The sequence below is a fragment of the Streptomyces sp. NPDC052687 genome, assembly GCF_040678395.1.
In the GTDB taxonomy this organism is placed as follows: domain Bacteria; phylum Actinomycetota; class Actinomycetes; order Streptomycetales; family Streptomycetaceae; genus Streptomyces.
This window is the reverse complement of sequence record NZ_JBFATR010000036.1, coordinates 1-55,760: the sequence shown is the minus strand read 5'-3', so window position 1 is coordinate 55,760 and position 55,760 is coordinate 1. Positions and strand designations below refer to the sequence as shown.

At 73.8% G+C, this 55,760-nt stretch carries 49 protein-coding genes, 2 pseudogenes and 1 riboswitch; of the genes and pseudogenes, 30 read left to right on the top strand and 21 right to left on the bottom strand.

Going from position 1 to position 55,760, the window contains the following annotated elements:
* Positions 1-33 precede the first annotated feature (33 nt).
* On the top strand, positions 34-1,251 hold the full coding sequence (locus AB0K92_RS24755) for a glycoside hydrolase family 6 protein (protein ID WP_365926231.1): 1,218 nt from the start codon (positions 34-36) through the stop codon (positions 1,249-1,251).
* On the opposite strand, the gene AB0K92_RS24750 is transcribed toward AB0K92_RS24755, so the two are convergent.
* Positions 1,206-2,609, bottom strand: a complete 1,404-nt coding sequence (locus tag AB0K92_RS24750) for a solute carrier family 23 protein (protein ID WP_365926205.1) — start codon at positions 2,607-2,609, stop codon at positions 1,206-1,208. The two genes, AB0K92_RS24755 and AB0K92_RS24750, sit on opposite strands and share 46 nt — an antisense overlap.
* A 205-nt stretch (positions 2,610-2,814) precedes the next feature.
* On the opposite strand from AB0K92_RS24750, the gene AB0K92_RS24745 reads away from it, so the two are divergent.
* Positions 2,815-3,273: a thioesterase family protein gene (locus tag AB0K92_RS24745; protein ID WP_365926203.1), complete on the top strand. Its 459-nt coding sequence runs from the start codon at positions 2,815-2,817 to the stop codon at positions 3,271-3,273.
* Here AB0K92_RS24745 and AB0K92_RS24740 read toward each other — a convergent pair.
* Positions 3,233-4,444, bottom strand: coding sequence for an MFS transporter (locus AB0K92_RS24740; protein WP_365926201.1), 1,212 nt, complete (start codon positions 4,442-4,444; stop codon positions 3,233-3,235). The genes AB0K92_RS24745 and AB0K92_RS24740 overlap by 41 nt on opposite strands.
* A 126-nt stretch (positions 4,445-4,570) precedes the next feature.
* Here AB0K92_RS24740 and AB0K92_RS24735 point away from each other — a divergent pair, with 126 nt between their 5' ends.
* A complete protein-coding gene (locus AB0K92_RS24735) occupies positions 4,571-5,857 on the top strand; it encodes an ROK family transcriptional regulator (protein ID WP_365926199.1) in 1,287 nt (428 codons plus the stop codon).
* An 81-nt stretch (positions 5,858-5,938) separates the two neighbouring features.
* On the opposite strand, the gene AB0K92_RS24730 is transcribed toward AB0K92_RS24735, so the two are convergent.
* The 3 genes from AB0K92_RS24730 to AB0K92_RS24720 form a co-directional block, all read right to left on the bottom strand.
* Complete coding sequence (locus AB0K92_RS24730; RefSeq protein WP_365926197.1) at positions 5,939-6,697, bottom strand: NAD(P)H-binding protein; 759 nt, start codon at positions 6,695-6,697, stop codon at positions 5,939-5,941.
* Between the two features lie 142 nt (positions 6,698-6,839).
* Positions 6,840-7,739 (bottom strand): RNA polymerase sigma-70 factor, encoded by a 900-nt coding sequence (locus AB0K92_RS24725; RefSeq protein WP_365926195.1) that lies wholly within the window; start codon positions 7,737-7,739, stop codon positions 6,840-6,842.
* A gap of 146 nt (positions 7,740-7,885) precedes the next feature.
* Positions 7,886-10,231: a chitinase C-terminal domain-containing protein gene (locus AB0K92_RS24720; RefSeq protein ID WP_365926193.1), complete on the bottom strand. Its 2,346-nt coding sequence runs from the start codon at positions 10,229-10,231 to the stop codon at positions 7,886-7,888.
* Positions 10,232-10,423: 192 nt separating this feature from the next.
* Positions 10,424-10,554, top strand: a riboswitch (FMN riboswitch).
* Between the two features lie 149 nt (positions 10,555-10,703).
* Here AB0K92_RS24720 and AB0K92_RS24715 point away from each other — a divergent pair.
* The 9 genes from AB0K92_RS24715 (at position 10,704) to AB0K92_RS24675 (ending at position 18,201) form a co-directional block, all read left to right on the top strand.
* Entirely contained in the window at positions 10,704-11,306 is a 603-nt protein-coding gene (locus AB0K92_RS24715) for a riboflavin synthase (RefSeq protein WP_365926191.1), read from the top strand.
* Positions 11,303-11,944, top strand: coding sequence for a nicotinamide mononucleotide transporter family protein (locus AB0K92_RS24710; RefSeq protein ID WP_365926189.1), 642 nt, complete (start codon positions 11,303-11,305; stop codon positions 11,942-11,944). The genes AB0K92_RS24715 and AB0K92_RS24710 overlap by 4 nt, the downstream gene beginning before the upstream one ends.
* A complete protein-coding gene (locus tag AB0K92_RS24705) occupies positions 11,941-13,272 on the top strand; it encodes a bifunctional 3,4-dihydroxy-2-butanone-4-phosphate synthase/GTP cyclohydrolase II (RefSeq protein WP_365926187.1) in 1,332 nt (443 codons plus the stop codon). Before AB0K92_RS24710 ends, AB0K92_RS24705 begins: the two co-directional genes overlap by 4 nt.
* Positions 13,273-13,308: 36 nt before the next feature.
* Positions 13,309-13,794, top strand: coding sequence for a 6,7-dimethyl-8-ribityllumazine synthase (gene ribH / locus AB0K92_RS24700; protein ID WP_365926185.1), 486 nt, complete (start codon positions 13,309-13,311; stop codon positions 13,792-13,794).
* Positions 13,795-13,828: 34 nt separating this feature from the next.
* On the top strand, positions 13,829-14,101 hold the full coding sequence (locus AB0K92_RS24695) for a phosphoribosyl-ATP diphosphatase (RefSeq protein WP_048458133.1): 273 nt from the start codon (positions 13,829-13,831) through the stop codon (positions 14,099-14,101).
* A 49-nt stretch (positions 14,102-14,150) separates the two neighbouring features.
* On the top strand, positions 14,151-14,999 hold the full coding sequence (gene hisG, locus AB0K92_RS24690) for an ATP phosphoribosyltransferase (RefSeq protein ID WP_365926183.1): 849 nt from the start codon (positions 14,151-14,153) through the stop codon (positions 14,997-14,999).
* A gap of 14 nt (positions 15,000-15,013) precedes the next feature.
* Positions 15,014-15,466: a PH domain-containing protein gene (locus tag AB0K92_RS24685; RefSeq protein ID WP_365926181.1), complete on the top strand. Its 453-nt coding sequence runs from the start codon at positions 15,014-15,016 to the stop codon at positions 15,464-15,466.
* A 315-nt stretch (positions 15,467-15,781) separates the two neighbouring features.
* Positions 15,782-17,113: a hemolysin family protein gene (locus tag AB0K92_RS24680; RefSeq protein ID WP_365926179.1), complete on the top strand. Its 1,332-nt coding sequence runs from the start codon at positions 15,782-15,784 to the stop codon at positions 17,111-17,113.
* Positions 17,110-18,201, top strand: a complete 1,092-nt coding sequence (locus tag AB0K92_RS24675) for a hemolysin family protein (protein WP_365926177.1) — start codon at positions 17,110-17,112, stop codon at positions 18,199-18,201. Before AB0K92_RS24680 ends, AB0K92_RS24675 begins: the two co-directional genes overlap by 4 nt.
* 209 nt (positions 18,202-18,410) lie before the next feature.
* On the opposite strand, the gene AB0K92_RS24670 is transcribed toward AB0K92_RS24675, so the two are convergent.
* A complete protein-coding gene (locus AB0K92_RS24670; protein ID WP_365926175.1) occupies positions 18,411-20,276 on the bottom strand; it encodes an AAA family ATPase in 1,866 nt (621 codons plus the stop codon).
* 401 nt (positions 20,277-20,677) lie between these two features.
* Positions 20,678-21,310, bottom strand: coding sequence for a hypothetical protein (locus tag AB0K92_RS24665; RefSeq protein ID WP_365926173.1), 633 nt, complete (start codon positions 21,308-21,310; stop codon positions 20,678-20,680).
* 328 nt (positions 21,311-21,638) lie between these two features.
* Here AB0K92_RS24665 and AB0K92_RS24660 point away from each other — a divergent pair, with 328 nt between their 5' ends.
* The 3 genes from AB0K92_RS24660 to AB0K92_RS24650 all read left to right on the top strand — a co-directional run bounded on the left by AB0K92_RS24660 (position 21,639) and on the right by AB0K92_RS24650 (position 24,095).
* Positions 21,639-23,003 carry a peptidase C39 family protein gene (locus tag AB0K92_RS24660; RefSeq protein WP_365926171.1) on the top strand — a complete coding sequence of 455 codons (1,365 nt, stop codon included), beginning with the start codon at positions 21,639-21,641 and terminating at the stop codon, positions 23,001-23,003.
* Between the two features lie 195 nt (positions 23,004-23,198).
* Complete coding sequence (locus tag AB0K92_RS24655; RefSeq protein ID WP_365926169.1) at positions 23,199-23,339, top strand: SCO1431 family membrane protein; 141 nt, start codon at positions 23,199-23,201, stop codon at positions 23,337-23,339.
* Between the two features lie 96 nt (positions 23,340-23,435).
* Positions 23,436-24,095, top strand: a complete 660-nt coding sequence (locus AB0K92_RS24650) for a TetR/AcrR family transcriptional regulator (protein WP_365926167.1) — start codon at positions 23,436-23,438, stop codon at positions 24,093-24,095.
* A gap of 52 nt (positions 24,096-24,147) precedes the next feature.
* Here the strand turns inward: AB0K92_RS24650 and AB0K92_RS24645 are convergent, their stop codons facing one another.
* Complete coding sequence (locus AB0K92_RS24645; protein WP_365926165.1) at positions 24,148-25,419, bottom strand: glycoside hydrolase family 18 protein; 1,272 nt, start codon at positions 25,417-25,419, stop codon at positions 24,148-24,150.
* A gap of 353 nt (positions 25,420-25,772) precedes the next feature.
* Between AB0K92_RS24645 and AB0K92_RS24640 the strand changes: the two genes are divergently transcribed.
* Entirely contained in the window at positions 25,773-26,945 is a 1,173-nt protein-coding gene (locus AB0K92_RS24640; RefSeq protein ID WP_365926163.1) for an acyl-CoA dehydrogenase family protein, read from the top strand.
* Here the strand turns inward: AB0K92_RS24640 and AB0K92_RS24635 are convergent.
* Positions 26,923-27,168, bottom strand: coding sequence for a hypothetical protein (locus AB0K92_RS24635; RefSeq protein ID WP_365926161.1), 246 nt, complete (start codon positions 27,166-27,168; stop codon positions 26,923-26,925). The genes AB0K92_RS24640 and AB0K92_RS24635 overlap by 23 nt on opposite strands.
* A gap of 562 nt (positions 27,169-27,730) precedes the next feature.
* Complete coding sequence (locus tag AB0K92_RS24630) at positions 27,731-28,171, bottom strand: hypothetical protein (RefSeq protein WP_365926159.1); 441 nt, start codon at positions 28,169-28,171, stop codon at positions 27,731-27,733.
* A gap of 267 nt (positions 28,172-28,438) precedes the next feature.
* Between AB0K92_RS24630 and AB0K92_RS24625 the strand changes: the two genes are divergently transcribed.
* The 4 genes from AB0K92_RS24625 (at position 28,439) to fxsA (ending at position 32,497) form a co-directional block, all read left to right on the top strand.
* On the top strand, positions 28,439-28,879 hold the full coding sequence (locus AB0K92_RS24625) for an Lrp/AsnC family transcriptional regulator (protein WP_018548954.1): 441 nt from the start codon (positions 28,439-28,441) through the stop codon (positions 28,877-28,879).
* A 45-nt stretch (positions 28,880-28,924) separates the two neighbouring features.
* Entirely contained in the window at positions 28,925-30,529 is a 1,605-nt protein-coding gene (locus AB0K92_RS24620; protein WP_365926158.1) for an amidohydrolase, read from the top strand.
* Positions 30,530-31,076: 547 nt separating this feature from the next.
* Entirely contained in the window at positions 31,077-31,880 is an 804-nt protein-coding gene (locus AB0K92_RS24615; RefSeq protein ID WP_365926156.1) for a polyprenol monophosphomannose synthase, read from the top strand.
* Between the two features lie 62 nt (positions 31,881-31,942).
* Complete coding sequence (fxsA, locus tag AB0K92_RS24610) at positions 31,943-32,497, top strand: FxsA family membrane protein (protein ID WP_365926154.1); 555 nt, start codon at positions 31,943-31,945, stop codon at positions 32,495-32,497.
* A gap of 123 nt (positions 32,498-32,620) precedes the next feature.
* Here fxsA and AB0K92_RS24605 read toward each other — a convergent pair whose 3' ends face one another.
* The 4 genes from AB0K92_RS24605 to AB0K92_RS24590 all read right to left on the bottom strand — a co-directional run bounded on the left by AB0K92_RS24605 (position 32,621) and on the right by AB0K92_RS24590 (position 36,077).
* Positions 32,621-32,995: an RNA polymerase-binding protein RbpA gene (locus AB0K92_RS24605; protein WP_003977404.1), complete on the bottom strand. Its 375-nt coding sequence runs from the start codon at positions 32,993-32,995 to the stop codon at positions 32,621-32,623.
* Between the two features lie 278 nt (positions 32,996-33,273).
* The gene (locus tag AB0K92_RS24600; RefSeq protein ID WP_365926152.1) at positions 33,274-34,629 is read right to left on the bottom strand and encodes an MFS transporter; all 1,356 of its coding nucleotides are present in this window, start codon (positions 34,627-34,629) and stop codon (positions 33,274-33,276) included.
* Between the two features lie 60 nt (positions 34,630-34,689).
* The gene (locus tag AB0K92_RS24595; protein ID WP_365926150.1) at positions 34,690-35,457 is read right to left on the bottom strand and encodes a glycerophosphodiester phosphodiesterase; all 768 of its coding nucleotides are present in this window, start codon (positions 35,455-35,457) and stop codon (positions 34,690-34,692) included.
* Complete coding sequence (locus tag AB0K92_RS24590) at positions 35,454-36,077, bottom strand: hypothetical protein (RefSeq protein ID WP_365926229.1); 624 nt, start codon at positions 36,075-36,077, stop codon at positions 35,454-35,456. The genes AB0K92_RS24595 and AB0K92_RS24590 overlap by 4 nt, the downstream gene beginning before the upstream one ends.
* Before the next feature lie 188 nt (positions 36,078-36,265).
* Here AB0K92_RS24590 and AB0K92_RS24585 point away from each other — a divergent pair, with 188 nt between their 5' ends.
* Positions 36,266-37,771 (top strand): PLP-dependent aminotransferase family protein, encoded by a 1,506-nt coding sequence (locus AB0K92_RS24585; RefSeq protein ID WP_365926148.1) that lies wholly within the window; start codon positions 36,266-36,268, stop codon positions 37,769-37,771.
* A 187-nt stretch (positions 37,772-37,958) separates the two neighbouring features.
* Here the strand turns inward: AB0K92_RS24585 and AB0K92_RS24580 are convergent, their stop codons facing one another.
* Positions 37,959-39,617 (bottom strand): hypothetical protein, encoded by a 1,659-nt coding sequence (locus AB0K92_RS24580; protein ID WP_365926146.1) that lies wholly within the window; start codon positions 39,615-39,617, stop codon positions 37,959-37,961.
* Between the two features lie 37 nt (positions 39,618-39,654).
* Positions 39,655-39,849, bottom strand: a complete 195-nt coding sequence (locus AB0K92_RS24575) for a hypothetical protein (RefSeq protein WP_365926144.1) — start codon at positions 39,847-39,849, stop codon at positions 39,655-39,657.
* 261 nt (positions 39,850-40,110) lie between these two features.
* On the opposite strand from AB0K92_RS24575, the gene AB0K92_RS24570 reads away from it, so the two are divergent.
* The 5 genes and pseudogenes from AB0K92_RS24570 to AB0K92_RS24550 all read left to right on the top strand — a co-directional run bounded on the left by AB0K92_RS24570 (position 40,111) and on the right by AB0K92_RS24550 (position 45,963).
* Positions 40,111-40,503, top strand: a complete 393-nt coding sequence (locus tag AB0K92_RS24570; RefSeq protein WP_365926142.1) for an ankyrin repeat domain-containing protein — start codon at positions 40,111-40,113, stop codon at positions 40,501-40,503.
* A 327-nt stretch (positions 40,504-40,830) separates the two neighbouring features.
* A complete protein-coding gene (locus tag AB0K92_RS24565; RefSeq protein ID WP_365926140.1) occupies positions 40,831-42,249 on the top strand; it encodes a HEAT repeat domain-containing protein in 1,419 nt (472 codons plus the stop codon).
* Positions 42,250-42,720: 471 nt separating this feature from the next.
* Positions 42,721-43,848 carry a glycosyltransferase family 1 protein gene (locus AB0K92_RS24560; protein ID WP_365926138.1) on the top strand — a complete coding sequence of 376 codons (1,128 nt, stop codon included), beginning with the start codon at positions 42,721-42,723 and terminating at the stop codon, positions 43,846-43,848.
* Positions 43,845-45,118: pseudogene (locus AB0K92_RS24555) on the top strand (glycosyltransferase). Before AB0K92_RS24560 ends, AB0K92_RS24555 begins: the two are co-directional and overlap by 4 nt.
* The gene (locus AB0K92_RS24550; protein WP_365926136.1) at positions 45,115-45,963 is read left to right on the top strand and encodes an SGNH/GDSL hydrolase family protein; all 849 of its coding nucleotides are present in this window, start codon (positions 45,115-45,117) and stop codon (positions 45,961-45,963) included. The pseudogene AB0K92_RS24555 and the gene AB0K92_RS24550 overlap by 4 nt, the downstream one beginning before the upstream one ends.
* Before the next feature lie 119 nt (positions 45,964-46,082).
* Here AB0K92_RS24550 and AB0K92_RS24545 read toward each other — a convergent pair whose 3' ends face one another.
* From AB0K92_RS24545 to AB0K92_RS24525, 5 genes are read right to left on the bottom strand one after another with little or no spacing between them, the layout of a single operon-like run.
* On the bottom strand, positions 46,083-46,952 hold the full coding sequence (locus AB0K92_RS24545) for a biotin-dependent carboxyltransferase family protein (protein WP_365926134.1): 870 nt from the start codon (positions 46,950-46,952) through the stop codon (positions 46,083-46,085).
* Positions 46,949-47,575, bottom strand: coding sequence for a 5-oxoprolinase subunit PxpB (gene pxpB, locus AB0K92_RS24540; RefSeq protein ID WP_365926132.1), 627 nt, complete (start codon positions 47,573-47,575; stop codon positions 46,949-46,951). The genes AB0K92_RS24545 and pxpB overlap by 4 nt, the downstream gene beginning before the upstream one ends.
* Positions 47,572-48,330, bottom strand: a complete 759-nt coding sequence (locus tag AB0K92_RS24535; RefSeq protein WP_365926130.1) for a 5-oxoprolinase subunit PxpA — start codon at positions 48,328-48,330, stop codon at positions 47,572-47,574. The genes pxpB and AB0K92_RS24535 overlap by 4 nt, the downstream gene beginning before the upstream one ends.
* Before the next feature lie 23 nt (positions 48,331-48,353).
* Positions 48,354-49,211: a putative hydro-lyase gene (locus tag AB0K92_RS24530; protein WP_365926128.1), complete on the bottom strand. Its 858-nt coding sequence runs from the start codon at positions 49,209-49,211 to the stop codon at positions 48,354-48,356.
* Positions 49,208-50,512, bottom strand: a complete 1,305-nt coding sequence (locus tag AB0K92_RS24525; RefSeq protein ID WP_365926126.1) for an MFS transporter — start codon at positions 50,510-50,512, stop codon at positions 49,208-49,210. The genes AB0K92_RS24530 and AB0K92_RS24525 overlap by 4 nt, the downstream gene beginning before the upstream one ends.
* A gap of 124 nt (positions 50,513-50,636) precedes the next feature.
* On the opposite strand from AB0K92_RS24525, the gene AB0K92_RS24520 reads away from it, so the two are divergent.
* The 4 genes and pseudogenes from AB0K92_RS24520 to AB0K92_RS24505 form a co-directional block, all read left to right on the top strand.
* The gene (locus AB0K92_RS24520; RefSeq protein WP_365926124.1) at positions 50,637-51,347 is read left to right on the top strand and encodes a GntR family transcriptional regulator; all 711 of its coding nucleotides are present in this window, start codon (positions 50,637-50,639) and stop codon (positions 51,345-51,347) included.
* 167 nt (positions 51,348-51,514) lie between these two features.
* Entirely contained in the window at positions 51,515-53,050 is a 1,536-nt protein-coding gene (locus tag AB0K92_RS24515; RefSeq protein ID WP_165996541.1) for a hypothetical protein, read from the top strand.
* 31 nt (positions 53,051-53,081) lie between these two features.
* Positions 53,082-53,963 carry a hypothetical protein gene (locus AB0K92_RS24510; RefSeq protein ID WP_365926121.1) on the top strand — a complete coding sequence of 294 codons (882 nt, stop codon included), beginning with the start codon at positions 53,082-53,084 and terminating at the stop codon, positions 53,961-53,963.
* A 63-nt stretch (positions 53,964-54,026) separates the two neighbouring features.
* Positions 54,027-55,760: pseudogene (locus AB0K92_RS24505) on the top strand (hypothetical protein); the annotation flags it as partial.

The following is a 55,760-nucleotide window of genomic DNA, read 5'->3' as shown; positions in this document are numbered from 1 at the left end:
GCCGCGCGCAGGCGTGCCGTCCGGCGCAGCGCGATGGTGGCGGTGGCGTCGGTCGTGGTCGCGGCCGGCGCCGTGACCGGCGTGGTGTCCGCGCTCGACGGACGCGCGGCCGTCGACGAGGCCACGACCGCCGGGACCACCGGGCCGCCCCGGCCGGACCGGCTGCCCGCCGAGCCGTCGCCGCCCCAGGCGACCACGCCGTCCGGCTCCGGTTCCGGATCGGGCTCGCCGTCCGCCTCGCCCGGCCCCACGTCCGCGCGGCGGGAGCCCGGCACGCCGCCGGCCGGCCGCGGCGGGCACGACCGGCGCGGCGCGCCGGCGCCGACGGCGGGTTCCGGTCCGGCCGCGACTGCGGCTTCCGGGCAACGGCTCTACCGCCATCCCGAGTCCCGGGTCCTGGACTGGGTGCGCGCCAACCCCGACGACCCGCGCCGCCCGGTCATCGAGGCGCGTATCGCCGACCAGCCCGCCGCGGTGTGGTTCGCGGACTTCACCCCGGCGACGATCACCGCCCGGGTCGCCGCCGTGACGTCCGGCGCCGCCGCCCGGGGCCGGGTGCCCGTGCTGGTGCCGTACGCGATACCGGACCGCGACTGCGGCGGCCACTCGCGGGGCGGTGCGCCCGGCCTCGACGCCTACGACGCGTGGATCGACCGGTTCGCGGCCGGGCTGGGCACCGGTGAGGTGATCGTCGTCCTGGAGCCGGACGCGGTCGCGCAGGCCGGCTGCCTGCCCGCGGCGGAGCGCGCCGACCGGTTCGCCTCGCTGGCCCGCGCGGGCCGGGTGCTGAAGGCCGCCAATCCGAAGGCCCGCGTCTACCACGACGCGGGCCACTCCGGCTGGCATCCGGCCGAGCGGCAGGCGCGGCTGCTGCGGCAGGCGGGCGCCGCCTCGCCCGCCTCTTCCGACGGCGTGTTCAGCAACGTGTCCAACTTCCACCGCACCGCCGACGAGATCGCCTACGTCCGGCGGGTCCTCGACGCCCTCGGCGGGCCGCCCGGCCTCGGCGCGGTGATCGACACCAGCCGCAACGGCAACGGCGCCCCCGCCGACGGCCAGTGGTGCGACCCCGCGGGCCGCGGCCTCGGCCGGACGCCGACCCTGACCACCGGCGAGGAGCGCATCGACGCCTACCTGTGGGTGAAGCTGCCGGGGGAGTCGGACGGCTGCAAGGGGGCGCCGGGCAGCTTCACCCCGTCGTACGCCTACGACTTGGCGCGCCGAGCCGTCTCGTCGGCCTCCGTGTCGTAGGAGCTGGTGCCCTCGTCCAGCAGGGGCCGCTGCGTCTTGAGGTGGGCGGGGGCGAAGGCGCGCAGGGCGTGGTAGCCGGTGATGACGACGAGCGTGCCGAGCGCGATGCCGCTGAGGGAGAAGTTGTCGGTGATCTCCATGGAGACGTTGCCGACGCCGATGATGATGCCCGCCGCGGCCGGCACCAGGTTCAGCGGGTTGCGCAGGTCCACCCCGGCGTTGATCCAGATCTGCGCGCCGAGCAGGCCGATCATGCCGTAGAGGATGACGGTGATGCCGCCGAGCACGCCGCCGGGGATGGCGGCGACGACCGCGCCGAACTTGGGGCACAGGCCGAACAGCAGCGCGAAGGCGGCGGCGGTCCAGTAGGCGGCCGTGGAGTAGACGCGGGTCGCGGCCATCACGCCGATGTTCTCGGAGTACGTCGTGGTGGGCGGGCCGCCGACCGCGGTGGACAGCACGGAGCCGACGCCGTCGGCGGAGATCGCGGTGCCGAGCTTGTCGTCCAGCGGGTCGCCGGTCATCTCGCCGACCGCCTTGACGTGTCCGGCGTTCTCGGCGACCAGGGCGATCACGACGGGGAGGGCGACCAGGATCGCCGACCACTCGAAGGACGGGCCGTGGAAGGAGGGCAGTCCGATCCAGTCGGCCTGGCCGACCGCGGAGAAGTCGAGACGCCAGTGGTCGGTGACCTTGCCGCTGCCGTCCACCGAGTGGATCTTGCCGAAGGCCAGGTCGAAGACCCAGGAGATGCCGTAGCCGAAGACCAGGCCGAGGAAGATCGCGATCCGGGACCAGAAACCGCGCAGGCACACCACGGCCAGACCGGTGAACAGCATCACCAGCAGGGCCGTCCACTGGTCCTGCGGCCAGTAGGTGGAGGCGGTGACCGGGGCCAGGTTGAAGCCGATCAGCATGACGACCGCGCCGGTGACGACGGGCGGCATGGCGGCGTGGATGATCCGTGCCCCGAACCGCTGCACGGCCAGGCCCACCAGGAACAGCGCGACGCCGACGACGAGGACCGCGCCGGTGACGGTGGCGCTGGTGCCGCCCTGGGCGCGGATGACCGCCGCGACGCCCACGAAGGACAGCGAGCAGCCGAGGTAGCTGGGCACCCGGCCGCGCGTGGCGAGCAGGAACACGATCGTCGCCACGCCCGACATCATGATCGCCAGGTTGGGGTCGAGACCCATGAGGACGGGCGCGACGAACGACGCGCCGAACATCGCGACCACGTGCTGGGCGCCGAGCCCCGCCGTGCGCGGCCAGGACAGCCGCTCGTCGGGGCGGACGACGGCTCCGGGTGCCGGGGTGCGTCCGTCGCCGTGCAGTTTCCAGCGGACGCCGAGATCCATGAGGTTTCGCTTTCGTCGTGCGGGCGGGGGGGCCGCGGACCATTGTCCCTGGTGCGCGGGGGTGCTGAGCGCCTGCTTAGGATGGAGTGGTTGAACGTTCCACCTCAAGCGTCCTGAGGTGCCGCCTCCGGCGTCTCGGGGTCCTGCCCCAGGCGTCGTGAGGTGGCGCCTCCAATACCTCAAGGTCCACCCAGGAGTGCCATCCGTGACCGCCGAAGCCTCGCTCGCCCCCGCCCTGTCCTACGGCCGGCTGCTCCCCGCCACCGTCCACTTCGACGACCTGGACGCGCTCGGGCTGCTGCACAACGCCCGCTACCCGCTCATGGTCGAGCGGGCCTGGGCCCAGCTGTGGCAGGAGCACGGCTTCCGCTTCGAGGGCGACTGGGCCGCCGCCGGCGACGCCTGCAACGCGGTCAAGGAGCTGCGCATCAGCTACGAGGCGCCCGTCACCAGGCCCGGCGCGTACGCCGTCCACCTGTGGCTGGAGCGGCTCGGCACCACCGGACTGACGTACGGCTTCCGCTTCTGCTCCGCCGACGGCGCCACGACGTACGCGCACGGCACCCGGGTGCTGGTCCGGCTGGACCCGGACACGCTGCGGCCCGCGCCGTGGAGCGAGGAGTTCAGGGCCGTGGGCCGGGAACTGCTGCGTCCGGGCGCCTGACCTTCGGCCGGTCGCGGTCGCCGGCCCGCAGCACGCCCGCGAACCCGGCGAGCCCGCAGGACAACACGGTGACCAGGCCGAACGACACCACCAGGCTGGTCGCCTGGGCGAGCCCGCCGATCGCGCTCGGGGCGATCAGCCCCGAGGTGTAGGTGATCGTCGCGACGCCCGCGATGGCCTGGCTGGGGTTGGGGCCGCTGCGGCCCGCCGCCGCGAAGCACAGCGGGACGACCACGGCGATGCCGAGACCCATCAGCGCGAACCCCGTCATCGCCACCGCCGGGTGCCCGGCCAGGACGATCAGCGCCCCGCCGAGCGCCGCGAGGACCCCGCCCCAGCGGACCGTGCGCACGGCGCCGAAACGGTCCACCACCTTGTCGCCCGCGATCCGCGCGACCGCCATGGTGAAGGTGAAGCCGGTGGTGCAGGCCGCCGCGAGGCCGGCCGACGAGCCCAGCTCGTCCTCCAGGTAGATCGCCGACCAGTCCAGGCTCGCGCCCTCCGCGAACACCGCGCAGAACCCGACCGCGCCGATCAGCACCGCCGAGCGCGGCGGCAGCGCGAACCGGGGCGGGGGCTCCTCGTCCTCGGCGGGCTGGAGGTCGAGCACCCAGGAACAGGCCACCGCGCCGGCCGCGGTCAGCACCGCGGCCGCCAGTGCGTGGTGCAGGCGGGCGTCGGCGCCCAGGTGCGCGGCGAGGGTGCCCGCCGCCGAGCCGATCAGCGCGCCCGCGCTCCACATGCCGTGCAGGCCGGACATGATCGACCGGCCGAGGCGGTTCTCCACCTCCACGCCCAGCGCGTTCATCGCGACGTCCGACATGCCCGCCGTGGCGCCGAAGACGAACAGGGCCAGGCAGAGGGTGGCCAGGTTGGGGGCGAGGGCCGGCAGGGTCAGGGACAGCGTCCACAGCGCCAGCAGCCCGCGCAGGGCCGGGCGGGCGCCGAAGCGGTGGCTGAACCAGCCCGCGAGCGGCATCGCGACGGACGCGCCGAGGGCGGGAAAGGCGAGGGCGAGGCCGAGCTGGCCCGCGCTCACCCCGGCGTGGTCCTGGATCCACGGCACCCGGGTCGCGAACGAGCCGGTGACCGCGCCGTGCACGGTGAAGACGGCGGCCACGGCGTACCGGGCGCGCCGGACGACGCGTTGCTCGTAGACCACTGCGCTCATGAACCGGCCCTCCCCGGACGCCGCTGGGTTGTCGCGGCGTAAACTATCAGGAACCCTGCCTGATAGATAGGGAGCATGGGCGACGCCGACCGCGGCGCCCGCCCGCCTCTCTGGGAGGATCCCGGCATGCCCGCATCCCCGAGCACCGCCCGAGCCATCAACGACCGGCTCGCCCTGCGCCTGATGCAGGAGCAGGGGCCCCTGACGGCGGGGCAGTTGAAGCAGCTGACCGGACTGTCCCGGCCGACCGTGGCCGACCTCGTCGACCGTCTCACCGCCGCCGGGCTCATCGCCGTGGTCGGCGAGGCGGGGGAGCAGCGGCGCGGGCCCAACGCCAAGCTGTACGGCATCGTCGCCGACCGCGCCCACCTCGCCGCGCTCGACGTACGCACCGAGGGGGTCTCCGTGGTCGTCTCCGACCTGCTCGGGCGGGTGCTCGCGCAGGCGTCCGCGCCGATCGGCGACGACGCGGGCACCGGGCCCGCCGTGGAGCAGGCGGTGGCCCTGGTCGAGCGGACCGCCAAGGAGGGGGGCGCCGACCGGCTGCACACCGTGGGGATCGGCGCGCCCGGTCTGATCGACCCGGCCAGCGGCGAGCTGCGCGACTCGACCGGCCTGCCCGCCTGGCACCGGCGGCTGGTCGCCGCGCTGGCCGAACGGCTGCCCGAGGCCCGCGTCATCGTCGAGAACGAGACCAACCTCGCGGCCCTCGTCGAACAGCGCGAGGGCGCCGCCCGCGACCGCGACACCTTCGTCCTGCTGTGGCTCGGCCACGGCACCGGCGCGGCGGTCATCCTCGACGGCCGGCTGCGCCGCGGCGCCTCCGGCGGCACCGGGGAGATCGGCTTCCTGCCCGTGCCGGGAACCACCGGCCTGCCCTCGGCCACCGACTGCGCGGGCGGCTTCCACTCCCTGGCGGGCGCCGCCGCCGTCGAAGACCTGGCCGCGCACTGCGGCGTGACCGCGCCGCGGACCGGCGCGGGCCCGTGGGCGGCGGACCTGGTGGCGGCGGCGGTACGGGATGCCTCCGGCGGCCCGGCGGGCGAGGGCGCCGGGACGCCACCCGGCGGCGACCCCGCCACCGGATCCGGCAGCGGCGGCGGCCGTCCCGCGGACGGGGGAGCGGGCCGGCCCGCCGACCGGTTCCTCGACGCGCTCGCCGACCGGCTCGCCGTCGGCGTCGCCTCCGTGGCGGCCGTCCTGGATCCCGGGTGCGTGGTGCTGGGCGGAGAGATCGGCCAGGCCGGCCAGGCGCCGCTCGCCGCGCGCGTGGAAGCACGAGTCCGGCGCATGTCCCCGCTGGTCACCGAGGTACGCCCGAGCGGCCTGGGCGGCGGCGCCGTCCTGCGCGGCGCACTCCTGACAGCACGCGACACCGCCCAGGACGAACTGTTCGCACCCCCGGAGAGATGACCCGCGTGCGCCGGGCTGGGGCGGGCGGGCGACATGCGGGGCCGCGCCCCGCGACCCGGCGCGCGCTCCCCACGCCGTCCGTCAACGCCCCACCCCACCCCCGCCCGACCGGGCCCTCAGGAACTCCTCGAAAGTGCCCTTCCCCACGGCCCGATCCGCAGTCAGGTGGCCGCCTGTGCGGAAGGCGCGGTAGGTGGGGCCCCACAGGGGGACGCGGATCAGGGGCCGCCGGCGGCCCGTCGCCGTCAGGTAGGCGCGGGCCAGTGACTCCAGGGAACGGATCTCGGGGCCGCCCATGTCCTGCGCTCGTCCGGCCGGCTCGCCGAGGGCGAGTTCGACCAGCCGGCCGGCGACCTCGGCCACGTCGATCGGCTGGTCCGCCACCCGCGCCGGCACGGGCATCACCGGCGGCTTGGCGAGGGTCTGGAACAGCTGGAGCAGCAGGTCGTGGAACTGGGTCGTCCGCAGCACGGTCCAGCCGAGCCCCGACTCCTCGATCAGCCGCTCCACCGCCAGCTTGGTGCGGTAGTAGCCGAGCGGCACCCGGTCGACGCCGACGATCGAGATGTGGACCAGATGCCGCACCCCGGCCCGCCGCGCCGCGTCGACGAGATGGCGGGCCGCCTGCTCGTCGCCGCCGCGCGGGCTGCTCGCGCAGTGCACGACCGTGTCCACGTCCGCGACGGCCGCGTCCAGCGCGCCGCCGCCCGTCCGCAGATCGACGGCGTACGGCTGGGCGTGCCGGCTGAGGACCCGCGTGTCGTGCCCGTCCGCCCGCAGCCGCTCGGTGACGAGCCGGCCGAGGGTTCCGGTGCCGCCGGTCACCAGGATCGTGGTCATGTCGTTCGGTCCTTTCGGGCGAGGGGCGGTCCCGGACGGAACGCCCTGCGTCAAGGGAGACCGGACAGGCGTCGCGAACGTGACGTGCCGTGGCCGGCAGCCGTCGGACACGACCGCGCAGGCCGTGCCGTGCCGCGCCGGTCTACGCCTCCGCCAGCTGACGCCGGACGAAACCCAGTTTGTCCGGGTTCACCACGACCCGCACCTGCGTGATGGACTCGCCCCGCAGCTCGAAGGAGACGACCGCGGCGAGCCTGCCGCCGGCCCACGCGGCCAGCCCCACCCCGCCGTTGACCTCGATCGCCGTGTACTCCAGGCCGGCCGCGAACCGCTCGGCTCCGCCGAGCACGAGCCGGCACACCTTGTCCCGGCCGTGCACCGGCCGGCGGGCCGCGCTGACCTTGCCGCCGCCGTCGCTGGTCCAGGTCACCTCGGCCGCGAGCAGCTTCTCCAGGCCCGCGAGATCGCCGTCGCGCGCGGCGGCGAGGAAGGAGGCGACCAGTTCCCGCTGCCGCTCGGGGGCCGGCTCGAACCGCGACCGCGCCTCGCCGACCCGCTGGACGGCCCGCCGGTAGAGCTGACGGCAGTTGGCCCCGCCCAGTTCCAGGACCTCGGCGATCTCCCGGTGGCCGTATCCGAACGCCTCCCGCAGCACGTACACCGCCCGCTCGGTCGGCGTGAGCCGTTCCAGCAGGACCAGCATCGCCAGCGACACGGCGTCCCGCTGCTCGGCCGATTCCAGGGGCCCGAGCGTGCCGTCGGAGGTGATCACGGGTTCCGGCAGCCAGGCGCCGACGTACCGCTCCCGCCGGGCGCGCGCCGAGGTCAGCCGGGTGAGGCAGAGGTTGGTGACGGCCTTGGCGAGCCAGGCCGCCGGGTGTTCGATCCGCGTGCGGTCGGAGCCGCTGTAGCGCAGGTAGGCGTCCTGGACGGCGTCCTCCGCCTCCTCGGCGGAGCCCAGCAGCCGGTAGGCGAGGCCGAACAGCCGGGAGCGGTGGCGTTCGAACTCGTCGGCGGTCTCGTCGGTGCTCGCGGTCGTCATACCGGTCACCCTGCCAGAGCGGTGCTCCGGCAGGGTGCGGGGGCGCGGTGCGCGCAGGGAGAGGGGGGAGAAGGACGCGGAGAGATGGAGAGACCCGGCGGCGGGCAAGGGCCGTCGTCACCGCCGCCGGGCCGGTCCGCTCGGGGTCAGCAGGCGCCGAGGTCCTGCCAGACCCCCCATTCGCCGGTGGTGCCGGGCTCCTCGCCCTTCGTCCACCACTTGGCCTTCCACGAGTGCCCCTTGTGGGACACGGTCGAACCACCGCCGTACTCGGAGGTCGCGTTCCACGCGGGCGCGGTGCACGCGCCGGGCGTCGGGGTCGGCGTCGGCGTGGGGTTCGTCGGGTCCGGCGTGGGCGAGGTGCCCGAGCCCGGCTCCACCAGCGTGGTGCCGCGCGCCAGGTCCCCGGCGAGGGCGTAGGTGGTGCCCGCGATGTTCACCGTCCAGTTCCACGGGGTGGACACCGGCAGGTAGTAGTTGAAGGACAGCTCCACCGACGCGCCGGGCGCCAGCGACTGCCAGGCCGGCAGCTTCAGCGAGACGCGGTGGAAGTCGCCCTTCAGCCCGCCGACGTTGTTCCCCGTGTGGTCGCTGCTGATCACCTTCGTGCCGAAGCCCGACTGGTCGGAGGCGTTGCCCGGGGCCGCGGTGGAGTAGTCGAACTGGAACTCCGTGCCGCCCGGCAGGGTCGTCTTCGTATTGTTGGTGATCTTCACCTTGGGGGTGATCGGGTAGTTGGAGTCGCCGAGCTTGAACTCACCGAACTCCACGCCGATGTTCACCGCCTTGGTGGGCAGCGCCTTGTTCGAGACCTTCGCGCCGTACGGGCGGGCCGACTTGAACTTCTCGTACATCAGCGAGGTCAGCGTGTCACCGGCCTCGTACTGGCCCTTGGCCGCGTTCCAGTCGTAGTCGCCCGCCAGCTCCCACACCATCGTGCCGCCGATGCCGCGGTCGACGACGTAGTCGGCCTTGGCGGCCACCGACTGCTCGTCCTCGGTGGACAGGAAGACCTTCTTCTCGGCGTTCCACAGCCACGGCGCGACCAGCGTGGAGTCGTACTTGCGGGCGTAGGTGCCGGTGAGCTTGGTGTCGGCGGGGAAGCCGTACTTGGTCACGTAGTCCCCGACGATGCCCTTCTCCAGGTTCTTGGCGTGCCACATCGGGTTGGAACCGGCCGGGGACTCCTTGCCGTTGTCGTCCTTGTCGTGCCACAGGTTGTCGATGCCGACGGCGCCGTCACCGCACTTGGTCAGCCCGGAGCCGGCCGGGCAGGTGGTCGCCGCCGCCTTGCCCCACAGGCCGTCCGTGCCGCCCTGCACGTTCTTGTGGCCGCGCGTGTAGTAGGGCAGGCCGATGTTGATGCGGCCGGCCGGCATCGAGCCGCGGAAGTAGTGGTAGGCCCAGTCGGTGTTGAGGTAGCCGATGCCGCCGTACTGCTGGCTGCCGTAGACGTTCGCCGCCGCCAGCTCGGCGTCCTTGCCGTCGTCGAAGAGGGAGGCGTTCGGCCCGACGTACTCGTTCCAGGCGCCGTGCAGGTCGTACGACATGATGTTGACGTAGTCCAGGTACTTCTGGACCTGGAAGGTCTCCATGCCGCGCAGCAGGTAGCCGGAGGAGGGCGCCGCCACCGAGAGCAGGTAGTGCTTGCCGTCGGCCGCGCCCGCGCGGTCCAGCTTCTCGCGCAGCGTCTTCATCAGGGCCGCGTATCCCTTGACCAGGCCTGCCCGGCGGGGGTTGGCGAAGGACCAGTCGAGCGGGTTGCCGGCGTCCTTCATGGTCGTCGGGTACTCGTAGTCGATGTCGACGCCGTTGAAGCCGTACTTGCGGATGAAGGCGACCGCCGAGTCCGCGAAGGTGTCGATGCCGGCCTGGTTGACCGAGCCGTCGGCATGGGTGGCCATCGCGTAGAAGCCGCCCGAGTTCACCCGCTTGCCGCTGTCGTCGAAGTAGCCGCCGGTCTCCGCCCAGCCGCCCACCGAGATCAGCGTCTTCACGTCCGGGTGCTGCTTCTTGAACTTGTTCAGCAGGTTGAAGTGACCCTTGTACGGGAACTGCGGGTCCATCTCCGCCCCGGCGACGCCCGGCCAGGTCATGCCGGTGGCCGCGTTGGCCGGCCCGTCCGTGCCGACGGAGATCTTGTGGTTCGCGTCGATGTGGGCGAAGGCGTAGTTGAGGTGGGTGACCTTGTCCCAGGGGATGTCCGGGGCGAGGTACGCGGGCGTGCCGTCCTTGCCGGTACGCCAGCCGGTGAAGTAGCCGATCACCCGGCGCTGGTGGTCGGCGCCCATCTTCTCCCGGCCCTCGGCGTCGTAGACCGAGCAGTACGGGACGTCGACGCCGGGGGTCTTGTAGAGGCCGTCGGGGCGACAGGACTCCTGGTCGGCGGCGTGCGAGACGGTCGCCGGGAGGCCGGCGAGCAGCAGACCCGCGACGGCCCCGGCGGCCGCGAGCAGGGCGGGTCTGGCCCGGTGAGGCGAGGGGGACAGCACAGTCGGTTCCTCTCCACGGAAGTTGCGCAGACCCTAGAGAGGACTAGACCAGAGCGTCAATAGGTATGGACCAATCTCAAGCGTCCGCCCGTGGGCCCGAGTTGGGCCGCACCGGGGGTCTTGTGAGCCACCCCACACCGCCCTCCCGTATGGACGACGACCGGCCGTGGCACACTGGCCCTGTACCAGAAGCAGCGCACTCCGGGGTCGGTGAAAGTCCGAACCGGCGGTTACAGTCCGCGACCCGGTCGCCTCCAGCGGCCGGTTGACCAGGTGAAATTCCTGGACCGACGGTTAAAGTCCGGATGGGAGGCAGTGCGCGGCGGGCGGGCATGCGTGCGTGCCGCCACAGGGACGCGTCCCCTTGCCGGGACGGGTCTCCTCGGCGTCGCTCCCGGTGTCCCCGCTCGTCCTTTCTGTCGTCATCGACAGCCCCGGAGTCCGTGCCCGAAGAGGCAGGAGGACCCGGGAAGTGTTCACCGGAATCGTCGAAGAGCTGGGCGAGGTCACCGCCGTCGAGACCCTCGGCGACGCCTGTCGCTTCCGCCTGCGCGGCCCCCTCGTCACCGAGGGCGCGAAGCACGGTGACTCCATCGCCGTCAACGGCGTCTGCCTCACGGTCGTCGATCACGAGGGCGACGAGTTCACCGCCGACGTCATGGCCGAGACCCTCAAGCGCTCCAGCCTGGGCGTCCTCACCCCCGGCTCCCGCGTCAACCTCGAACGGCCCACCGCCGTCGGCGACCGCCTCGGCGGCCACATCGTGCAGGGCCACGTCGACGGCACCGGCACGATCCTCGAACGCACCCCCTCCGAGCACTGGGAGATCGTGAGGATCTCCCTCCCCGGCGACCTCGCCCGCTACGTCGTAGAGAAGGGCTCCATCACCGTCGACGGCATCAGCCTCACCGTCGTCGAGGCCGGTGACGACCACTTCACCGTCAGCCTCATCCCGACCACCCTCGCCCTGACCACGCTCGGCATCAAGCAGCCCGGCGACCCGGTCAACCTGGAAGTGGACGTGATCGCCAAGTACGTCGAGCGGCTGCTCGGCACCCGGGGGGCCGCGCAGTGAACGCGCTCAACTCCGAGGCCTTCACCCTCTTCGGCCAGCACGTCATCTGGTCCGACATGGTCGGCAACACCTTCGGCCTGGCCGCCCTCGCCCTCGGCTGGCGGCGCTCGCTGTGGACCTGGCCGGTGCAGTTCCTGTCCGGGATCATCCTCTTCGGGGCCTTCTTCGGCCACCTCACCGGCAGCGCCGGCAAGCAGGCCGTCGTGATGGCCGTCGCGCTGTGGGGCTGGTGGCAGTGGAGCCGCGGCAGGAAGGGCTCCGGCGACGGGCAGATCGCCGTCCGGTTCGCCACCTGGCGCGAGCGCCTCGCGATGATCGCCGCGGCCGCCGCCGGCACCGTCGCGGTCGCCCTGTTCTTCACGGCTTACCCGAAACTGTCCTGGGACCCCTGGCCCGACGCCTACATCTTCGTCGGCACCGTCGTCGCCATGTACGCCCAGGCGCGCGGCATGGTCGAGTTCTGGTTCGCCTGGCTGCTCGTCGACCTGGTCGGCGTCCCCCTCAACTTCGCCAACGGCTACGCCTTCTCCGGCTTCGTCTACGTCATCTACGGCGCGCTCGTCCTGTGGGGCCTGCGCGACTGGTGGCTGCGCTCCCGCCGGGCGGGCCGGCCCGTCCCGGAAGGAGCCCCGGCATGACCACCGCCCCCCTGCTGTACGGCACCGACGGCACCGAGGACCTCGTCCTCGACCCGATCGAGCAGGCCATCGCCGACATCGCCGCCGGCCGCCCGGTCGTGGTCGTCGACGACGAGGACCGCGAGAACGAGGGCGACCTCGTCATCGCCGCCGAGAAGGCCACCCCCGAGATCGTCGCGTTCATGATGAGCGAGTGCCGCGGCCTGATCTGCGCACCCATGGAGGGCGACGAACTCGACCGGCTGCGGCTCCCGCAGATGGTCGCGGACAACACCGAGTCGATGAAGACCGCGTTCACCGTCTCCGTCGACGCCTCCGCCGAGCACGGCGTCACCACCGGCATCTCGGCCCCCGACCGCGCCACCACCCTCCAGCTGCTGGCGACCGGCACCGCCGAGCCGTCCGACTTCGTCCGCCCCGGCCACGTCTTCCCGCTGCGCGCCCAGCCCGGCGGCGTCCTGACCCGCGACGGCCACACCGAGGCCGCCGTCGACCTCGCCCGGCTCGCGGGCCTGCGCCCGGCCGGCGCCATCGTGGAGATCGCCGGCGAGGACGGCCGGATGCTGCGGCTGCCCGAGCTGATCCCGTTCGCCCGCAAGCACGGCCTGACGATCATCTCCATCGAGGACCTGATCGCCTACCGCCGCTCCCCCGAGCTCTCGACTCCGCTCGAGCAGGGCGCACCCCCGTCCGAGCCCACCGTCCGCCGCGAGGCCGAGGTCCACCTGCCGACCCGGCACGGCACCTTCACCGCGTACGGCTACCGCTCCACCGTCGACGGCGTCGAGCACGTCGCCCTCGTCCACGGCGAGATCGGCGACGGCCGTGACGTCCTGGTCCGGATGCACTCCGAATGCCTCACCGGCGACGTCTTCCACTCCCTGCGCTGCGACTGCGGCCCGCAGCTGGACGCCTCCCTGGAGCGCATCCAGGCCGCCGGCCGGGGCGTGGTGGTCTACCTGCGCGGGCACGAGGGCCGCGGCATCGGCCTGCTGTCCAAGCTGCGCGCCTACGAACTCCAGGAGCGCGGCCGCGACACCCTCGACGCCAACCTGGAGCTGGGCCTGCCCGCCGACGCCCGCGACTACGGCGCCGGCGCCCGGATCCTGACGGACCTCGGCGTGCGCAGCGTGCGCCTGATGACCAACAACCCGGAGAAGTCCGACGCCCTCGTCCGCCACGGCATCGAGGTCGTCGCACGCGAGCCCATGCCCGTGACCGCGGGCGAGCACAACCTCCGCTACCTGCGCACCAAGCGCGACCGCATGGGCCACGACCTGCCCTGGCTGGACACCCCCGCGGTGCCGGCCACCTGCGGCGACCAGTAAGCGAACACCCCAGGAACACCGAGGAGAGGCGAGAACGTGAGCGGCAAGGGCGCACCGGAGCTGTCCGTACGCAATGTGGGTGACCTGCGGGTCGCCGTGATCGCGGCGCAGTGGCACGAGAAGGTGATGGACGGCCTGGTGGACGGAGCCCTGCGCGCCCTGCACGACCTGGGCATCGACGAGCCGACCCTGCTCAGGGTCCCCGGCAGCTGGGAGCTGCCCGTGGTCGCCAAGGTGCTCGCCGGACGCGGCTACGACGCGATCGTCGCCCTGGGTGTCGTCATCCGCGGCGGCACCCCGCACTTCGACTACGTCTGCCAGGGCGTCACCCAGGGCCTCACCCAGGTCTCCGTCGACACCGGCGTCCCCGTCGGCTTCGGCGTGCTCACCTGCGACACCGAGGAGCAGGCCCTGGACCGGGCCGGCCTGGACGGCTCCAGCGAGGACAAGGGGCACGAGGCGGTCACCGCGGCGGTCGCCACCGCGGCCACCCTGCGTTCAGTATCCGAACCGTGGCGCTGAGCGGTGCCGGGAACCGCGTAGGGTAAGGACCACCATGTCCAAGAAGACGTTCGAGGAGCTCTTCACCGAGCTCCAGCACAAGGCCGCCCACGGCGATCCCGCCACCTCCCGCACCGCGGAACTGGTGGAGAAGGGCGTCCATGCCATCGGCAAGAAGGTCGTCGAAGAGGCCGCGGAGGTCTGGATGGCCGCCGAGTACGAGGGCAAGGAGGCGGCCGCCGAGGAGATCTCGCAGCTGCTGTACCACGTCCAGGTGATGATGGTCGCCCGCGGCATCTCCCTCGACGACGTCTACGCCCACCTGTAAGCACCCCGCACCCGTTCCCGTAACACACCACGCAAAGGAAGCCGACCTCATGCTGCGCATCGCCGTTCCCAACAAGGGTTCACTCTCCGGCCCTGCGGCGGAGATGCTGCATGAGGCCGGCTACCAGCAGCGACGCGAGTCCAAGGAACTGCGGATCGTCGACCCGGGCAACGAGGTCGAGTTCTTCTACCTCCGCCCCCGCGACATCGCGATCTACGTCTCCTCCGGCAAGCTCGACATCGGCATCACCGGCCGCGACCTGCTGATCGACTCCGGTGCCAACGCCGAGGAGATCCTGCCGCTGGGCTTCGCCCGCTCCACCTTCCGCTACGCCACCAAGCCGGGCACGGCGAACGGCGTCGAGGACCTGAGCGGGATGACGGTCGCCACCTCCTACGAGGGCATCGTCGCCAAGCACCTCGCCGACAACGGCATCGACGCCTCCGTCGTCCACCTCGACGGCGCCGTCGAGACCGCCATCGAACTCGGCGTCGCCGAGGTCATCGCGGACGTCGTGGAGACCGGCACCTCGCTGCGCAACGCCGGCCTGGAGGTCATCGGCGAGCCGATCATGCAGTCCGAGGCCGTCGTCATCCGGCGCACCGGCGCCGACGCCGAGGAGGAGAAGGTGCAGCAGTTCCTGCGCCGCCTCCAGGGCGTCCTGGTCGCCCGGACGTACGTGATGATGGACTACGACTGCCGGGTCGAGCAGCTGGAGAAGGCCGTCGCCCTCACCCCGGGCCTGGAGTCGCCGACCATCTCCCCGCTGCACAACGAGGGCTGGGTCGCGGTCCGCGCGATGGTGCCCGCCAAGGACGCCCAGCGGATCATGGACGACCTGTACGCCATCGGGGCGCGGGCCATCCTGACCACGGCCATCCACGCCTGCCGGCTCTGACGAAGGCGCGCACGATGTCGGAACCCGCACCCCTGCCCGAGCTTCCCGTCACCTTCCGGCCCACCCGGACCCGGGCCGTCCTGCTCACCGCCGCCGCCGCGATCTTCGTCACGGTGTCGCTGGTCGCGCTGCTGCTGGAGCGTCTCAGCCCGGCCGAGAAGCTGAGCTTCGTCTTCACCGCCGCCCTGCTGGCCTGGGTGCTGCTGCGGCTGGCGCGGCCCAAGGTCGTCGCCGAGGAGTCCGGTGTGACGGTCGTCAACTTCGGCAGCGTCCGCCGGCTGGAGTGGGCGGAGATCATCCAGGTCAACCTGCGGGTCGGTGACCCGTGGGCGTTCCTCGACCTGAGCGACGGCACCAGCCTGCCCGTCATCGGCATCCAGCCGGGCATCGGCAAGGAGCAGGCCATCGCCCACGCCCGCACCCTGAGAGCCCTCGTCGAGGCCCGCACCGGCCGGCAGCAAGGCTGACCGGGGGCCTGCCACCCGGGACCGCCCCGCGCCTGCTCCGGGCCGCCTCAGGGGCGGACCGGGGGCGACTCGGGGGCACAACCGGGGGAGCTCACCCTGCCGTACCACCCCCTGTCTTGATTAATCTGTGAGGCGGAGGCGCGTTCCCTGCGCCTCCGCCCCTGTCGTGCCCCCGGCGCGCCAGGGGTTCCTGCTACCCGAGGAGTGACCCTCTCCGGCGATGGACGGATCGTCCTGTAGTACCTGCGCCGCCCCCTGCCGACATAGCGCGGACCGCCTCCCCGAGGCCCGCGCCCGTGCGGAGGCGGCGGCATCATGACCATCCCCCTGCTGCTCCTGGCAGCCGCGTTCCTGCTGATCCTCGCCAACGGCTTCTTCGTGGCCGCCGAGTTCGGCCTGGTGACGGTCGAGCGCCCGGAGGCCGAGAAGGCCGCCGCCGAAGGCGACCGACGGGCCCTCAGGGTGGTCGCCTCCCTGAAGGAGCTGTCCTTCCAGCTCTCCGGCACCCAGCTCGGCATCACGATCACCTCCCTGATCGTCGGCATGCTCGCCGAACCGGCCCTCGCCCAGCTGCTCGACGGACCGCTCACGGCCGTCGGCATCCCCGACGGCGCGGTGTCCGGCGTGTCCGTGGTGATCGGCATGCTGCTGGCCTCCGCCGTGCAGATGGTGGTCGGCGAACTGGTCCCCAAGAACTGGGCGGTGTCCCGCCCCCTGCAGGTCGCGCGCTTCGTCGCCGGCCCGCAGCACGCCTTCGCCCGCCTGTTCCGCCCGGTGATCGCCGCCCTGAACGGCGTCGCCAACCGGCTGGTGCGCGCCCTGGGCTTCGAGCCCGCCGAGGAGCTGGCCTCCGCCCGCACGCCGGGCGAGCTGGTCTCCCTGGCCCGGCACTCGGCCGAGGCCGGCGCCCTGGAACAGGACACCGCCGACCTCTTCGTCCGGACGCTGTCGCTGGGCGAGCTGACCGCGCAGCATGTGATGACCCCGCGCGTGAAGGTCAGCGCCCTCCAGTCGTCGGCGACCGCCGAGGACGTCGTCAACCTGACCCGCGCCACCGGCCTGTCCCGCTTCCCCGTCTACCGGGAGCGGATCGACGAGGTCGTCGGCATGGCCCATCTCAAGGACGCCCTGGCGATACCCGCCCACGAGCGGCTGCGCACCCCGGTGTCCCGGATCGCCCGGCCGGCCCTGCTGATCCCCGAGACGCTGCCCGTGCGGCCGCTGCTCGCCCGGCTGCGCAGCGAGCAGCCCATCGCGGTGGTCGTCGACGAGTACGGCGGCACCGCCGGGGTCGTGACCCTCGAGGACATCGTCGAGGAGATCGTCGGCGAGGTCCGCGACGAACACGACGACGTCCTCGACGCGGCACCCGACCTGGCCCCCGCCCCGTCCGAGGACGGCAGGCCCGCCTGGGACGTCGACGGCAGCTGCCGGGTCGACACCCTGCAGCGGATCGGCCTGGAGGTCCCCGAGGGGCCGTACGAGACGGTCGCCGGGCTCGTCGCCGACCTGCTCGGCCGGATCCCGGCCGTCGGCGACCGGGCGGAGCTGCCCGGCTGGCGCCTGGCCGTGCGCCAGGTCGGCCACTACCGCGCCGAGCGCGTCCGCCTGGTGCGCACCGCCCCCGCCCTGGAGGCCGCCCGATGAGCGTGCTCCAACTGCTCTTCGCCGCGCTGCTCGTGCTCGCCAACGGCTTCTTCGTCGGCGCCGAGTTCGCGCTGGTCTCCGTGCGCCGCAGCCAGATCGAACCGCTCGGCACGGCCCGCGCCCGCCAGGTGCTCTACGGCCTGGAGCGGCTGCCGCAGATGATGGCCGCCGCCCAGTTCGGGATCACCGTCTGCTCGCTGACGCTGGGCGCGGTCGCCGAACCGACGGTCGCGCATCTGCTGGAGCCGTTCTTCGCGTGGATCCATCTGCCGCACGCGATGATCCACCCGCTGGGCTACGTCATCGCGCTGGCCACCGTCGTCTTCTTCCACCTCGTCATCGGCGAGATGGTCCCGAAGAACCTGGCGATGGCCGCCCCGGAGAAGGCCGCGCTGTGGCTGAGCCCCGGACTGGTCGCCTTCGCCCGGCTGTGCCGGCCGATCACCGTGGCCCTCGGCGCCTGCGCGCAGGGCGTGCTGCGGCTGTTCCGCGTCGAGCCGAAGGACGAGGTGGAGGCCGTCTTCACCAGCGAACAGCTCAACCGGCTGGTGGAGGACTCCGGCCAGGCCGGACTGCTCGACCCGGAGGAGGCCGAACGTCTGGAGGACGCCCTGGAGCTGGGCTCGCGCCCGGTGACGGACGTCCTGCTGACGCGGGAGTCGCTGGTGACGGTGGACCCGTCGGTCACCCCCGGCCGGATCGTCGAGCTGACCGCGCGCACCGGCTACTCCCGGTTCCCGGTGGCCGCGGACACCGGTGCCTTCATGGGCTATCTGCACGTGAAGGACGTCCTCGACCTGGAGGACTCCGACCGCGCGGTGCCGCAGCAGCTGTGGCGCCCGATGACGACCCTGCGCCCCGAACTGCCCCTGGACGACGCCCTGACCGTGATGCGCCGCGCCGCCACCCACCTCGCCCAGGTGGCCGACGCCTCCGGCCGGGTGCTGGGCCTGGTGGCCCTGGAGGACGTCCTGGAACTGCTGGTCGGGGAGGTGCGCGACCCGGCGCACCGCGAGCCCGTGCCGACGGTGACCGAACCGCGGTCGGGGTCCGTACCGCGGTCGGGCGAGGAGGTGCTCACCGCCTGACGAGCGGCCCGGACGCCGGACCGACCGCGGCAGACTCGGCACCCGGCCGCACGCCCGCGCCATGTGGTGTGGCGCGGGCGGGGCGGCAGGGCGCTGATCGCCTGGCGGTCGGCAGGCGGGGCGGAGGGCTGCTGATCGTCTGGCGGTCCGCGGGCGGGGCGGAGGGCTGCTGATCGTCTGACGGCCCGCGGGGGCGGCCGCCGGGCGCGTCACAGCGCCGACGGATCCTGCGGCCCCCGCCCGGACAGCACCTCGCCGTACGCCTGCATCAGGTCCGGCAGGCGCAGGGTCGCCAGGTCCTCCCGGGTCAGCGTCCCCGGATACGTGGACAGCCGCAGATCGCGGTACGCGCAGCTCTTCTCGTACAGCGTCCGCAGGAACCGCCCGTTGCCCAGCTCGTCGATCCAGCCCTGGTCCACCACGTGCCCGGCGATCGACCGCAGCTCCTCCAGCGACTCCTCGTCCCACACGTCGCCGTTCTCCGCGGCCAGCACCTCGCCGATCGCGGTCAGCTCCGCCGGCCGGTACGAGGGGAAGTCGACCCGGGTGGTGAAACGTGAGGAGAGACCGGGGTTGGCGGCGAGCAGCCGGTCCATGCCCTCCGGGTAGCCGGCCAGGATCACCACCAGGTGGTCGCGGTTGTCCTCGGCCCGCTTCAGCAGCACCTGCAGCGCCTCGTCGCCGTACGCGTCGCCCTTGCCGTAGCCGGAGTTGGAGAGCGCGTACGCCTCGTCGACGAAGAGGACCCCGCCGAGCGCGGAGTCGATCAGCTCGTTGGCCTTCACGGCCGTCTGCCCCAGGTACTCGCCGACCAGGTCGGCGCGCTGGGCCTCCACCAGATGGTCGCCGCCGAGCAGGCCGAGCGCGTAGAAGACCCGGCCGAGGATGCGGGCGACCGTGGTCTTGCCGGTGCCGGACGGGCCGGAGAAGACGAAGTGCCGCTTGGGCGGCTGGACGGGCAGCCCTTGACCGGCCCGCAACCGCGCCATGTTGAGCTGGGCCGACAGCGCCTTGACCTGGCGTTTCACCGGCTCCAGGCCCACCATGCGCTCCAGCTCGGCGAGCGCCTCCTCGAGGAGGTCGGGGTCCGTGGGCCCGGTCGGCAGCGGCTGCACGGACAGCACCGTCTTCTCGCGCACCGCCGGATCGCCCACCGACGGCAGCGGACCGGCGGGCGGCGGCCCGGGGTCGGACAGCTTCAGGTTCCGGTCCTCGGTGCCGTAGAGGGGATCGAGTCCGTCGGTGCCGTCGAGGCCGTCCGGACCGGCGCCGGAGAGGCTGAACGCGGTGAGGCCGTCGCTCTCGTCGTACCCGTCGCCCTCGGCGATGGCGGCGAGCCGCGCGGAGGTGTCCATGAAGGCGGGGTCGACGCGGTGCACCGCCCGGTACAGGGGGAGCGCGGCCGCCGAGCGGCCGGTGCCCTCGTGCGCCCGCGCCAGCCAGTAGCGCAGCTCCTTGCGCTGGGGCTGCTCGCTGCGGCAGCGCATCAGGGCGGTGGACAGCAGGGGCTCGGCCTGCCCGTACATCTCCAGCCGGACCCGGGCCATGCCGCCGAACAGGCCCGCCTCGATACCGAGCAGCGGATCATCGAGCAGCGGGTCGGTGTGCCGGACCAACTGCTCCCAGTCCTTCACCAGATAGGCCCGGCAGGCGTGCAGGAAACGCACCTGCGGATCGGTGTCGACCGGTGGCAGTCCGGCGAGCGCCCGGTCCAGCTCGGGGACGTGCCGGCCGTCCAGCCAGTGCGAGGCGTGCGCGAGCAGCAGATCGCGAGGGCTCTCCAGTACCGGCTGCACCCACCAGCCCAGCCAGTACCAGGAGTTGAGGGTGCGCCGGTGGCGGGCGCGCTGCTCGCCGAAGCGGTCCCGGTGGCGGAACATCCGCAGCAGGGCGGTGGTGGTGTCGACGCGCAGCGCGTGCAGCCCCAGCCAGCCGTCGGCCATCGAGGGGTCGAGGCGCACCGCGGTCCGGAACTCCTCCTCCGCCTGCGGATAGGCGCCCATGGTGTAGGCGTCCACGCCTCGCAGCCAGGCGAGGTCGGCCGGGGCCTCGGGGCCCTGCGCGGCGAAGTCCATCACGTCCCCCCACAAACCGTGCCCCCGCTGGTTCACCGCCGGGCCGTCACCCGGCGGCCGCTCGGTCGAACCGCTGTGCAGCGGACCGGAGTTGCGACAGTGGGCATCGTACCCGCGGGCCGGGGGCCTGCCGTAGGGCGCCGCAGGGCACGTTCGGCGAGGTGGGAGCAGAGGGGGCGCACACCACGTGGTGACCGAGGGTGAGCGAACCGGAGCGCGCCGGGGCCGGAAAAGGCGATATGGGCAGAACGAAGCCCCCGGTCACGGGGGAACAACCGGGGGCTTCGCGTCTTTTCGGCGGCTCCGTTGGCCGCACATTGAGAACGTAAGTCCTGTACGACCCCTGGGTCAAGCCGAGTTGGAGCACTCGGCCAAGTTCGCACGCAAGGGTCTTCACAGGTTCACCACATCGAAGACGAACCATCACTGAGCGTCACGTGCTGGTCCCCGCCCGGCCGTCTCACCGGCCCCGGAAGCACCTCGTACCCCGCTGTCACCTGACGCACCAGGAGGTCGGCGTACGGCCGTGAGGGGTCGTCGGCGAAATGCCGCCGTTCCGCCTGAACCCAGCCGTCCCAGAACTCCCGCTGCTCCACCCCGTCCCGCGAGCGGCCCCGCGCCCACGACTCCTCGCGGGGCAGCTCCATCCACAGCAGGCGCGCCAGGAACGGGCGCAGCGCGCGGCGTCCGGCGCCCACGCCCTCGATCAGCGTCACCGGGGCGGGCGGCAGCGGGCGCGGCGGGCCGAAGCGGCGGGCGCGCCAGTCGTAGGGGGCGTAGCGGGCGGTGGCCCCGCGGCGCAGCGGCTCGATCACCTGGTCCAGCAGCCGCTCCGTCCAGTCGAACAGCTCCTCGTGGCTCGCGATGTCGTCCAGGTGCAGCACCGGGGCCCCGCCGAGCGCGGCGGCCAGCCGCCCGGCGAAGGTGGACTTCCCCGAGCCCGCGTGCCCGTCGACGCCGACGAGACGGACCGGGCCGCAGGAGGGCGGCAGACGGCGCAGGGCGCGGGCGAGGTCGTTCAGGGGGTGGGACACGTGCCCATCATCCCGCGCCGCCGGGGCCGGGCCGCCGGCGGCACCGGCCGGAGCCGTCCGCGGGCCATCCGCAGACCCACCCGAGCCGTCCGCAGGCCGACCCGAGCCGTCCGCAGGCCGACCGGAGCCGACCGGAGTCGACCGAAGCCGTCCGCAGGCCCGGCCATGGGGCCGACCGGGTCCGTCAGAGGTGTCGACCAATATTTGTGGGCGTGGCATGCCCCGAAGTGCTGGCAGGGCGGTCCACGCGCGTCCATAGTTGGCGGACACAACCCCCCACAGCCGTGCAAGGACCTGCCCGTCTCGCACCCCTGGGAGTCACGCGCCCATGAGCAGAGCCGAACAGCCGTCCCGCCGAACCGTCCTGGCCGCGGCCGTCGTCGCCGCGGTCACCGGCGGCGCGGGCACCGCCCTGGCCGACAGCACCACGACCGCCGGCGGGGCCCGCACCGCGGCCCCGGCCCGCCCCATCGACCACCGCGCCTGGACCACGTACACCGACTGGCGCTCCGGCACCGCCAAGGGCACCCGCGCCGTCGCCGGCGCCCGTCCCGGCCTGGCACTGGCCACGCCCCTCGGCGCCCTCGACTACCAGGACCCGCACACCGGGAAGACCTCCCGCTGGGAGTACGCGACCTGGACCTCGCCCGTCCACCGCCTCTCCGTGCCCGCCACCGAGGCCGTCCCGTCCTGGAACGCGCACACCCCGGACGGCACCTGGATCCAGATCGAGCTCAAGGGCACCTACTCCGACGGCACCGACACCCCCTGGTACGTCATGGGCCGCTGGGCCGCCGGCGACCAGGACATCCGGCGCACCTCGGTCGACGACCAGGGCGACGGCAAGAGCAGCGTCTGGACGGACACCTTCGCCATCGACACCCCGGCGTCCGGGCTGCGCCTGGTGTCGTACCGGCTGCGCCTGACCCTGTACCGGCGGCCCGGCACCCGGCTCACGCCGACCGTGTGGCGGGTGGGGGCCATGGGCTCCGACATCCCCGACCGGTTCACCGTCCCCGCCTCCACGCCGGGCCTCGCCCAGGAGCTGGCCGTCCCGCGCTACTCGCAGGAGATCCACGTCGGCCAGTACCCCGAGTACGACAACGGCGGCGAGGCCTGGTGCAGCCCCACCTCCTCGCAGATGATCATCGAGTACTGGGGCGGCCGGCTGACCCCCGAGCAGCTGTCCTGGGTCGACCCTGACTACGCCGACCCGCAGGTGTGCCACGCGGCCCGGTACACCTACGACTACCAGTACGCGGGCTGCGGCAACTGGCCGTTCAACGCGGCCTACGCGGCCACCTTCAAGGGTCTCCAGGGCGTGGTGACCCGGCTGGCGTCGCTCACCGAGCTGGAGACGCTGATCGCGGCGGGCATCCCGGCCATCACCTCCCAGTCCTTCCTGAAGGAGGAGCTGACCGGCGCGGGCTACGGCACCGCCGGGCACCTGATGACGGTGATCGGCTTCACCGCCGACGGCGACGTGATCGCCAACGACCCGGCCTCGCCGAGCAACGAGGCGGTGCGGCGGGTCTACAAGCGGCGGGAGTTCGAGAACATCTGGCTGCGGACCAAGCGGTACAACGCCTCCGGCAAGGTCGTCTCCGGCACCGGCGGCGTCTGCTACCTCTACTTCCCGGCCCGTCCGACCCCGCGCCAGCGGGCGGCGCTCGCGGCGGTCGGCGTGCGCTGAGACCTGCGGGAGCGCCCCGCGGGGAGCGCCCCCGGAGCGCCCGGGCGCGAGCCGGGAGCACCGGGGGCGCCGGGGGAGCGGCCGGGGCTGTGAGCAACGTCTCGGCCGCAAAGGCCGCGCGCGGTGGCAAGGTGGACAGACCGGTGGGGAACGCCCACCGCTGTCCCCGGTACGCACGAGATCAGCGAGACATACATGACCGCCACTTCGCTCACCGCCACCCGCGTCCGCACCGGCGGCCCCCAGGACGACGGCCCGGAGATCGTCGAGCATGTCATGGGCTGGGTCCTGGTGGCCGTCGTCGCCATGCTGATCACGCAGCTCGGGCTGCTGTGACCCGCGGCACAGTCGCCCTGTGACCTGACACATACCGCTCGGGCCCGACCTGCCATACTGCGGATGTCCCGCCGCCCGTTGGAACCAGGGTCGAAAGTGAAGATCAGTGAACAGCGCGACGCCGTCCGTCCCCGGGCGCGCGGAACCGAGCGCTCCGCCGCGCGCCGCGCCGAACTCATCGCCATCGGGCGGAAGCTGTTCGCCGACACCTCCTACGACGCGCTGTCGATGGACGACATCGCGCGCCAGGCCCACGTCGCCAAGGGACTGATCTACTACTACTTCCAGTCCAAGCGCGGCTACTACCTGGCCATCGTCCAGGACTCCGTAGCGGACCTGGTCACCTTCGCGGCGAGCGGCATCGAACTGCCCGCGCGGGAGCGGGTGGAGCGCACCGTCGACGGCTATCTGCGCTACGCCGAGCACAACCAGGCGGCGTACCGCACCGTCGTCAGCGGGGGCGTCGGGTTCGACACCGAGGTGCAGGCCATCCGGGACGGGGTGCGCGAGGCGATCGTCGCGACCATCGCCGAAGGGGCGTACGGCCGCCGGGAGATCACTCCGCTGGCACGGATGGGGCTGCTCGGCTGGGTGTGCGGCGTCGAGGGCGCCACCCTCGACTGGATCGACCGGCCCGGCCTGTCCCGCGACCTCATGCGGGAGCTGCTGGTCAAGACGCTCGGCGGCGCCATGCGGGCCATCGAGGAACTGGACCCCGCCTACCCGGCGCCGCGGCCCGCCCGCCGCGACGGCTGAGGGCGACGGCCGGTGACCGGCCGCCGCCCCTCGTGCCCGCTCGTGCGGCCGGCTAGTTGATGGCCTTGATCAGCTCGCCGTTCGCCGTGTCCCCGCTCAGCTCCCAGAAGAAGGTGCCGCCGAGGCCCTGTTGGTTCTTGTACGTCATCTTGGTCGCGATGGTGGCCGGGGTGTCGTAACTCCACCAGTCGCTGCCGCACTTGGCGTACGCGGTGCCGCCCACGGTGCCGGTCGGCGGGCACTTGGTCCTCAGCACCTTGTAGTCGTCGATGCCCTGCTCGTACGTACCGGCCGCCGGGCCGGTCGCGGTGCCGCCGGGCGCGGACTGGGTGACGCCGGTCCAGCCGCGGCCGTAGAAGCCGATGCCCAGCAGCAGCTTCTGGGCCGGGATGCCGAGGCCCTTGAGCTTCGCGATCGTCGCCGAGGTGTGGTTGGCCGCCTTCGGGATGCCGGAGTACGAGGTCAGCGGCGAGTGCGGGGCGGTCGGGCCGGTGGCGTCCCAGGCGCCGAAGTAGTCGTACGTCATCGGGTTGTACCAGTCCACGTACTGCGCGGCGCCCGCGTAGTCCGCCGCGTCGATCTTGCCGCCGGTGGTGGCGTCCGCGGGGATCGCCGCGGTGACCAGGTTGCCGGACCCGAACTTGGCGCGGACCGCTGCCATGAGGTTCTTGTACGCCGCCCGGCCGCTGGTGTCGCAGGTGGCGCCGCAGGCGTTCGGGTACTCCCAGTCGATGTCGATGCCGTCGAAGACGTCCGCCCACTTGGGGTTCTCGACCAGGTCGTAGCAGGACTGGGCGAACGCGGCCGGGTTCTTCGCCGCCTCGCCGAACCCGCCGGACCAGGTCCAGCCGCCGAACGACCACAGCACCTTGATGTGGGGGTGCTTCCTCTTCAGCTCGCGCAGCTGGTTGAAGTTGCCGCGCAGCGGCTGGTCCCAGGTGTCGGCCACGCCGTCGACGGACTCGGCGGCGGTGTAGGTGCGGTCGGTGGCCGCGTAGGCGTCGCCCATCACGCACTTGCCGCCGGAGACGTTGCCGAAGGCGTAGTTGATGTGGGTGAGCTTGGCCGCGGAGCCGGAGGTGTCGATGTTCTTGACCAGGTACTTGCGGTCGTAGGTGCCCCATTCGGTGAAGTAGCCGACGACCTTGGAGCCGGCCGCGGCCTGCGCCTCGGGGGCGGCGGTGGCGGTGGTGGCACCCGCGCCCGCGAGGAGTCCGGCGCCGAGGACGGTGGTACAGGCGGCGGCGACGAGCGCCCGGGTGCCGCCTGCTCGAACGAAGCGGAGAGCCCGGGGCAGGGCGCGGGGACGGTGGGAAGTTCGCATCGGGTGTCTCCTCGTGGGGGAGAGGGGAACGCACGCCGGTTGGCATGAACGCGAAAAACGCGCTCGGTGATGCGACACCGTAGGAGGACTAGACCAGTTGGGTCAATGGTGCGGACCAATTTCCGCCCGGGCGGACTGCCGGGAGGGCCGCGCGGGAATTCTTGAAGTGAGCGGTCGTTAACCGGTGACGCGGAGGCGCCGATCGGGCATACTCACTGCGCACAGCCGCTGGTCAGCGACTTCCGAGACCCGGAAGCCCGTCCCCGCGGCCGGCCCTCAGTACGACCGGCGGAGCCGCCCCACCCGACGGCGCCCGTCCGCCGATGTGCCCGACACGGGAGGAGAGCGTCGCCATGCCCGACCACGCCCCGCAGCCGGTGGACCGGCAACTGCCCACGGACGAGGCCCGGGACCTGATCTCGCTCGTCCGCGACATAGCGCAGCGCGAGATCGCACCGAAGGCGGCCGAGGAGGAGGACGCCGGCCGCTTCCCGCGCGAGGTCTTCGCCCTCCTGTCCGAATCCGGCCTGCTCGGACTGCCCTACGGCGCCGAGTACGGCGGCGGTGAGCAGCCGTACGAGGTCTACCTCCAGGTCCTGGAGGAGCTGGCCGCGGTCCGCCTCACCGTCGGCCTCGGCGTCAGCGTGCACACCCTCGCCTCCCACGCGCTCGCCACCTACGGCACCAAGGAGCAGCGGGTCGAGCACCTGCCCGCGATGCTCGGCGGCGGCCTGCTCGGGGCGTACTGCCTCTCCGAGCCCGCCTCCGGCTCCGACGCGGCCTCCCTGCGCACCAAGGCCGTCCGGGACGGCGACGACTGGGTGATCACGGGAACCAAGGCCTGGATCACCCACGGCGGCATCGCCGACTTCTACACCGTCATGGCCCGCACCGGCGAGGAGGGCCCGCGCGGGATCACCGCCTTCCTGGTGCCCGGCGACGCCGAGGGGGTCAGCGCGGCGGCGCCCGAGAAGAAGATGGGCATGAAGGGCTCGCCCACCGCCCAGGTCCACTTCGACGGCGTGCGCGTCGGCGACGACCGGCGCATCGGCGAGGAGGGGCAGGGCTTCGCGATCGCCCTGTCCGCCCTCGACTCCGGGCGGCTCGGCATCGCCGCCTGCGCGATCGGCCTCGCCCAGGCGGCGCTGGACGCGGCGGTGGACTACGCGCGCGGGCGCCGCCAGTTCGGCCGGCCCATCGCCGACTTCCAGGGCCTGCGCTTCATGCTCGCCGACATGGCGACCCAGATCGAGGCGGGCCGCGCCCTCTACCTGGCGGCGGCGCGGCTGCGCGACGCGGGCCGGCCGTTCGCCAAGCAGGCGGCCATGGCCAAGCTGCACTGCACCGACACGGCGATGCGGGTCACCACGGACGCCGTCCAGGTCCTCGGCGGGTACGGCTACACCGCGGACTTCCCCGTCGAGCGCTACATGCGCGAGGCCAAGATGCTGCAGATCGTCGAGGGCACCAACCAGATCCAGCGGATGGTCGTCGCCCGGCACCTCATCGGTCCGGAGACCCGCTGAACTGTCCCGGCCTGACCAGGGGCGCCGCCAGCCGGACCCACTCCGGGTCGTGGCGCCCCGGCAGGGTGCGGCCCCGCGTCGCCCAGGCGTGCAGCAGGTCCCGGTAGATCGGCGGGTCCTGCAGGTGCGGCGGAGCCGCCGTCGGCGGAAGCGGAACCGATTCTGCGACGCTCGGGACGAACAGGGTGCGCTGACGCCCGGTCGTGGAAGAGGTGGGGGCCATACCGGGGCAACGCGCCACCGGCCGGACAGGTCACCGGTGCGCGGAATCGGGCGTACGTTCCGGATGGCGCCCGGCGCCCGGAGGCTTCACCGGCGCGCGGGCGCGCGGGTCGCACTCCGGAGCGGATGTCACTCGTACGGCGCATCCGGGCGCGCCGAACCGCACCGGCCGAGCCGCACCGCGGCAGCCGGGGGCCGGTGCCGCGGTGCGGAGCGGTGAGACGGGAGTGCCGGTGCGGCCGGACGGCCGGACGGCCGCACCGCGAACGAGCGGCGCGGCGACGCCGCCGGACCGTGCGGCGGCGCGCCCGGTCCGTTCGGCGAGCCTGCGGACCGGGTGGCGGTGCTGGGGACCGAGCGGCGGTGCTGCCGGGGATGCGGCGGTGCTGCGGTCAGAGTGACGGTGCTGCGGTCCGCGCGGCGGTGCTGCCCGGATGTGACGGCGGGGCCGGTCCACGCGGGGATGCTGCCGTCCGCGCGGGGATGTCGCCGTCCGCGCGCCGGTGCTGCCGGGGGCGCGCCGGTGCTTCAGGGCGGCGCGCCGGTGCCGGCCGGCGGTGTGGTCAGGCGGCGCGGCGGCGCAGCGACGGGACGCGCATCGGGCGGGAGCCCGGGCCGCCGACGTGCGAGAAGGGCTGCGTCCGCCAGTCGAGGCCCTGAGGCAGGGTCAGCAGCAGGGCGGTGTCCTGCTCCTGCGGCTCGAACGACTCGTCCGCCGGCCGGGCGTCGGAGGCCCGGCGGCCGGTGCCGGGGCAGACCGTGAGGCCGAACGGGTTCCACGGCGAGGCGCACAGCGCGTGCTCCGGCAGGACCTCCTCGTCCGCCAGCAGGGCGATGGGCTGCGCGCAGTCCGGGCAGATCACCCGGAACATCTCGAAGGTGTCGTACGCGTCGAACTCCTCGGCGTCGTCGAGGACGTCGGGTTCGACACCCTCCGGCTCGGGCTCGACGACCGGCTGCTGCCGCTTGGGCACGGTACGACCAGGGCGCTTAAGACTCTGCATTGGGATTCTCCCCCTCGGGCTGGGCCGTTCGGGCACTGCGGCCTCGACCACACCAAGCACTGCCCAGCGGGCTCGGGGGGTAATCACGAGAACATCACGGAGACGCCCCGGATCTTGTGGTGTTCGTCACATGCCATGCGCAGGTGCCCCACCCGGCGCCCGTACCGCCCGGATGGCCCAACGTCCAGGCCACCACATCACGAACCGGGTATGACCTGCGCCGCTCGGCTATCCGTGGAGATCAGCCGCACTGTAGGTTCTTGCGCCATGGAGGAGCTGGACCGACAGATCGTGCAGCTGCTCGTCAAGGACGGGCGGATGAGCTACACCGACCTGGGCAAGGCCACGGGCCTGTCCACCTCGGCCGTGCATCAGCGGGTGCGCCGGCTGGAACAGCGTGGCGTCATCCGCGGGTACGCCGCCGTGGTCGACCCGGAGGCCGTCGGGCTGCCCCTGACCGCCTTCATCTCGGTCAAGCCGTTCGACCCCAGCGCACCCGACGACATCGCCGACCGCCTCGCGGGCGTCCCCGAGATCGAGGCCTGCCACAGCGTCGCCGGCGACGAGAACTACATCCTCAAGGTGCGGGTGGCCACCCCGCACGAACTGGAGGAGCTGCTGGCCCGGCTGCGCAGCCTCGCCGGGGTCTCGACCCGTACCACCGTGGTCCTGTCGACGCCGTACGAGGCCCGGCCCCCGCGTATCTGAGCACCTGGGTGCGGGGCGGCGCACGCGGGGCGCGAGACTGTTCCCATGAGTGAGCGCACCGCCCCGACGAAGACCGTCCTCCTCCGCCGCGGAGAGGTCCACAGCCCCGCCGACCCGTTCGCCACCGCCATGGTCGTCGAGCACGGCCAGGTCGCCTGGGTCGGCTCCGAGGGCGCGGCCGACGCCTTCGCGGACGGCGTCGACGAGGTGATCGACCTCGACGGCGCCCTCGTCACGCCCGCGTTCACCGACGCCCACGTCCACACCACCGCGACCGGCCTCGCCCTCACCGGGCTCGACCTGTCCGCCGCGCCCGACCTCGACCATGCTCTCGCCCTCGTACGGGACTTCGCCGCCGCCCGCCCGCACGACCGGGTGCTGCTCGGCCACGGCTGGGACGCCGCCCGCTGGCCCGGCGGCCGCCCGCCCACGCGCGCGGAGCTGGACGAGGCCACCGGCGGGCGCCCCCTCTACCTGAGCCGGATCGACGTCCACTCGGCGGTCGTCACCACCGCCCTGCTCGACCTCACGCCCGGCCTCGGCGCCGTCGGCGACGGCCCGCTGACCGCCGACGCCCACCACGCGGTCCGCGCCGCCGCCCTCGGTGCCGTCACCGCGCGGCAGCGCACCGAGGCCCAGCGCGCCGCCCTCGCCCACGCCGCCTCCCTGGGCATCGGCTCGGTCCACGAGTGCGGCGGCCCGGAGATCTCCTCCGAGGACGACTTCACCGGCCTGCTCCGCCTCGCCGCCGAGGAGCCCGGCCCGCGCGTCGTCGGCTACTGGGCCGAACGCGACGTGGACAAGGCGCGCGAGCTGGGCGCGCTCGGCGCGGCGGGCGACCTCTTCGCCGACGGCGCCCTCGGCTCCCACACCGCCTGCCTGCACGAGCCGTACGCCGACGCCGCCCACACCGGCACCGCCTACCTCGACGCCGAAGAGGTCGCCGCGCACGTCGTCGCCTGCACCGAGGCGGGCCTGCAGGCGGGCTTCCACGCCATCGGCGACGCCGCCGTCACCGCCGTCGTCGAGGGCGTGCGCGCGGCCGCCGAGAAGCTCGGCCTCGCCCGCGTCCGGGCCGCCCGGCACCGGATCGAGCACGCCGAGATGCTCACCCCGCAGACCATCGCCGCCTTCGCCGAACTCGGCCTCACCGCCTCCGTGCAGCCCGCGTTCGACGCCCTGTGGGGCGGCGAGGACGGCATGTACGCCCAGCGGCTCGGCGCCCAGCGCGCCCGCACGCTCAACCCGTTCGCGGCCCTGCTGCGCGCCGGCGTCCCGCTCGCCCTCGGCTCCGACAGCCCCGTCACCCCGCTCGACCCGTGGGGCACGGTCCGCGCCGCCGCCTTCCACCGCACCCCCGAGCACCGGGTCTCCGTACGGGCCGCCTTCACCGCCCACACCCGCGGCGGCTGGCGGGCGGTCGGCCGCGACGACGCGGGCGTCCTGGTGCCGGGCGCGCCCGCGGACTACGCGGTGTGGCGCACCAGGGAACTCGTCGTGCAGGCACCCGACGACCGGGTCGCCCGCTGGTCCACCGACCCGCGCTCCGGCACGCCCGGCCTGCCCGACCTGACCCCCGGCGCCGACCTGCCCGTCTGCCTGCGCACGGTGGTCGGCGGGCGGACGGTCTTCGTACGGCCGGGCGAGTGATCTCCGGGGGCGGCGCCGGAGCGCAGCGCGCCCGGCGCACCGTCGCGCGACCTGCGCATCCTCCGCTCCGACCTGCGGTTTCGAGGGAAACCCGCAGGTCAAACGGCTGTTGACAGGCGGCGGCCCGGGGCCGGTAGGTTCGGCCGGGTCCACCACCGGACACCCGACCGGGGAACGTTCGCACACGCGTCGCGGCGCCGCTGGGTCAGGGATGGCGTACCGCACCGGGGCACCGTCACTGGGAGCCAGGCTCAGCGTCCGCACCGCACGCGGGAGAGCGTTCCGGCCGGTCGGGAAGGTGTGACCCGGGTGGGGCCCGGGCGCTCAGTAGACAACGGCTTTCGGTAGACCCGCAGCCAGCGGGTCCCTGGTCGGCCCGAAGGGCGCCGGGCCCCCATCCGCCGCACCGGTGGCCGGTGGGGCCGGTCAAATCCGCGCATCTGCCCCGCTGGCGCGGAGCCGACACCACCGTCCGCACGCCTTGTCGCATCCGCGCAGGCCGCGGCCACTATGGTGGACCTCTGCGTACGGACATGAAGGGGCAGCAGTGAACGACGGCGACGGGACCCGCGCGGCCAAGGCCCAGGGGAGGCGCTTCGGCCCGCTCGGCACGGCCTTGGTGATCATTCCGACCTACAACGAGGCGGAGAACATCAAGACGATCGTCGGCCGGGTGCGCGAGGCGGTCCCCGAGGCGCACGTTCTGGTGGCCGACGACAACAGCCCCGACGGCACCGGCAAGCTCGCCGACGAGCTCGCCGCCGTCGACGAGCAGGTCCACGTGCTGCACCGCAAGGGCAAGGAAGGCCTCGGCGCCGCCTATCTCGCGGGCTTCCGCTGGGGCCTGGAGCGGGACTACGGCGTGCTGATCGAGATGGACGCCGACGGCTCCCACCAGCCCGAGGAACTGCCCCGGCTGCTGACCGCGCTCAAGGGCGCCGACCTGGTGCTCGGCTCCCGCTGGGTGCCGGGCGGCCGGGTGGTCAACTGGCCCAAGTCCCGCGAGTTCATCTCCCGCGGCGGCAGCCTGTACTCGCGCCTCGCGCTCGACCTGCCGCTGCGCGACATCACCGGCGGCTACCGGGCCTTCCGCGCGGAGACCCTGCGGGGCCTCGGCCTGCAGGAGGTCGCCTCCCAGGGCTACTGCTTCCAGGTCGACCTCGCCCGCCGCGCGATCAAAGCCGGTTACCACGTCGTCGAGGTGCCGATCACGTTCGTCGAACGCGAGCTGGGCGACTCCAAGATGAGCCGCGACATCCTCGTGGAGGCCCTGTGGCGGGTCACCTCCTGGGGCGTGGAGGAGCGGGTCGGCAAGCTGCTGCGGCGGGGCGGCGGGGCACCGCGGCGGTAGGGCGTCCCCCGCCGGTCACGGCCCTTATCCCGTGCTGAGCCCCGTGCGGGCACACTGGACGCATGACGACTGGCGCTTCGACCCCTCCGCCCCTCACCCGGCCCCGGCGCTCCCGGCTGCGCACGGCGCTGCCGCTCGCCGTGGCGGCGTGGCTGGTGCTGGAGATCTGGCTGCTCACCGTGGTCGCCGAGGCTGCGGGCGGCTTCACGGTGTTCCTGCTGCTGCTCGCCGGGCTGGTGCTCGGCTCCGTGGTCATCAAGCGGGCGGGCCGGCGCGCCTTCCGGAATCTCAACGAGGCGCTGCAGAGCGGCACCGCGCCCTCCAGCGGAGGCGGCAGCGGACTGCTGATGCTGGGCGGGCTGCTGCTGATGCTGCCCGGTCTGATCTCGGACGTCGCCGGTCTGCTCCTGCTCGTCCCGCCGGTCCAGAAGGCCCTCGGCCGGTACACGGAGCGCACGGTGGAGCGCAGACTGCGCCGGACCGCCCCCGGCTCCCTGGGTGACGTCTTTCAGCAGGCCCGCATCTACCGCCCCGACGGCAAGGTCGTCCAGGGCGAGGTCATCCGCGACACCCCGGCGGACCCGCCGCGCGAGCAGTACCCGCCGCTGAACCGCTGACCGCCCCGCGCACCGGGCGAGTCCATCAGGGCAGCGCGACGACCGCGGGCGCCGTACGTGAGTTCACGTACGGCGCCCGCGGTCATGTGCGTGCGCTGGAAATCGGGCCGGGCCCCGCGGGGACTAGGCCGACTTGCGGCTGTCCCGCGGATGAACGGCGATGTTCATCGCGCCGGAACGCAGCACGGCGAGCCGCTCCTCGAGGACCTCTTCGAGTTCCTCACGGGTGCGGCGCTCCATCAGCATGTCCCAGTGCGTACGGGCCGGCTTCGCCTTCTTCTCCTCCGGACCGTCACCGTCCACCAGGAGTGCCTGGGCCCCGCAGACCTTGCACTCCCACTCCGGCGGGATCTCCGCCTCGACCGAGAAGGGCATCTCGAACCGGTGCCCCTTCTCGCATGCGTACTCCACGGCCTGGCGCGGGGCCAGGTCGATGCCGCGGTCCGTCTCGTAGCTGGTCACCACGAGGCGCGTGCCGCGAAGAGCTCGCTCACTCATGAATCGTGCCTCCCGGGCTTGTCGCCCACAGGACAGGTGTCGCTGTCGTCGTCATCCGGTCAACGTCCGGTCGGCGGTAAAGATTCCCGTTCGGAGTCCCGTTCCGGGTCATGCGTCGCCGTCGTAGCCGCAGCCTTGTCAACCAGTGCAGTACCCACAGGCGCCCGGTTTGTCACATCTGATCTGAGATGTCACCCGGCGTTTCATCATCTTTGACGCGCAGTAACGGTACGCCTGGCAGGCCAAACGCGTACACTACAGCCCTTTCGCGCCGAGTGCTAAATCCTTTCGGGAACCGGGTTGCCGGCGTCCCCGATCGCCCGTCGTACCGGTACCCGCGCGAGGAGCACGAAACCCAGCACGAAGAAGGCCACCAGCGAGATGATCGCGTCCCGGTAGCTCCCGGTCAGCTGGTAGGTCAGCCCGAACAGCAGCGGGCCCAGCCAGCTCATCCCGCGGTCGCTCAGCTCGTACGCCGAGAAGTACTCGGCCTCCTTCCCGGGCGGGACCAGGTGCGAGAACAGGGAGCGGGACAGCGCCTGGCTGCCGCCGAGGACCAGGCCGATCGCGGCGGCCAGCGCGAAGAACCAGACCGGCTCCCCGGCCGGCAGGAAGTATCCCGTGGCGAGAATCACCGTCCACGCCACCAGAGACCCCAGCACCGTCCGTTGCGCCCCGTACCGCCGCGCCAGCCGGCCCAGCGCCAGCGCGCCCGCCACCGCCAGCACCTGGACCAGCAGTACCGCCGCGATGAGCGTCGACTGGCCGAGCCCCAGCTCCTTCGAGCCGTACACCGATGCCTGGCTGATCACGGTCTGGATGCCGTCGTTGTAGACGAGGTACGCCAGCAGGAAGCCCAGGGTCAGCGGGTGGCGGCGCATGTCGCGCAGGGTCGCCAGCAGCTGCCGCCGGCCGGTCACGGCCGGCGCCGGCCCGGGCGCCGGGCGGTCCCGCAGGCGGCGCAGCGGGATCAGCGCGAACGCGCCCCACCACAGCCCCGCCGAGGCCAGACAGACGCGCACGGCCTCGCTCTCCGAGAGGCCGAACGAGTCGTGGGAGAGGTAGAGCACCAGATTGCCGACCAGGACCAGCGCTCCCGCCGCGTATCCGAAGGCCCACCCGCGCGAGGAGACCGCGTCCCGCTCCTCGGGCGGCGCGATCTGCGGCAGATAGGAGTTGTAGAGCATCATCGCCACCGACTGGGCCGCGTTCGCCACGACCAGCAGAGCCCCGCCGAGCAGATAGCGGTCGCCGGAGAGGAAGAACATGCCCGCGGTGGCCGTGGCGCCCACGTACGCGGCGGCGGCCAGCAGGGGCTTCTTGCGGCCCGTGCGGTCGGCGGCGGCGCCCACCAGGGGCATCGCCAGGACGGCCGCGATCACCGACAGGGAGACCGCGTACGCGAAGAAGGCCCCCGCGCGGACCGGGATCCCCAGCGGGTGCACGAACCCGTCGGCGTCCGCCGCCGACTCGGCGACCGAGGTCAGATAGGGGCCGAGGAACACGGTGAGGACGCTCGTCGAGTAGACGGAGCACGCCCAGTCGTAGACGTACCAGCCACGCTGCTCACGCCGTCGCGCGGCGGACTCGCCGTCCGCCTCCCGCGCGCCGGTCCGCCCGGTGTCCGTGCCCACCCGTGCCCCGCTTCCCCGCCGATGCCGCGCGCAGGGCCGGGCGGCGGCGGGCCCGGCGGGTCACACCCAGAGGCCGCGGTCCTCCATGACCCTGCGCAGTGTGTCGATGTGATCGGTCATGATGCCATCGACGCCCAGGTCCAGGAGCCGGTGCATCCGCTCCGGTTCGTTGATCGTCCATACGTGCACCTGGAGCCCGCGCGCGTGGGCGGCGCGGACGAAGCGGCGGTCGACCACCTGGATCCCCGACTGGGACTCGGGCACCTGCGCGGCGACGGCCGAGCGGCGCAGCGCCGCCGGGACACCCCACGAGCGCAGCCGCAGATTGAGCACGCCCCGGGTGCCGTACGACGTCGCCAGGCGCGGTCCGGCCAGCCGCTGGGCGCGGACCACGCGGGCCTCCGAGAAGGAGCCGACGCAGAGCCGGTCCCAGGAGTCGGTGCGCGCCACCAGGTTCAGGAACGGGTGCAGCGCCGACTCCGCCTTGAGGTCGACGTTCCAGCGCACCTCGGGGAAGGTCTCCAGCAGCTCCTCGAACAGCGGCACCGGTTCGCGGCCGGCCACGCGCGCGTGCCGTACCTCCGCCCACGGCAGCTCCGCGATCCGGCCCGTGCCGTCGGTCACCCGGTCCAGCGTCGTGTCGTGGAACGCCACGAGCTTGCCGTCCCGCGTGGCGTGCACATCGGTCTCGATGTACCGGTAGCCGCGCTCGACCGCGCGCCGGAACTGGAGCACGGTGTTCTCCAGGCCGTCGGCCGCCCCGCCCCGGTGGGCGAACGGGATGGGGCCGGGATGGTCGAGATAGGGATGGCGTATGCGCGTGCTCACCGTCGCAGTATCGCGCGCCGCGGTTGCCCCTCGGCAACGACCGTGCTGCCGTCGGATGCCGACGGGACGGCGAACACCCGCAGGAAGAGCTGGGCGAGCGGGCCGATCGAGACCGCGTACAGCACCGTGGCCACGCCGATGGTGCCGCCCAGCGCGAAACCGCTGACCACGACCGCGACTTCGACGGCCGTGCGCATCAGCCGGATCGACCGGCCGGTGCGCCGGTGCAGCCCGGTCATCAGCCCGTCGCGCGGCCCCGGCCCGAAGCGGGCGGCGATGTACAGACCGGTGGCGACGCCGTTGAGGAGGACGCCGGCCAGCATCAGGGGAACCCGGACGAGGAGGGAGTGGGCCTCGGGGACGAGGGCGAGGGTGCCGTCCATGGCGATGCCCACCACGAACACGTTGGAGACCGTGCCGAGTCCCGGGCGCTGGCGCAGCGGGACCCACAGCAGCAGCACCACGGCGCCGACGATGATCGACACGACGCCGATCGTGAGGCCGGTGCGTTCGGCCAGGCCCTGGTGGAGCACGTTCCACGGCTCCAGGCCGAGCCCCGCCTCCACCAGGAGGGCGGAGCTGGCGCCGTACAGCGCGAGACCGGCGTACAGCTGGATCAGCCGGCGCGGGAGGTGGCGGTGTCCGGGCCCGCCGGGTTCCGTGGTCGCCGTGGACGGTGTGGAGTCTGCGGACCGGTGCGTCGACAAGAGGTCCCCCCCTGGTGGTGATCGTGGCCTGACGCATGACACTCTGTGGCTTGGGATGGAACGTCATCCAGGGCCAATCCCGGGAAGGTGGACTGGTAATCATGGCGCAGTGGACCTCGGCGGTGGGGGCCGCGCAGCTCGCCCGGCTGCTCAAGTCCCAGCAGGACCGCCCCGCGGGCCCCGGCACCCGCCGCCCGCCCGCCTACCGGGCGCTGGCCGACGGGATCCGGCTGCTGGTGCTCGAGGGGCGGGTGCCGGTCGCCGCGCGGCTGCCCGCCGAGCGCGAGCTGGCCCTCGCCCTGTCCGTCAGCCGTACGACGGTCGCCGCCGCCTACGAGACGCTGCGCACCGAAGGATTCCTGGAGTCGCGGCGCGGCGCCGGCAGCTGGACCGCCGTCCCGGCCGGGAACCCGCTCCCCGCGCGGGGCCTCGAACCGCTCCCGCCCGAGGCGCTGGGCTCGCTGATCGACCTCGGCTGCGCGGCGCTGCCCGCGCCCGAACCGTGGCTCACGCGCGCGGTGCAGGGCGCCCTGGAGGAGCTGCCGCCGTACGCGCACACGCACGGCGACTATCCGGCCGGGCTGCCCGCCCTGCGCGCGACGATCGCCGAGCGGTACACCGCGCGGGGCATCCCCACCATGCCCGAGCAGATCATGGTGACGACCGGCGCGATGGGCGCCATCGACGCCATCTGCCATCTCTTCGCCGGGCGCGGCGAGCGGATCGCCGTGGAGTCGCCGTCGTACGCCAACATCCTCCAGCTCATGCGCGAGGCGGGCGCCCGGCTGGTGCCCGTCGCGATGGCCGAGGGGCTGACCGGCTGGGACATGGACCGCTGGCGCCAGGTCCTGCGGGACGCCGCGCCGCGCATCGCCTATGTCGTCGCCGACTTCCACAACCCCACCGGTGCGCTCGCCGACGAGGACCAGCGGCGCCGTCTGGTGGAGGCGGCCCGGTCCGCCGGGACCGTGCTGGTCGCCGACGAGACGATGAGCGAGCTGTGGCTCGACGCGGACATGGCGGGCGCGATGCCGCCGCCGGTCTGCTCCTTCGACCCCGCCGGGTCCACGGTGATCACCGTCGGGTCGGCGAGCAAGGCGTTCTGGGCGGGGATGCGCATCGGCTGGGTGCGGGCGGCCCCGGACGTGGTCCGCAGCCTGGTGGCCGCGCGCGCCTACGCCGACCTGGGCACGCCCGTGCTGGAGCAGCTGGCGGTGCACTGGCTGTTCAGCACCGGTGGCTGGGAGCAGGCCGTGGAGCTGCGGCGGCAGCAGGCCCGGGACAACCGGGACGCGCTGGTCGCGGCGGTACGGCGGGAGCTGCCCGAATGGGAGTACGAGGTGCCCAAGGGCGGGCTCACGCTCTGGGTGCGCGCCGGGGGTCTGTCCGGGTCCCGGCTCGCCGAGGCGGGTGAGCGGGTCGGCGTCCGGGTGCCGTCCGGGCCGCGGTTCGGCGTCGACGGGGCGTTCGAGGGGTATGTGCGGCTGCCGTTCACCGTCGGCGGCGCGGTGGCGGAGGAGGCGGCGGCGCGGCTGGCCGCGGCGGCGCGGCTGGTGGAGAGCGGGGGGACGGCGGGAGCGGAGGCGCCGCGCACGTTCGTCGCGTGAGGGGGGGCTTCGCGCGGCATCGCGTGTGACACGCGTGACGCGTACCTCCGCGTGGCGGGGTGCGTGGCATCGCGTGTGACATGGCGTGCGACACGGGAAAGGGCGGGCCCGCGCGGGCCCGCCCTTTCCCGTGCCGGTGAGTCTCGTGCCGACCGGTGACTCTCGTGCCGGCGGGTCACTCCTGCGGTCAGGACGTCTCCGCCGCGACCGCCTTCGCGGAGACCGGCTCGGCCACGCCGTCCGTCTGCCCGTCGGTCTCGGCGGCCGTCTCGGGCTCCACCGCCTCCGGCCGCACCCTCTCGGGCTGCTCCACCGCCTCCGGTTCCTCGTCCGCCGGAGTCGTGCGCGGGGGCAGCAGGTCGAGGACGGCCTGGCGGTGGGCGTCGCTGGTCGCGTCGTCGTACGGGTCGGGCGTCGCCGGGACCTGGAGGCGCAGCACCGGGCCCGCGCCGAGACGGGCGTAACCGCGGCCCGGGGGGACGTGGGAGGTGGGTGTGGTGTGCGGCGGGGCGCCGAGGACCGCCTCCAGCTGCGCGGCGCCGGCCGGTCCGAGGGCGACACGCGCGCGTGTGTGCTGGCGTACGGCGTCGGGGAGGGCGTCCAGGCTGTCGAACTGCTCGGCGACGACCACGGTGACGCCCGCGGCGCGGCCGTGCCGCAGCGGGACCTGGAGCAGGGACAGCGGGTCCTTGTCACCGTCCGCCTCGGTGACATGGCCGAGCGCGGTCGGCCGGTCGAGCAGCAGCCACAGCGGGCGCTTGGTGTCCTCCGGCGGCGGGTTGCCCTCCTGCCGGGCGCGGTTGAGGGCGATCAGCCGCCGCTCGGTCTCGGCCGCGGCCCATTCCAGGCCGGCCAGCGCCCCGGCCAGGGAGCACTCGACCGCCAGCACGCCGTCGCGGCCGGTCAGGCAGGCGTACTCGCCGGTGCCGCCGCCCTCCACGATGAGGATGTCGCCGTGCCGCAGGGCCTGGAGGGCGATGGAGCGCAGCAGGGTGGAGGTGCCGGTGCCCGGCTGGCCCGTCACCAGCAGATGCGGCTCGGTGGAGCGGATGCCGGTGCGCCAGACGACCGGCGGGACGTCGCGCCGCTCCTCGCCGTGGGTGAGGGGGAGCGTGCGCTGGACCTCGGAGGGGTCGGTGAAGCCGAGGACCGTCTCGCCGGGGGCGGTGACGAAGCGCTGGGCGGCGATGTCGGTGGGCAGCGGGGCGAGGACGGTGACCGTGAGCTGGTTGCCCTCCTCGTCCCAGGCGAAGTGGTACTCCCGGCCGCGGCCCGACTTGGCGCTGAGCAGGTGCTCCACGCGCGCGCGTGCCTCCGGTTCGCCGTCCGGGAAGTAGGCCGGGTAGCGGATCGCCAGCTGGGCGACCCGGCCCGAGCCGTCGAACTCGTACTCGGGGAAGGCCTTCTCCCAGTCGCCGCCGTGGGTGTACAGCGGCTCGGGGTCCTCGGCGGTCGAGAAGTAGGGGACCAGTGCCTCGTAGAGCGACTTCAGCCGCTCCGTCTGGGACGCGTCGGGCCCGTCCGGCACGGCCGGGGAGCGGTCCCGGCCCTGCCAGGCTGCCGCCGCCATCAGGCTGATGACGGCGAGCAGCGGGCCGTACGGCGCCAGGGCCACGACCAGGATCACCGAGGCCACGAGGAACAGCAGGGGGCCGCGCTTGTCCTTCGGGGTGTCGGCCCACTTGCGCCGTCCGGCCCCCGCCAGCCGGCGCAGACCGCGGGTGATCGTGATCAGCGGATGGAGAACGTCGGTGGCGCTGTCGGCCGCCGTCCGGGCCAGCTCCCGGCTCCGGGCGATCTGCGCGCTGCCTGTGCTCAGGATGCGGGGAAGGGGGCGCCGGGCCACTGCTGTCTCCTGAAGGTGCGTACGGGCGGGACGGACGTCAGAACTTGATGCCGCCGAGGAGGCTCGCGAGGCTCTCGCCGCCGGCCTTGATGCTGGGTGCGATGGCCGTGCTCGCCAGGTAGAAGCCGAACAGGACCGAGACCAGGGCGTGCGACGCCTTGAGGCCGTCCTTGCGGAAGAAGATGAAGACGACCACACCGAGCAGAACGACGCCTGAGATGGAGAGGATCATGTGAGTGCTCCTGGTTCGTGGGGACAGTCACCATGAGTACTTCCAGGCTCACAGGATGTATCCATACGATAAAAGGTGCAACTGGGTGAAATTCGGGCGATTTCCCCCGATTGGTCGAGCTGTCTTCCGCTGGTCGAGCTCGGCAATCGGGCCCGACCGCGGCTGTGGTGATCTTTACCTCCGGCAGATCGGGTCATGTGCGGCGCGAGCCAGTACCCTTGCGATTCACCTGAACGGTTGCAGTGAGAGGCGGTCCGGCCGATGAGTGAAGCCCCCGACCCCGAGGTCGTGGAGCTGGCGACGAAGATCTTCGATCTGGCCCGGCGGGGACAGACCGAGGCCCTCGTGGCGTATGTCGACGCAGGTGTTCCGGCCAACCTCACCAATGACCGCGGCGACTCCCTGGTGATGCTCGCCGCCTACCACGGCCACGCGGAGACCGTACGGGCGCTGCTCGCGCGCGGGGCCGAGGCGGACCGCGTCAACGACCGAGGCCAGACCCCCCTCGCCGGAGCGGTTTTCAAGGGCGAGGAGGAGGTCATCAGGACGCTGCTCGAAGGCGGAGCCGACCCTTCCGCCGGCACGCCGTCGGCCGTGGACACGGCCCGGATGTTCGGCAAGGCCGAGCTGCTCGAGCTCTTCGGCGCGGATTGATCTCACAGCGTCTGATCAGGTAAAACGCACGTTCCGACCAGGCAGGACGACGACCACGGGGGAGGCGGTACGCGGCCGCCGGAAATTTCGGTCGCGGCATCGAGAACCGCCGAGTCATCATGACGTCGTGATTCACGGACGCGATGGCTGGGCAAGTGTTGCCGCACCGCGCGGGCCGTGACTCGGTCCGCGAGGGCCACCGACGAGAGGCAGAGGAAGATGGTCTACAGCAAGCATGAGACGGCGGGCGCCCCGACGTGTTGTCACGCGGCCAGGTAGTGCGTGTTTCCCGGTTGCGTCGACGCTTGATGTGAGGCTGTGTTTCCCATGTTCGATCCGGTCATAGCGCCCAGCGGTACGCTGCTCGGCCTGCTCCAGCGGGGCCGCGGCGACGGCACGCTGCACGCGCTCACCGCCCCCCGTGACGAGGCCCTGACGGCCCTGAACCACTGTGTGCTGCGCGACCCCCGCCACGACTGGCAGCTGGAGAACCGCTCCCTCTACTACGCCCGTCTCTACCTCGACCTGAACGGCGAGCTGGACGCCATCGAGGCACACCTCTTCGACCCCGAGGACGTCCTCGACCCCGAGGAGTCCCGCACCGGGCTCGCCCTGGCCGTCCTCGGCCACCTCGCCTCCTACGGCAGGCGGGACGCCCTGATGCTGTTGCGCAGGTACGCCGCCCACGGCTCCAACTGGGCCTGGGCCCTCGACGAACTCGCCCTGCGCGACGACGACGCCGGTCTGCGCGCCCTCGCGGCGCCCGTCCTGGCGCGTTTCCCGGCCGGTGCCGAGGGCGACGCCGAGCTGGCCGCCGCCGTGCGGGACGCCTTCGAGCCGCGGCCCTGGCGGCTGTGGGCCGAGGATCCGCGCGCATGGATCTCCGGCCGCGTCCGGGCCGCCCACGAGACCGGCTGCTTCGACCGCTGGCAGCGGCAGATGCGGCCCACCGGGCCCCGGCCCGGCTGGAGCGTGCGCGCGGTGTTCGAATGGGCCCAGCAGGGCCTCGACCGCGGCGCGGCCCTCCATGTGCCCGCCGCCCGCTGTCTGACCGCCGTCGCCGGGCCCGAGGACCGGCCCGAGATCGTCCAGGCGGCCAAGGACGGCACCGACGGCGCCCGCAGCACCGCGTTGCGCTACCTCGCCGACAGTGACGATCCCGACGCCCTCGACCTGATCGAGGCCGCCGTGAGCACCGGATCACCGGCCGTCGTGGAGGCCGCCGTCGACGCCTTCGAACGGATGCGCGGCGTCGCCGCCGTCGACCGGGCGCGCGGCTGGGCCCGCCGCCCCGACCCGCTGGGCGCCGCCGCCGGCCGGGTGCTCGCCTGCCGGGGCGGCACCCAGGACAGCGACCTCGTCCTCGGCGCCCTGCGCGAGGCCGTCCGGGGCGAGGGCCCCGACGCGCCGACCCTGTGGACCCTCGTCGACGGCGCCGGACGCCTCGGCATCGCCTGCGCCGCGCCGGTGCTGCGGCACGTCTACCGGGAGACCGCTTCCTCCCACCTCCGCGGCCGCGCCGCCCGCGCGCTCGCCGCCACCGATCCCTCCTTCCCCGCAGGATTCGCCGTCGAGTGCCTGTGGGACTGCGAGGAGTCCACCCGCGAACTGGCCGCCCGGCACGCCGAGACCGGCGACACCCGCGTCGTCGAACAGCTGCGCAGGCTGGCCGCCGACCCGGCCGAGGAGGCGGAGGTCCAGACGGCCGTACGCAGCCGGATCGGACCGGACGCGCCGGCGGTGTGAGCCGGCCGTGGTGGCTCGAGGGTGAGTCGGCAGGGCGCCCGAGGGTGGAGTGCGCGGGAGGCGGGGTCGGCGATGTGAGCCGGTACGGGGCGCGCGCGGGGGTGAGCCGGCGTGGCGCCTGTGCTGTGAGCCGGTACGGCGTTCGCGGCCGAGTCGGCCTGGCGCGGTGCGAGGGCCGTGACGAGGCCGGCGGACGCGGACGGGTGCCGATGACGGCCCCCTGGGACCGGAACGGAAGACCGCCGTCGCCGCGGGCCTGAACCGGAACGGAGGACCGCCGTCGATGCGGACCGGAACCGGGACGGAGGACCGCCGTCCGGCTCGTCCGGTGAACTCCGGGTGACCCGCCGGGCAGAGGCGCGTGGCCGGATTCTGACCCGCGCGGGTGCGCGTACCAACGCTCATGGGACGTTCCTCGTCCGGAAAGATCCACGTTGACGCGGCCACGTCCAGCGCGGCGACAACACCCGTATGCGTGTCGTCATCGTGACCGAATCCTTTCCCCCCGATGTGAACGGCGTGGCCCACTGCGCGCTCCAGACCGCCCGGCACCTCGTCGACCGCGGTCACGCGCCCCTCGTCGTCGCACCGGCCCCCGCTCCCGGACAGCGGCCCGACGCCCTCGCACCGTGCCCCGTCGTCCACGTCCCCTCCCTGCCGCTCCCCGGCTACCCGCAGGTCCGGGTCGCGCTGCCCAGCCGGCGCCTGGCCGCCGCGCTGATCGAGCACCGCGCGGACCTCGTCCACCTGGCCAGCCCTTTCGTGCTCGGCGTGCGCGGCATGGCCGCCGCCGCCCGGCTCGGCATCCCCGCCGTGGCCGTCTACCAGACCGACCTGGCCGGATACGCCCGCACCTACATGGGCGCCGGCGAGGCCGCGGCCTGGCGGCGCATCCGCGCGGTGCACACCGCCGCCGACCGCACCCTCGCGCCGTCCACCGCCTCCCTGCGTGACCTGGAGGCGCACGGCGTGCCCCGGGTGCGGTTGTGGCCGCGCGGGGTCGACACCGTACGTTTCCGGCCGGACCGGCGGGACGAGACCCTGCGCCGCGAACTGGCCCCGGACGGTGAGCTGATCGTCGGGTACGTCGGACGGCTCGCCCCCGAGAAGCACGTCGAACTGCTCGCCGGGGCCTGCGCGCTGCCGGGCGTGCGGGTGGTGGTCGTCGGTGACGGGCCCAGCCGGCCCGGCCTGGAGCAGGCGCTGCCCGGCGCGGTGTTCCTGGGCCGCCGTACCGGCGACGACCTCGCCCGGATCTTCGCCTCGCTCGACGTGTTCGCGCACACCGGACCCTTCGAGACCTTCTGCCAGACCGTGCAGGAGGCCATGGCGAGCGGGGTGCCCGTCGTCGCGCCCGCCACGGGCGGGCCACTGGACCTGGTCGGCCACGGCCGCACCGGACTGCTCGTCCCGCCGCGCGACCCGGACGCCCTGCGGGACGCGGTGGCCTCCCTCGCCGCCGCTCCCGCCCTGCGCGCCGCGTACGGGGCCGCCGCGCGGGACACCGTCGAGGGCCGCACCTGGGCGGCCGTCGGCGACCGGCTGATCGAGCACTACGAGGACGTGCTCGCCGCGCGGAAGGCGGTGCTGGCGGCATGACCACGCCACGCGGGACGGACGGCCCGCTGCGGATCGTCCGGCTGGCCAACTTCGTCACACCTGCCTCCGGGGGCCTGCGCACCGCCCTGCGCGAACTGGGCAAGGGCTTCCGGGCGGCCGGGCACGAGCCCGTGCTGATCGTGCCGGGCGAGCGGCACACCGACCGGGACACCGAGCAGGGGCGCGTCATCACCCTGCCCGGTCCGCTCCTGCCCGGCACCGGCGGTTACCGCGTCCTCACCGACCGGCGCCGCGTCGCCGCCCTCCTGGAGGACCTGGCACCCGACCGCCTGGAGGTCTCCGACCGGACGACCCTGCGCTGGACCGGCCGGTGGGCGCGGCGCGCGCGGGTGCCCGCCGTATGGTCTCCCACGAGACCGCCGACGGGGTGCTGCGCACCTGGGGGCTGCCCGAGGCGGCGGCCCGGCGCGCGGCCGACGCGCTCAACGTGCGCACCGCGCACGCGTACTCCCGCGTCGTGTGCACGACGGAGTTCGCTGAGCGGGAGTTCGTGCGGATCGGCGCCCGCAACGTCGTACGGGCGCCGCTGGGCGTCGACCTGACGAGCCGCCACCCCTCGCTGCGCGACGCGGGAATACGCGGCCTCCACGCGCGCGTGGACCAGGACCTGCTGGTGATGTGCTCGCGGCTGTCCGTGGAGAAGCGGCCCGGCACCGCGCTGGACGCCCTCGCCGAGCTACGGCGGCGGGGCAGGCGCGCGGTGCTGGTGGTCGCCGGGGACGGGCCGCTGCGGGGGCGGCTGGAACAGCGCGCACGCGAGCGGAACCTGCCGGTCACCTTCCTCGGGCACGTCTCCGAACCGGGACTGCTGGCCGCGCTCCAGGCCAGTGCCGACGTGTGCCTGGCGCCGGGGCCCGCGGAGACGTTCGGGCTGGCCGCGCTGGAGGCGATGGCCTGCGGCACGCCGGTCGCGGTGAGCGCGTCGTCGGCGCTGCCCGAGGTCGTCGGGGCCGCCGGCGCCGTCGCGGCGGACACCGGGGAGGGCTTCGCGGACGCCGTCGAGGCGCTGCTGGCGCGGCCCGAGCGGGAGCGGCGGGAGGCGGCACGCGCGCGTGCGGAGCTGTTCGGCTGGGACGCGGCGGTGGCGGCGTTCCTCGCCGCGCACGACGCCACGGCACCCAGCCGTCCGGTCCGGGCTCCGGACTCCGACGCCGCCCCGCGCGGGGAGAGCGGGCAGGGCGAACGAGCCCGGACGGCCACCAGGGTCCCGCGGCACGGGGTGGGTGTCGCCGAGGGGGCTGCGCGATGAGACCTCTGACGTTCGTCGCCCTCGGCGACTCGCTGACGGAAGGAGTGGGCGATCCCGCCGGGAACGGGTGGCGCGGCTGGGCCGCGCTGCTCGCCGCCGGGCTCTCCCCGCAGCCCGTGCGGTTCACCAACCTCGCGGTCAGCGGGGCGCAGACCCGGGACGTCCTGGAGACCCAGCTGCCCGCCGGGCTGGCACTGCGGCCGGACCTCGTGTCCGTCGTCGTGGGCGTCAACGACACGCTGCGCCGCACCTTCGACATCCAGGCCGTCGCCGCCCGCCTGGACGAGGTCTACGGCGCCTTCGCCGGGCAGGGCGCGGCGCTGCTCACCGCCTGTCTGCCCGACCCCGGCGCCATACTGGGCCTGCCGGGCGCCCTGGCCCGCCCCCTCGCCCGGCGGCAGCGGGCGGTCAACACCGTGGTCCACGCGCTGTCCGAGCGGTACGGGGCCGTGCACCTGCACGCCTGCGAGGGGGACTGGCTGCGGGACCGGGCGATGTGGAGCGCGGACCGGCTGCATCCGGGCGAGCGCGGCCACCGGCAGTTCGCTGTCCGCTGCCACGCCCTGCTGGCCCGGGCCGGCCTCGCCACCGGGACCCCGCCCTCGCCGGATCCGGACTCCCCGGCGCCGACCAGAGCGGCCGCCCTGTGGTGGCTGGCCACGGCGGGCACCGGCTGGGTGGCCCGCCGCTGCACCGACCTCCTGCCCCAGCTGCTCCGCCTCGCCGCCGACGAGATCCACCACCACGCGCGTGGCACGAGCGCCCGCCTGGACCTGCGAGCCACCCACGCGGTGACGGCGGCGCTGGCCGCGTTGCCGGTGGGGGAGAGGAGGGAGGCGGCGTAGGGAGACGGGGCGGGGGACGGGCCGACGACGGGTTCGGGGGTGGCGGGCTCGGGGGTGGGGCGTTGCCGCGCGCGTGGGGCGGGCGGGGCCGGCGCCCGGTTCAGCGCCCGGTGCCCGGTTCAGCGCCGGCGTACCGCCACGAAGCGGACCGGTGTCCCCGGGAGGGCCTGGGCGGCCGCCGGCAGGTCGGCGGGGTGGACGACCGCGATCACCGGATAGCCGCCGGTGGTCGGGTGGTCGGCGAGGAAGACCACCGGGCGGCCGTCCGGCGGTACCTGGACCGCGCCCAGCACCATGCCCTCACTGGGCAGTTCCCCGGGCCGGGCCCGTTCCAGCGCGGGGCCCTCCGTGCGGAGGCCGATGCGGTTGCTCGACGCCGACACCCGGTACGCGCGGGACGTGAAGTCGCGCAGGGCCCGCCGGGTGAACCAGTCGTCGCGGGGGCCGAGCGTCACCCGCAGCACCAGCTCGGCGGGCGGGGCGGGCTGCGGAGCGGTGTCCACGCGCGCGTGGGGCGCGCCGGGCGTGCCCAGGGGCAGTACCGCCCCGTCCGTCAGCGGCACCGGGCCCAGGCCCGACAGCAGGTCCGTGGAGCGGCTGCCGAGCACCGGCTCGACGGCGACGCCCCCGGACACGGCGACGTAACTTCGGACGCCCGCGCGGGCCGGTCCCACGTCGAGCAGGGCCCCGGCGGGTACCAGCACCGGGGCGCCCCAGGCCGCCGGCCGCCCGTCGACGGTCACCGCGCAGGGGGCACCGCCGACCGCGACGGTGACGGCGCAGCGGGGCCGCAGCGCGCACCCGGTGAGCGTCGTCTCCAGCACGGCCGCCGCCCGCCGGTTGCCCACCAGCCGGTTCACCAGGGCCGCCGCGGGCGCGTCGAGCGCCCCGGAGCGCGGTACGCCGAGGTGGGCGTACCCGGGGCGGCCGAGGTCCTGCACGGTGGTCAGGGCTCCGGCGCGGACGACGGCGAGGGCGCGGTCGGTCATCGGGCGGCCACCTCCGCCTCCGGCACGAAACGCACCCGCGTGCCCGGGACGAGCAGCGCGGCCGGCTCCCGCGCGGGGTCCCACAGCACGGCGTCCGTGGTGCCGATCAGCTGCCAGCCGCCGGGCGACGACCTCGGGTAGACACCGGTGTACGGCCCCGCCAGCGCCACCGAGCCCGCCGGCACCGAGGTGCGCGGGGTGGCCCGGCGCGGGACGTCGTAGCGCGGCGGCAGCCCGGTGAGATAGCCGAAGCCGGGGGCGAAGCCGCAGAACGCGACCCGGAACTCGGTTGCCGCGTGGACGCGGGCGACCTCCTCGGGGGAAACGCCCCAGTGTGCGGCGACGTCGGCCAGGTCGGGTCCGTCGTAGCGCACCGGGACCTCCACGACCGTCTCCGGGAGCGGCGGCGCGGGCGGCACGTCGGCGGCGGCCAGGTCCGAGGCCACCCGGTCCGGGTCGGTCAGTCCGTCGAGGAGGACCGTCCGCGCGGCGGGCACGATCTCCCGCACCGTCAGCGAGCCCTCCGCGCGGCGGCGCAGCAGCTCCGCGTGGAGCGCCTGCGCCTGCTCGCCCGAGTCCACCTCGACGAGCAGCGCGCCGGTCCCGACGGGCAGCACCTTCATGCGAAGGCCTCCACCCGCACACCCGCGGCCTCCAGGCGCCGCCGCACCCGCCGGGCCAGCTCCACCGCGCCGGGGGTGTCCCCGTGCAGACACAGCGACCGCGCGCGGACCCCGACCGGGGTGCCGGCCAGGGAGGGGACCGTGCCGGAGCGGGCGATGCCGACCGACCGTTCCTCGACGGCCTGCGGGTCGGTGACCACGGCGCCGTCCTGCCCGCGCGGCACCAGCGTGCCCTCCTCGGTGTACGCGCGGTCCGCGAACGCCTCCGGCACCGCCGGGAGCCCCGCCTTCCCGGCCAGCTCCAGCAGCCGCGACCCGGGCAGGCCCAGCACGGGGAGCGAGGCGCCCGCCAGCAGCACCCCCTCGACGACGGCGGCGGCCTGCCGCTCGTCGCGCACCACGCGGTTGTACAGCGCGCCGTGCGGCTTGACGTAGGCCACGCGGGAGCCCGCCGCGCGCGCGAAGACCTCCAGGGCGCCGATCTGGTAGGCCACCTCGGCCGCCAGCTCGGCGGGCGGCACGTCCATCGCGCGCCGCCCGAACCCGGCCAGGTCCCGGTAGGACACCTGTGCGCCGATCGTCACCCCGCGCGCCACCGCCAGTTCGCACACCCGGCGCATGGTGACCGCGTCCCCCGCGTGGAAGCCGCAGGCCACGTTGGCGCTGGTGACGACGGTCAGGAGCTGCTCGTCGTCGGTCAGCCGCCAGCGGCCGAAGCCCTCGCCGAGGTCGGCGTTCAGATCGATCGCGGTCATGGTTCCCCCATTGTCTCGCTGGGTCACGCCACGCGGTACTGCTCGTCGCGGGCGTCGGTGAGGAGCATCCGGCCCGGCGCGTGAGTGATCGCGAACGGCGGGCGGGAGGCCATCACGGCGGCCTGCGGGGTCACGCCGCAGGCCCAGAACACCGGGATGTCGTCCGGTTCGGCCGTCACCGCCTCGCCGAAGTCGGGCCGGTTGAGGTCGGCGATGCCGAGCGCCGACGCGTCGCCGCAGTGTACGGGGCCGCCGTGCACGGCCGGGAGCAGGCTGGTCTCCCGGATGGCCGTCTCCAGGTGGCGCGGCGGGACCGGGCGCATGGACACCACCATCGGCCCGTGCAGCCGTCCGGCGGGCCGGCAGGGGCGGCTGGTGACGTACATCGGGACGTTGCGGCCCTGCTCGACGTGGCGCATCGGGACGCCCGCCGCGGTCAGCGCCCCCTCGAAGGTGAAGCTGCACCCGATCAGGAACGACACCAGGTCCTCGCGCCAGTGCGCGCGCACGTCCACCGGCTCGTCCACCAGCTCGCCGTGCTCCCAGACCCGGTAGCGCGGCAGGTCGGTGCGCAGGTCCGCGCCGTCCGCGAGGACCGTGGTCCAGGAGCCCGCGTCGGTCACGTCGAGCACCGGGCAGGGCTTGGGGTTGCGCTGGCAGAACAGCAGCGTGTCGTACGCCCAGTCCGCGGGCACCGCGATCAGGTTCGCCTGGGTGTGGCCCGCCGCGACGCCCGCGGTGGGGCCGGTGAGCCCCGCGCGGATGCGGGCCCGGGCCTCACGGGGGGTCCACGCGTGCGCGTGCGCGTCGACGACGGTCAAGGGGCGGTCGTCGCCGACGGGGGCGGCGAGCGGGTGGCTCTCGACGGGCGGGCGGGTCATGTGAGTTCCTTTCCGCGGGTCTCGGGCAGTCCGAGCAGGGTCAGCGCGGCGAGGCCGTAGCCGATCGCGCCGAAGACCAGCGCGCCGCCCACGCCCCAGCTGTCGGCGAGGAAGCCGACCGTCGTGGGGAAGACCGCGCCCACCGCGCGGCCGGTGTTGTAGGTGAACCCCTGCCCGGTGCCGCGCACGGCCGTCGGGTACAGCTCGCTGAGGAAGGACCCGAAGCCGCTGAAGATCGCCGACATGCAGAACCCGAGGGGGAAACCGAGCACCAGCAGCAGGGAGTCGGCGCCGCTGGGGATGTTCGCGTACGCCAGGATGCACACCGCCGACAGCAGGGCGAACAGCCAGATGTTGCGCCGCCGGCCCAGCCGGTCCGTGAGGTAACCCCCCGTCAGATAGCCGGTGAACGCGCCGGAGATGAGGAACGTCAGGTAGCCGCCGGTGCCGACGACCGACAGGTCGCGTTCCGTCTTGAGGTAGGTCGGCACCCACGTGGCGAGGGTGTAGTAGCCGCCCTGGACGCCGGTGGACAGCAGTACCGCGAAGACCGTGGTGCGCCGCAGGCCCGGCTTGAAGATGGCGGTGAAGGAGCCCTTGGCGGGGCTGTGTTCGCGTACGGCGACGGCCTGCGGGGCGTCCTGTACCCGGCGCCGCATCCAGACCACCAGCAGCGCGGGCAGCGCGCCGGTCCAGAACATCACCCGCCAGGCCAGGCCGTCGTCGAGGACGGAGAAGACCAGCGTGTAGACGATCACCGCGAGGCCCCAGCCGACCGCCCAGGAGCTCTGGATGGCGCCCAGGGTGCGGCCGCGGTCCTTCGCGCTCGCGTACTCGGCGACCAGGATGGCGCCGACCGCCCACTCGCCGCCGAAGCCGAGGCCCTGAAGGGCGCGGAAGACCAGCAGCGTCTCGTAGTCGGGGGCGAATCCGCAGGCCACCGTGAAGACGGCGTACGTGATCACCGTGATCATCAGGGCCTTGACGCGGCCGATCCGGTCCGCCAGCACGCCCGCGAGGGCGCCGCCGACGGCCGAGACGACGAGCGTGACCGTGGTGAACAGGCCGGTCTGGCCGCTGTCCAGGCCGAAGTACGCGGCCAGCGCGACCATGCTCAGCGGCAGGGTGAAGTAGTCGTAGGAGTCCAGGGCGTAGCCGCCGAACGCTCCGGCGAACGCGCGCCGGCCGCGCGGTCCGAGCGCGCGCAGCCAGCCGAACGGGCCGTCGTCGCCAGGGTGTTCACCGGTGGCGGGGCCGGTCGTCCCGCCGGTCACGGCCTTCGGTGGAGGGGTCGTGCTCATGGGCACCTCACAGGAAGAGGACGGTGCTTGAGAGTGAGCCAACACACAGCAACGTAGAGGATCGTTCAACGATCCTTCAATACCCCTGTTGTCTCGTTCTGATGTCTGCGCTTGAATTCCGGGCATGGCAGAGCAGTTGACGGACCTCGCCGACGACCGCGCGCTCCTCGGGCGCACCAGCACCGCGGAGCGGGTCGCGGACATCCTCCGCAGCCGGATCGCCGACGGGTACTTCCCGCCGGGCACCCGGCTGTCGGAGGAGAGCATCGGCGGCGCGCTCGGGGTCTCCCGCAACACCCTGCGCGAGGCGTTCCGGCTGCTCACGCACGAACGACTGCTCGTCCACGAGCTGAACCGCGGCGTCTTCGTGCGGGTCCTGACCGTCGAGGACGTCGAGGACATCTACCGCACCCGCCGGCTCGTCGAGTGCGCCGTCGTCCGGGGGCTGGGCGAGCCGCCCTACGCCGTCGACGCGCTCGCCGCGGCCGTCGAGGCGGGCCGGCGGGCCGCGCGCGAAGGCGACTGGAAAGCGGTGGGCACGGCCAACATCCACTTCCACCGGGAACTCGTCGCGCTCTCCGGCAGCGAGCGCACCGACGAGCTGATGCGCAGCGTCTTCGCCGAACTGCGCCTCGCGTTCCACGTGGTGGACGAGCCACAGCAACTGCACGAACCGTACATCGCGCGAAATGTCCAGATCCTGGAGGCTCTTCAGGCAGGCGACCCCATCCGCGCCGAGCACCTGCTCGCGGGTTACCTCGACGACTCCCTGGAACGCGTGGTGGAGGTCTACCGGCGCCGGGTCGGCAACGACGGTGCCGACGAGCGCCTCTGAAGCGACACGGGGCCACCGTCTGCCACTGCCGGGGCGCCGCCGGGCCACCGCCTGCCACCGCCGGGGCACGGTCGGCCGCTCCCGCCGGACGGTCCCCGCCCCCGGTACCCTCGCGCGGACGCCCGTCGTTTGGGCCGTTGTCAGACCGAGGACCTAGTCTGTGCACCGTGACTTCGCCTGCATCGACGGACAGCGTTCCGCCCCAGCTCAGCGCGGGGCCGCGCCCCGCCATGGGCCCGGCCGCCGACGAGGGACTGGCGCGGCGGCTGCGCGCGCTCGCCTGCACCGCGCCGCTGCACGACCTCGACGCCCGCAAGGCGAATCTCGCCGGTGAGTACTCGGTGTACGGGATGGCGGAGATCGCCCTCGCCGCGATCGACCTCGTCACGCTGAACATGGACTTCGACACCGGCGCCGACCACGAACAGGTCGTCGCCCGCCTCGTCCCGCGCATCGCCGCCCAGGCCCCGCAGCGGCCCGCCGCCGAGCACGAACGGGTCGCCCGCTGGGTCCTGGAGAACCTGATCAACGTCGGCAGCGTGGACCGCGGCTTCCGCGCGGTCTACGGCACCTTCGGCCCGGACGGCACGTACGTCCGCCGGGACTACGACTTCAAGCTGATCGAGGAGGTCCCCGGCCCCGGCGGCAGCGTCTACCTGCGCACCACCGACGAGGCGGTCAACGTCCTCGTCGGCGCCCTCGACACCGATGTCACCAGCGCCCAGATCGCCGCCGAGGTCAAGCTGGAGGTGCTGATCAGCCGCGGCCGCCTCGCCGACGCCCAGCTCGCCGCCGAACAGGCCCGGTACCGCACCGTGCAGTACTCGGAGACCCTGCGCAAGGCCCTGGACGCCACCCGCCGCAACGTCCGCGCGGTGGACTGGCTCAACGCCGTCCCCGACATGATCGCCGAGGCCCTCGACCACGTCGCCGACCGCTACCGGCACGAGAACGCGATCCTCACCAACATCCGCAAGGCCCGCGACGAGTCCGAGGACCCCGAGCACAAGCGCCGCGCCGCCGAGCTGGTCGACATCGTCAAGGACTGCATCCGCCGCCACACCCAGCTCCAGTCCCGCCTGCTGGAGGCCGGCCCCCTGTTCCGCGCCGAGCAGGACCGCCAGGCCTTCGCCACCCCGGCGTCGACCGCGGGGATAGACGTCTACGGCCACCTCCTCGCCCCCGTCCTGCCGCTGCCCCTGGAGCAGGCGACCCGCGTCACCGACGCCTGGTTCGCGCAGGGCACCGGCCTGCGCACCCCGGTGTCCGTCCGCGTCGGCGACCTCGTCGACATCCTGCTCACCCCGCCCGTCGAGCGCGAGCACCTGGGTGCCGAGATGCCCGAGCCCGACCTCATCGCCACCCCGGACGACAGCCGCTTCAGCGAGGAACAGCTCGCCGCGGCGACGGAACTGCTGGACCTCCCGGCCGACGCGCCCCGCCGGCTCTCCGGCCTGCTGGCCGAGGCCAGGCGTACGCACCCCCAGGACCCCGACCTGCCCTATCTGATCGCCCTGCTGGCCGTCCACGCGGCCAGCCCGCCCGTCGGCACCGCCTACCGGCAGGGCGAGGAGAAACTCCTGTTCGCCGTGGACGACGGCACCGAGCTGGACGACCCCGAGTTCGGCGGCGCCGACCTCATCGTCGGCACGGCGCTGCTGGACGCGGCCGGGATGGCGGCCGGCAGGACGGAAGCAGCATGACCCAGCACCAGCGCAGCAAGGAGCACCGCCCGTGACCGAGCACGCCGAGTGGAGTGAGCCGGAGGCACCCGCCCCGTCGGCGCAGGCCCCCGCCACCCCCGCCGACGCCGCCGACGCGGCGCGGCTCGTCGCCTTCGGGCTCCAGCCCAAGCTGCTCCCCGCCCGAGACCAGGAGTACGCCGACCTGCTGCGCCGCTACCGGGAGGACCCGCCGTTCGCCCGCCTCGCCGACGCCGTCGCCGCCGGTCTCGGCCTCGTCGTGCTGGAGGTGTCCCCGCGCGCGGGCATGGCCGTGACGGCCGCCGAGGACTCGGTGTTCGCCGTACGCATGGGGGACTACGCGCGTCGCACCTCCGCCGACTCCGGCGACCGCTTCCTGCACGGCCTCGCCCACCTCGCCGTCGCCGCGATGGCCTTCCCGCGCCCCGAGGACCTCGCCGACGACGGCTACATCGGCCGCGTCACCGTCAACGGCGTCGACGCCTTCGTCCGGCAGGCCTGCCGCCGCCTGGAGGAGCGCGCCGCCGAGCAGGGCGAGAACACGGACCCGGCCACGGACGCACCCGGTCTGGAAGCCGCCTGGCGGGTCTGGTCGAGACGCAGCGCGACCGGCGCCACCAAGGACGCGCGCCGGCCGGCCGCCTCCACGACGGGCATCGTCGCCAAGGCCGTCACGTTCCTCACCGACTCCGGCTTCCTCCAGCGCACCGGCGACGACAACGGCGGCACCTACCGCACCACCGCGCGGTACCAGCTCCAGGTCCGCGACATGGCGGGCAGCGCGGCGCTGGCCGAACTGCTGGAACTGGGCGTCGTCCCGGTCACCGACGGCACACCGACCCTGCTGCCCGCCGAGGAGAGCGACGACCTGGACCTGGTGGCCGACGCCGGACTGCCCTTCCACTCCTCCTGAGCCGCCGCACCTCCCCGCACTCCCCGTTCCTCCCGATCTGCCGAAGCGTTACGAGAGTCCGCCATGTACGAGCTGTCCCGGGTCCGCCTCTACTCCATCGGGCCCGCCGGTGCGCGCTACGCCGACACCGTGCTTGACCTGCGCGGGGTGGGCGCGCCCGTGCCCGATCCCGCGCCCACCCAGGCGGAGTTCTTCGAGGAGGAGCCCGTCGGACCGCCGCGCCGCCCCGCGCCCGCCGGCGTGCTCTTCCTGGAGAACGGCGGCGGCAAGTCCGTCCTGCTGAAGCTGATCTTCTCGGTGATGCTGCCGGGCCACCGCAACACCCTCGGCGGCGCCAGCTCCGGCGTGCTGCGCAAGTTCCTGCTCGCCGACGACTGCGGCCACGTCGCCCTGGAGTGGCAGCACGTGCAGACCGGCGAGTGCGTCGTCGTCGGCAAGGTCAGCGAATGGCGCGGCCGGCAGGTCTCCAACGACCCGCGCAAGTTCGCCGAGGCCTGGTACTCCTTCCGGCCCGGCCCCGGACTCACCCTCGACAACCTGCCCGTCGCCGAGTCCACCGCCGTACGCCCGCCCGCCGAGGGCCAGTCCGGCGCCCAGGGCCGCCGCCGCACCATGAAGGGCTTCCGCGACGCCCTCACCGACGCCGGCAAGGCCTACCCGCACCTGGAGGTGCACTGGGAGGAGATCCACGAGCGCTGGACCGAACACCTCGGCGAACTCGGCCTCGACCCCGAACTCTTCCGCTACCAGCGCGAGATGAACGCCGACGAGGGCGAGGCGGCCGGCCTGTTCGCGGTGAAGAAGGACTCCGACTTCACCGACCTGCTGCTGCGCGCCGTCACCGACACCCGTGACACCGACGGGCTCGCCGACCTCGTCAGCGGCTTCGGCAACAAGCTGGGCCGGCGCGCCGAGCTGATCGCCGAACGCGACTTCACCGCCGGGTCCGTGGACCTGCTCGGGAAGATCGTCGAGGCCGCCGAGGCCCGCTCCCGCGCCCGTGACGTGCACGCCGGAGCCGAGCGGCGCACCCGCACCCTGGCCCGCCGGCTCTCCGCGCGCGGCGCCCGGGAACGCGTGCGCGCCGCCGACCTCGCCCAGCGGGTCACCGCCGCCGCCTACGCCGTCACCCACGCCGAGAGCGCCCGCGAGCGCAGCGCCCTGATCACCGCCGAACTCGCCTACCGGCATGCCTCCCTGGCTCTCGCCGCCGCCGAGAAGGCCGCCGCCGCGCAGAAGCGGGAACTCGCCGACGCGCGCACCCTGCACTCCGCCTGGCAGGCCGCCGAGGCCGTGCTGCGCCACCGCGCCGCCGCCGACCGGGTCGCCCGCGTGGCCGCCGCCATCCAGGAGGCCGAGCGGGACGCCGCCCCCGCGCTCGCCGCCCGCACCAGGGCCGCCGTCGACCTGGTGCGCGCCCTGCACGCCGCCGCCGAGAGCGCCGAGACCCTGGCCAACGAGGAGGAGGAGCGCTCCGCCGCGCTCCAGGAGGCGGGCGACCTCGCCTACCGGGACTCCACCGCCGCCGCCACCGAGGCGCAGCGCGCCCGCAGCGAGATCGGACACCTGCGGCAGCGCCTCGCCGAGGTCGAGCAGGAGACCGCCGAAGCGGTCCGCGCGGGCTGGCTCGACGACAGCGCCCCCGACGCCGACCCCGCGCGCGCCGCCCTCGCCGCCAGCGACGCCGAGAAGAGCGCCGTCGCCGCCTGGGACACCGCCCGCGAAGCCGCCCGCCGGGCCGCCGAGCACGCGCGCGAGCGACCGCCTGGAGCTCCGCCTGCGGCACTACCCGCTGGA

What these genes read in the sequence shown, in the direction of transcription:
- AB0K92_RS24755 (WP_365926231.1), top strand. Translation starts at nt 34, where the DNA reads ATGGTGGCGGTGGCGTCGGTCGTGGTCGCGGCCGGCGCCGTGACCGGC.
- AB0K92_RS24750 (WP_365926205.1), bottom strand. Translation starts at nt 2,609, where the DNA reads ATGGATCTCGGCGTCCGCTGGAAACTGCACGGCGACGGACGCACCCCG.
- AB0K92_RS24740 (WP_365926201.1), bottom strand. Translation starts at nt 4,444, where the DNA reads ATGAGCGCAGTGGTCTACGAGCAACGCGTCGTCCGGCGCGCCCGGTAC.
- AB0K92_RS24735 (WP_365926199.1), top strand. Translation starts at nt 4,571, where the DNA reads ATGCCCGCATCCCCGAGCACCGCCCGAGCCATCAACGACCGGCTCGCC.
- AB0K92_RS24730 (WP_365926197.1), bottom strand. Translation starts at nt 6,697, where the DNA reads ATGACCACGATCCTGGTGACCGGCGGCACCGGAACCCTCGGCCGGCTC.
- AB0K92_RS24725 (WP_365926195.1), bottom strand. Translation starts at nt 7,739, where the DNA reads ATGACGACCGCGAGCACCGACGAGACCGCCGACGAGTTCGAACGCCAC.
- AB0K92_RS24705 (WP_365926187.1), top strand. Translation starts at nt 11,941, where the DNA reads ATGACCACCGCCCCCCTGCTGTACGGCACCGACGGCACCGAGGACCTC.
- AB0K92_RS24695 (WP_048458133.1), top strand. Translation starts at nt 13,829, where the DNA reads ATGTCCAAGAAGACGTTCGAGGAGCTCTTCACCGAGCTCCAGCACAAG.
- hisG (WP_365926183.1), top strand. Translation starts at nt 14,151, where the DNA reads ATGCTGCGCATCGCCGTTCCCAACAAGGGTTCACTCTCCGGCCCTGCG.
- AB0K92_RS24685 (WP_365926181.1), top strand. Translation starts at nt 15,014, where the DNA reads ATGTCGGAACCCGCACCCCTGCCCGAGCTTCCCGTCACCTTCCGGCCC.
- AB0K92_RS24680 (WP_365926179.1), top strand. Translation starts at nt 15,782, where the DNA reads ATGACCATCCCCCTGCTGCTCCTGGCAGCCGCGTTCCTGCTGATCCTC.
- AB0K92_RS24675 (WP_365926177.1), top strand. Translation starts at nt 17,110, where the DNA reads ATGAGCGTGCTCCAACTGCTCTTCGCCGCGCTGCTCGTGCTCGCCAAC.
- AB0K92_RS24670 (WP_365926175.1), bottom strand. Translation starts at nt 20,276, where the DNA reads ATGGACTTCGCCGCGCAGGGCCCCGAGGCCCCGGCCGACCTCGCCTGG.
- AB0K92_RS24660 (WP_365926171.1), top strand. Translation starts at nt 21,639, where the DNA reads ATGAGCAGAGCCGAACAGCCGTCCCGCCGAACCGTCCTGGCCGCGGCC.
- AB0K92_RS24655 (WP_365926169.1), top strand. Translation starts at nt 23,199, where the DNA reads ATGACCGCCACTTCGCTCACCGCCACCCGCGTCCGCACCGGCGGCCCC.
- AB0K92_RS24645 (WP_365926165.1), bottom strand. Translation starts at nt 25,419, where the DNA reads ATGCGAACTTCCCACCGTCCCCGCGCCCTGCCCCGGGCTCTCCGCTTC.
- AB0K92_RS24640 (WP_365926163.1), top strand. Translation starts at nt 25,773, where the DNA reads ATGCCCGACCACGCCCCGCAGCCGGTGGACCGGCAACTGCCCACGGAC.
- AB0K92_RS24635 (WP_365926161.1), bottom strand. Translation starts at nt 27,168, where the DNA reads ATGGCCCCCACCTCTTCCACGACCGGGCGTCAGCGCACCCTGTTCGTC.
- AB0K92_RS24630 (WP_365926159.1), bottom strand. Translation starts at nt 28,171, where the DNA reads ATGCAGAGTCTTAAGCGCCCTGGTCGTACCGTGCCCAAGCGGCAGCAG.
- AB0K92_RS24625 (WP_018548954.1), top strand. Translation starts at nt 28,439, where the DNA reads ATGGAGGAGCTGGACCGACAGATCGTGCAGCTGCTCGTCAAGGACGGG.
- AB0K92_RS24620 (WP_365926158.1), top strand. Translation starts at nt 28,925, where the DNA reads ATGAGTGAGCGCACCGCCCCGACGAAGACCGTCCTCCTCCGCCGCGGA.
- fxsA (WP_365926154.1), top strand. Translation starts at nt 31,943, where the DNA reads ATGACGACTGGCGCTTCGACCCCTCCGCCCCTCACCCGGCCCCGGCGC.
- AB0K92_RS24605 (WP_003977404.1), bottom strand. Translation starts at nt 32,995, where the DNA reads ATGAGTGAGCGAGCTCTTCGCGGCACGCGCCTCGTGGTGACCAGCTAC.
- AB0K92_RS24585 (WP_365926148.1), top strand. Translation starts at nt 36,266, where the DNA reads ATGGCGCAGTGGACCTCGGCGGTGGGGGCCGCGCAGCTCGCCCGGCTG.
- AB0K92_RS24575 (WP_365926144.1), bottom strand. Translation starts at nt 39,849, where the DNA reads ATGATCCTCTCCATCTCAGGCGTCGTTCTGCTCGGTGTGGTCGTCTTC.
- AB0K92_RS24570 (WP_365926142.1), top strand. Translation starts at nt 40,111, where the DNA reads ATGAGTGAAGCCCCCGACCCCGAGGTCGTGGAGCTGGCGACGAAGATC.
- AB0K92_RS24565 (WP_365926140.1), top strand. Translation starts at nt 40,831, where the DNA reads ATGTTCGATCCGGTCATAGCGCCCAGCGGTACGCTGCTCGGCCTGCTC.
- AB0K92_RS24560 (WP_365926138.1), top strand. Translation starts at nt 42,721, where the DNA reads ATGCGTGTCGTCATCGTGACCGAATCCTTTCCCCCCGATGTGAACGGC.
- AB0K92_RS24550 (WP_365926136.1), top strand. Translation starts at nt 45,115, where the DNA reads ATGAGACCTCTGACGTTCGTCGCCCTCGGCGACTCGCTGACGGAAGGA.
- AB0K92_RS24545 (WP_365926134.1), bottom strand. Translation starts at nt 46,952, where the DNA reads ATGACCGACCGCGCCCTCGCCGTCGTCCGCGCCGGAGCCCTGACCACC.
- pxpB (WP_365926132.1), bottom strand. Translation starts at nt 47,575, where the DNA reads ATGAAGGTGCTGCCCGTCGGGACCGGCGCGCTGCTCGTCGAGGTGGAC.
- AB0K92_RS24535 (WP_365926130.1), bottom strand. Translation starts at nt 48,330, where the DNA reads ATGACCGCGATCGATCTGAACGCCGACCTCGGCGAGGGCTTCGGCCGC.
- AB0K92_RS24530 (WP_365926128.1), bottom strand. Translation starts at nt 49,211, where the DNA reads ATGACCCGCCCGCCCGTCGAGAGCCACCCGCTCGCCGCCCCCGTCGGC.
- AB0K92_RS24525 (WP_365926126.1), bottom strand. Translation starts at nt 50,512, where the DNA reads ATGAGCACGACCCCTCCACCGAAGGCCGTGACCGGCGGGACGACCGGC.
- AB0K92_RS24520 (WP_365926124.1), top strand. Translation starts at nt 50,637, where the DNA reads ATGGCAGAGCAGTTGACGGACCTCGCCGACGACCGCGCGCTCCTCGGG.